The sequence below is a fragment of the Virgibacillus sp. L01 genome, assembly GCF_052246775.1.
Classification (GTDB): Bacteria; Bacillota; Bacilli; order Bacillales; family Amphibacillaceae; genus Lentibacillus.
Genome location: NZ_JBQQCP010000007.1, coordinates 173015 through 230685, shown reverse-complemented (window position 1 = coordinate 230685; position 57671 = coordinate 173015). Strand labels below are relative to the sequence as shown.

Annotated in this window: 57 protein-coding genes (1 of these 57 cut by a window edge); 21 read left to right on the top strand and 36 right to left on the bottom strand. The window is 37.1% G+C overall.

What is annotated here, in order from left to right; genetic code table 11:
• Positions 1–57 precede the first annotated feature (57 nt).
• The 5 genes from ACTWQM_RS14440 to ACTWQM_RS14420 all read right to left on the bottom strand — a co-directional run bounded on the left by ACTWQM_RS14440 (position 58) and on the right by ACTWQM_RS14420 (position 3420).
• Positions 58–615 (bottom strand): cob(I)yrinic acid a,c-diamide adenosyltransferase, encoded by a 558-nt coding sequence (locus tag ACTWQM_RS14440; protein ID WP_443258864.1) that lies wholly within the window; start codon positions 613–615, stop codon positions 58–60.
• Position 616: 1 nt separating this feature from the next.
• Positions 617–1564: a D-2-hydroxyacid dehydrogenase gene (locus ACTWQM_RS14435; RefSeq protein ID WP_443258863.1), complete on the bottom strand. Its 948-nt coding sequence runs from the start codon at positions 1562–1564 to the stop codon at positions 617–619.
• Between the two features lie 32 nt (positions 1565–1596).
• Entirely contained in the window at positions 1597–2286 is a 690-nt protein-coding gene (locus tag ACTWQM_RS14430) for a sugar transferase (RefSeq protein WP_443258862.1), read from the bottom strand.
• Positions 2287–2463: 177 nt separating this feature from the next.
• Positions 2464–2931: a thioredoxin-dependent thiol peroxidase gene (gene bcp, locus ACTWQM_RS14425; protein ID WP_443258861.1), complete on the bottom strand. Its 468-nt coding sequence runs from the start codon at positions 2929–2931 to the stop codon at positions 2464–2466.
• A 51-nt stretch (positions 2932–2982) separates the two neighbouring features.
• Positions 2983–3420 (bottom strand): potassium channel family protein, encoded by a 438-nt coding sequence (locus ACTWQM_RS14420; RefSeq protein ID WP_443258860.1) that lies wholly within the window; start codon positions 3418–3420, stop codon positions 2983–2985.
• Positions 3421–3603: 183 nt separating this feature from the next.
• Here ACTWQM_RS14420 and ACTWQM_RS14415 point away from each other — a divergent pair, with 183 nt between their 5' ends.
• Entirely contained in the window at positions 3604–4899 is a 1296-nt protein-coding gene (locus tag ACTWQM_RS14415; protein ID WP_443258859.1) for a glutamate-1-semialdehyde 2,1-aminomutase, read from the top strand.
• Between the two features lie 675 nt (positions 4900–5574).
• Here ACTWQM_RS14415 and ACTWQM_RS14410 read toward each other — a convergent pair.
• The 3 genes from ACTWQM_RS14410 to ACTWQM_RS14400 form a co-directional block, all read right to left on the bottom strand.
• The gene (locus ACTWQM_RS14410) at positions 5575–7341 is read right to left on the bottom strand and encodes an ABC transporter ATP-binding protein (protein WP_443258858.1); all 1767 of its coding nucleotides are present in this window, start codon (positions 7339–7341) and stop codon (positions 5575–5577) included.
• A 117-nt stretch (positions 7342–7458) separates the two neighbouring features.
• Positions 7459–7998, bottom strand: coding sequence for a nucleoside tri-diphosphate phosphatase (ntdP, locus tag ACTWQM_RS14405; RefSeq protein WP_443258857.1), 540 nt, complete (start codon positions 7996–7998; stop codon positions 7459–7461).
• A gap of 332 nt (positions 7999–8330) precedes the next feature.
• Entirely contained in the window at positions 8331–8507 is a 177-nt protein-coding gene (locus ACTWQM_RS14400; RefSeq protein ID WP_443258856.1) for a gamma-type small acid-soluble spore protein, read from the bottom strand.
• Positions 8508–8672: 165 nt separating this feature from the next.
• Here ACTWQM_RS14400 and ACTWQM_RS14395 point away from each other — a divergent pair, with 165 nt between their 5' ends.
• Complete coding sequence (locus ACTWQM_RS14395) at positions 8673–8843, top strand: hypothetical protein (RefSeq protein WP_443258855.1); 171 nt, start codon at positions 8673–8675, stop codon at positions 8841–8843.
• A 130-nt stretch (positions 8844–8973) separates the two neighbouring features.
• Here ACTWQM_RS14395 and mutY read toward each other — a convergent pair whose 3' ends face one another.
• A complete protein-coding gene (gene mutY, locus ACTWQM_RS14390) occupies positions 8974–10050 on the bottom strand; it encodes an A/G-specific adenine glycosylase (protein ID WP_443258854.1) in 1077 nt (358 codons plus the stop codon).
• A 107-nt stretch (positions 10051–10157) separates the two neighbouring features.
• Here mutY and ACTWQM_RS14385 point away from each other — a divergent pair, with 107 nt between their 5' ends.
• Positions 10158–11144, top strand: coding sequence for a metal-dependent hydrolase (locus ACTWQM_RS14385; protein ID WP_443258853.1), 987 nt, complete (start codon positions 10158–10160; stop codon positions 11142–11144).
• A 37-nt stretch (positions 11145–11181) separates the two neighbouring features.
• Here the strand turns inward: ACTWQM_RS14385 and ACTWQM_RS14380 are convergent, their stop codons facing one another.
• Positions 11182–11514 (bottom strand): YfhH family protein, encoded by a 333-nt coding sequence (locus tag ACTWQM_RS14380; RefSeq protein WP_443258852.1) that lies wholly within the window; start codon positions 11512–11514, stop codon positions 11182–11184.
• Between the two features lie 91 nt (positions 11515–11605).
• Between ACTWQM_RS14380 and ACTWQM_RS14375 the strand changes: the two genes are divergently transcribed.
• Positions 11606–12265 (top strand): SDR family NAD(P)-dependent oxidoreductase, encoded by a 660-nt coding sequence (locus ACTWQM_RS14375; RefSeq protein ID WP_443258851.1) that lies wholly within the window; start codon positions 11606–11608, stop codon positions 12263–12265.
• Between the two features lie 49 nt (positions 12266–12314).
• Here the strand turns inward: ACTWQM_RS14375 and recX are convergent, their stop codons facing one another.
• Positions 12315–13127, bottom strand: a complete 813-nt coding sequence (recX, locus tag ACTWQM_RS14370) for a recombination regulator RecX (RefSeq protein ID WP_443258850.1) — start codon at positions 13125–13127, stop codon at positions 12315–12317.
• A gap of 128 nt (positions 13128–13255) precedes the next feature.
• On the opposite strand from recX, the gene ACTWQM_RS14365 reads away from it, so the two are divergent.
• The 5 genes from ACTWQM_RS14365 (at position 13256) to ACTWQM_RS14345 (ending at position 16682) form a co-directional block, all read left to right on the top strand.
• Positions 13256–14146, top strand: a complete 891-nt coding sequence (locus ACTWQM_RS14365) for a TIGR01777 family oxidoreductase (RefSeq protein ID WP_443258849.1) — start codon at positions 13256–13258, stop codon at positions 14144–14146.
• Between the two features lie 67 nt (positions 14147–14213).
• On the top strand, positions 14214–14342 hold the full coding sequence (locus ACTWQM_RS14360) for a YfhE family protein (RefSeq protein ID WP_443258848.1): 129 nt from the start codon (positions 14214–14216) through the stop codon (positions 14340–14342).
• Between the two features lie 436 nt (positions 14343–14778).
• Positions 14779–14997 (top strand): PLDc N-terminal domain-containing protein, encoded by a 219-nt coding sequence (locus tag ACTWQM_RS14355; RefSeq protein ID WP_443258847.1) that lies wholly within the window; start codon positions 14779–14781, stop codon positions 14995–14997.
• On the top strand, positions 14998–15906 hold the full coding sequence (locus tag ACTWQM_RS14350; RefSeq protein WP_443258846.1) for an ABC transporter ATP-binding protein: 909 nt from the start codon (positions 14998–15000) through the stop codon (positions 15904–15906).
• Entirely contained in the window at positions 15906–16682 is a 777-nt protein-coding gene (locus ACTWQM_RS14345; RefSeq protein WP_443258845.1) for an ABC transporter permease, read from the top strand. Before ACTWQM_RS14350 ends, ACTWQM_RS14345 begins: the two co-directional genes overlap by 1 nt.
• A 781-nt stretch (positions 16683–17463) precedes the next feature.
• On the opposite strand, the gene ACTWQM_RS14340 is transcribed toward ACTWQM_RS14345, so the two are convergent.
• The 7 genes from ACTWQM_RS14340 to ACTWQM_RS14310 all read right to left on the bottom strand — a co-directional run bounded on the left by ACTWQM_RS14340 (position 17464) and on the right by ACTWQM_RS14310 (position 23914).
• Complete coding sequence (locus tag ACTWQM_RS14340; RefSeq protein ID WP_443258844.1) at positions 17464–18165, bottom strand: hypothetical protein; 702 nt, start codon at positions 18163–18165, stop codon at positions 17464–17466.
• A gap of 2 nt (positions 18166–18167) precedes the next feature.
• Positions 18168–19022 carry an ABC transporter ATP-binding protein gene (locus ACTWQM_RS14335; protein ID WP_443258843.1) on the bottom strand — a complete coding sequence of 285 codons (855 nt, stop codon included), beginning with the start codon at positions 19020–19022 and terminating at the stop codon, positions 18168–18170.
• Positions 19012–19392, bottom strand: a complete 381-nt coding sequence (locus ACTWQM_RS14330) for a GntR family transcriptional regulator (protein ID WP_443258842.1) — start codon at positions 19390–19392, stop codon at positions 19012–19014. Before ACTWQM_RS14330 ends, ACTWQM_RS14335 begins: the two co-directional genes overlap by 11 nt.
• Positions 19393–19563: 171 nt before the next feature.
• Positions 19564–19743 (bottom strand): toxin-antitoxin system HicB family antitoxin, encoded by a 180-nt coding sequence (locus ACTWQM_RS14325; RefSeq protein ID WP_443258841.1) that lies wholly within the window; start codon positions 19741–19743, stop codon positions 19564–19566.
• Between the two features lie 14 nt (positions 19744–19757).
• On the bottom strand, positions 19758–20603 hold the full coding sequence (locus ACTWQM_RS14320) for an SPFH domain-containing protein (RefSeq protein ID WP_443258876.1): 846 nt from the start codon (positions 20601–20603) through the stop codon (positions 19758–19760).
• Between the two features lie 93 nt (positions 20604–20696).
• Positions 20697–21566, bottom strand: a complete 870-nt coding sequence (locus tag ACTWQM_RS14315; protein WP_443258840.1) for a ComEC/Rec2 family competence protein — start codon at positions 21564–21566, stop codon at positions 20697–20699.
• Positions 21567–21784: 218 nt separating this feature from the next.
• Positions 21785–23914 (bottom strand): AAA family ATPase, encoded by a 2130-nt coding sequence (locus ACTWQM_RS14310; protein ID WP_443258839.1) that lies wholly within the window; start codon positions 23912–23914, stop codon positions 21785–21787.
• A gap of 738 nt (positions 23915–24652) precedes the next feature.
• On the opposite strand from ACTWQM_RS14310, the gene ACTWQM_RS14305 reads away from it, so the two are divergent.
• The 4 genes from ACTWQM_RS14305 to ACTWQM_RS14290 all read left to right on the top strand — a co-directional run bounded on the left by ACTWQM_RS14305 (position 24653) and on the right by ACTWQM_RS14290 (position 29518).
• Positions 24653–25687, top strand: a complete 1035-nt coding sequence (locus ACTWQM_RS14305; RefSeq protein WP_443258838.1) for an LCP family protein — start codon at positions 24653–24655, stop codon at positions 25685–25687.
• 199 nt (positions 25688–25886) lie between these two features.
• Positions 25887–26954, top strand: coding sequence for a Fe(3+) ABC transporter substrate-binding protein (locus tag ACTWQM_RS14300; RefSeq protein WP_443258837.1), 1068 nt, complete (start codon positions 25887–25889; stop codon positions 26952–26954).
• Between the two features lie 241 nt (positions 26955–27195).
• Entirely contained in the window at positions 27196–28806 is a 1611-nt protein-coding gene (locus tag ACTWQM_RS14295; RefSeq protein ID WP_443258836.1) for an ABC transporter permease, read from the top strand.
• Position 28807: 1 nt separating this feature from the next.
• Positions 28808–29518, top strand: coding sequence for an ABC transporter ATP-binding protein (locus tag ACTWQM_RS14290; protein ID WP_443258835.1), 711 nt, complete (start codon positions 28808–28810; stop codon positions 29516–29518).
• Between the two features lie 84 nt (positions 29519–29602).
• On the opposite strand, the gene mbcS is transcribed toward ACTWQM_RS14290, so the two are convergent.
• Entirely contained in the window at positions 29603–31180 is a 1578-nt protein-coding gene (gene mbcS, locus ACTWQM_RS14285) for an acyl-CoA synthetase MbcS (protein WP_443258834.1), read from the bottom strand.
• A gap of 211 nt (positions 31181–31391) precedes the next feature.
• On the opposite strand from mbcS, the gene ACTWQM_RS14280 reads away from it, so the two are divergent.
• Together ACTWQM_RS14280 and ACTWQM_RS14275 are read left to right on the top strand one after the other, a co-directional pair.
• The gene (locus tag ACTWQM_RS14280; protein ID WP_443258833.1) at positions 31392–34379 is read left to right on the top strand and encodes an EAL domain-containing protein; all 2988 of its coding nucleotides are present in this window, start codon (positions 31392–31394) and stop codon (positions 34377–34379) included.
• A 93-nt stretch (positions 34380–34472) separates the two neighbouring features.
• Complete coding sequence (locus ACTWQM_RS14275; protein WP_443258832.1) at positions 34473–36518, top strand: ABC transporter permease subunit; 2046 nt, start codon at positions 34473–34475, stop codon at positions 36516–36518.
• A 22-nt stretch (positions 36519–36540) separates the two neighbouring features.
• Here the strand turns inward: ACTWQM_RS14275 and pdaA are convergent, their stop codons facing one another.
• From pdaA to ACTWQM_RS14230, 9 genes are all read right to left on the bottom strand, one after another.
• Complete coding sequence (gene pdaA / locus ACTWQM_RS14270; RefSeq protein WP_443258831.1) at positions 36541–37341, bottom strand: delta-lactam-biosynthetic de-N-acetylase; 801 nt, start codon at positions 37339–37341, stop codon at positions 36541–36543.
• A 55-nt stretch (positions 37342–37396) separates the two neighbouring features.
• Positions 37397–38707, bottom strand: coding sequence for a Na+/H+ antiporter family protein (locus tag ACTWQM_RS14265; protein ID WP_443258830.1), 1311 nt, complete (start codon positions 38705–38707; stop codon positions 37397–37399).
• Positions 38708–39106: 399 nt separating this feature from the next.
• Positions 39107–39574, bottom strand: a complete 468-nt coding sequence (locus ACTWQM_RS14260) for an AAA family ATPase (protein WP_443258829.1) — start codon at positions 39572–39574, stop codon at positions 39107–39109.
• Positions 39575–39631: 57 nt separating this feature from the next.
• On the bottom strand, positions 39632–40102 hold the full coding sequence (locus tag ACTWQM_RS14255; RefSeq protein WP_443258828.1) for a hypothetical protein: 471 nt from the start codon (positions 40100–40102) through the stop codon (positions 39632–39634).
• A gap of 152 nt (positions 40103–40254) precedes the next feature.
• Positions 40255–40470, bottom strand: coding sequence for a hypothetical protein (locus ACTWQM_RS14250; protein WP_443258827.1), 216 nt, complete (start codon positions 40468–40470; stop codon positions 40255–40257).
• Positions 40471–40550: 80 nt separating this feature from the next.
• The gene (locus ACTWQM_RS14245; RefSeq protein WP_443258826.1) at positions 40551–40880 is read right to left on the bottom strand and encodes a hypothetical protein; all 330 of its coding nucleotides are present in this window, start codon (positions 40878–40880) and stop codon (positions 40551–40553) included.
• Between the two features lie 97 nt (positions 40881–40977).
• Positions 40978–41343: a hypothetical protein gene (locus ACTWQM_RS14240; RefSeq protein WP_443258825.1), complete on the bottom strand. Its 366-nt coding sequence runs from the start codon at positions 41341–41343 to the stop codon at positions 40978–40980.
• 409 nt (positions 41344–41752) lie between these two features.
• A complete protein-coding gene (locus tag ACTWQM_RS14235; RefSeq protein ID WP_443258824.1) occupies positions 41753–42550 on the bottom strand; it encodes a YfkD family protein in 798 nt (265 codons plus the stop codon).
• A gap of 62 nt (positions 42551–42612) precedes the next feature.
• Positions 42613–43005, bottom strand: coding sequence for an OsmC family protein (locus ACTWQM_RS14230; RefSeq protein WP_443258823.1), 393 nt, complete (start codon positions 43003–43005; stop codon positions 42613–42615).
• A 171-nt stretch (positions 43006–43176) separates the two neighbouring features.
• Here ACTWQM_RS14230 and ACTWQM_RS14225 point away from each other — a divergent pair, with 171 nt between their 5' ends.
• Positions 43177–44343 carry an MFS transporter gene (locus tag ACTWQM_RS14225; protein WP_443258822.1) on the top strand — a complete coding sequence of 389 codons (1167 nt, stop codon included), beginning with the start codon at positions 43177–43179 and terminating at the stop codon, positions 44341–44343.
• Between the two features lie 503 nt (positions 44344–44846).
• Here the strand turns inward: ACTWQM_RS14225 and ACTWQM_RS14220 are convergent.
• On the bottom strand, positions 44847–45533 hold the full coding sequence (locus ACTWQM_RS14220; RefSeq protein WP_443258821.1) for an amino acid ABC transporter permease: 687 nt from the start codon (positions 45531–45533) through the stop codon (positions 44847–44849).
• 6 nt (positions 45534–45539) lie between these two features.
• Positions 45540–46412 carry a transporter substrate-binding domain-containing protein gene (locus ACTWQM_RS14215; RefSeq protein ID WP_443258820.1) on the bottom strand — a complete coding sequence of 291 codons (873 nt, stop codon included), beginning with the start codon at positions 46410–46412 and terminating at the stop codon, positions 45540–45542.
• Positions 46413–46640: 228 nt separating this feature from the next.
• Between ACTWQM_RS14215 and ACTWQM_RS14210 the strand changes: the two genes are divergently transcribed.
• On the top strand, positions 46641–48575 hold the full coding sequence (locus ACTWQM_RS14210) for a heavy metal translocating P-type ATPase (protein WP_443258819.1): 1935 nt from the start codon (positions 46641–46643) through the stop codon (positions 48573–48575).
• 19 nt (positions 48576–48594) lie between these two features.
• Here ACTWQM_RS14210 and ACTWQM_RS14205 read toward each other — a convergent pair whose 3' ends face one another.
• The 4 genes from ACTWQM_RS14205 to ACTWQM_RS14190 all read right to left on the bottom strand — a co-directional run bounded on the left by ACTWQM_RS14205 (position 48595) and on the right by ACTWQM_RS14190 (position 50863).
• Positions 48595–49425 carry a YihY/virulence factor BrkB family protein gene (locus ACTWQM_RS14205; protein ID WP_443258818.1) on the bottom strand — a complete coding sequence of 277 codons (831 nt, stop codon included), beginning with the start codon at positions 49423–49425 and terminating at the stop codon, positions 48595–48597.
• Positions 49426–49449: 24 nt separating this feature from the next.
• Positions 49450–49752, bottom strand: a complete 303-nt coding sequence (locus ACTWQM_RS14200; protein ID WP_443258817.1) for a YtxH domain-containing protein — start codon at positions 49750–49752, stop codon at positions 49450–49452.
• Between the two features lie 20 nt (positions 49753–49772).
• Positions 49773–50243, bottom strand: coding sequence for a low molecular weight protein-tyrosine-phosphatase (locus tag ACTWQM_RS14195; protein ID WP_443258875.1), 471 nt, complete (start codon positions 50241–50243; stop codon positions 49773–49775).
• A gap of 77 nt (positions 50244–50320) precedes the next feature.
• Positions 50321–50863 (bottom strand): transcription repressor NadR, encoded by a 543-nt coding sequence (locus tag ACTWQM_RS14190; protein ID WP_443258816.1) that lies wholly within the window; start codon positions 50861–50863, stop codon positions 50321–50323.
• Positions 50864–51476: 613 nt separating this feature from the next.
• Between ACTWQM_RS14190 and ACTWQM_RS14185 the strand changes: the two genes are divergently transcribed.
• Positions 51477–51665: a hypothetical protein gene (locus ACTWQM_RS14185; RefSeq protein ID WP_443258815.1), complete on the top strand. Its 189-nt coding sequence runs from the start codon at positions 51477–51479 to the stop codon at positions 51663–51665.
• Position 51666: 1 nt separating this feature from the next.
• The gene (locus tag ACTWQM_RS14180) at positions 51667–53136 is read left to right on the top strand and encodes a sodium:solute symporter family protein (RefSeq protein WP_443258814.1); all 1470 of its coding nucleotides are present in this window, start codon (positions 51667–51669) and stop codon (positions 53134–53136) included.
• A 357-nt stretch (positions 53137–53493) separates the two neighbouring features.
• On the opposite strand, the gene ACTWQM_RS14175 is transcribed toward ACTWQM_RS14180, so the two are convergent.
• Positions 53494–54162 (bottom strand): SOS response-associated peptidase, encoded by a 669-nt coding sequence (locus ACTWQM_RS14175; RefSeq protein ID WP_443258813.1) that lies wholly within the window; start codon positions 54160–54162, stop codon positions 53494–53496.
• 14 nt (positions 54163–54176) lie between these two features.
• Positions 54177–55172, bottom strand: coding sequence for a glutaminase (locus ACTWQM_RS14170; RefSeq protein ID WP_443258812.1), 996 nt, complete (start codon positions 55170–55172; stop codon positions 54177–54179).
• A 273-nt stretch (positions 55173–55445) separates the two neighbouring features.
• Between ACTWQM_RS14170 and ACTWQM_RS14165 the strand changes: the two genes are divergently transcribed.
• The gene (locus ACTWQM_RS14165) at positions 55446–56885 is read left to right on the top strand and encodes a pyridoxal phosphate-dependent decarboxylase family protein (RefSeq protein ID WP_443258811.1); all 1440 of its coding nucleotides are present in this window, start codon (positions 55446–55448) and stop codon (positions 56883–56885) included.
• Position 56886: 1 nt separating this feature from the next.
• Positions 56887–57671 carry the 5' portion of an MFS transporter gene (locus ACTWQM_RS14160; protein WP_443258810.1) on the top strand. 394 nt of this gene lie beyond the right edge of the window, so 785 of the gene's 1179 nt are visible here — the first part of the coding sequence; the start codon lies at positions 56887–56889; its stop codon lies off the right edge, out of view.

Below are 57671 nucleotides of genomic sequence, written 5' to 3'. Positions count from 1 at the left end.
CCTGAAATGAAAAAACGAACGATTCCAATATTTGAAAAGCGCTCGTTTTTATATAGATTAGATGTCTGCTTTTAATGGTATTTCATTTCCATTCAAACTTTGATTAACATATCTGGCGGCGACAAATAAAAAGTCGGATAAACGATTTAAATACGATACAACAAGTGGATTAACAGCTTCATCGCCCATTCCAACCGCTGTACGTTCCGCTCTCCTTGCGACAGTTCTTGCTGTGTGTAATGCACTGGATGCACTATGTCCTGACGGTAGAATAAAGTTTCGTAACGGCTCAAGGGTTTTATCCCATTCATCAATCTGATCTTCTAGCTCCTGAATATGCTCTTTTTTCAACTTCCAGGTTACTTCCTTGTCCTTAGGTGTTGCGAGCTCCGCCCCAACATGAAATAAAATCGTTTGAATGCGATGCATTTTTTCCATAAACGCGTCTTTTTCTGACCAATCCTCTTTATCAAGAAAGCTCAACGCCAATCCAATCATCGAGTTTGCCTCATCACATGTTCCGTATGCTTCGACGCGTAAATCATCTTTTGGTACACGCTGGCCATAAATTAACGATGTTGTTCCCTTATCGCCTTTTCTAGTATAGATTCGCATATTAATACCCCCTGGTTACATCAATTTTATTAACATAATCATTGCGATTATCCAGATATGTTTGAAGATTTGTATCAAAAATATCCACTGCACGAGTCTGGTAATGTGGTGATATTCCTGACAAGTGCGGTGTTACTGTTACGTTTTCTTCTTTCCAAAATGGGTGATCTTCTGGAAGTGGCTCTGTTTCAAATACATCCAGCACCGCATGAGCTATTTCCTCACCTCGTACCGCTTTTAAAATGTCGTCACCACGAACAGCATCTCCTCGACCCATGTTTAAAAACACTGCATGGTTAGGCATCATTTGAAAATGTTCAAACGTAAAGAAGTCCTTTGTCTCCGATGTGCTCGGCAAAACAGATACTATAAAATCGGCTTCTGGCAATACTTCTTCCATTGATTCATTAGTTAAATTATAATCAAAATACTCTACCGGATTGCCACTTCTGGAAATGCCATATGTTTTCATTTGAAATGCTTTCGCAAGTCGTGCTACTTCCTGTCCAATAGCACCTGTTCCGACAATCATCATCGTATTGCAGCTGATTTCCTTCATCCGGACTGATCTGTCCCATTTATTCTCTTCCTCGTTTTGTGTTAACTGTTTACCCTGGCGATACACTTGAAGCAGCGAAAAGATAGCGTACTCTGCCATTGGTTGTTTATGTATTCCTTTAGCGTTAGTAACAAGAATACCTTTTTCATGAATTGCATCAAATGGCATTTCGTCCATTCCAGCTGAAATCACCATAATCCATTTCAACTGTGTTGCCTGGCTAATTAAATCTGGTGTAAGATCTTCACCATAGGTTAGTAAAATTTCTGCTTTGTCCAAATGCTGTCTAGCCTCATCCATATTCTTGCAGAAAATGAACGTTTCATCTGGATATTTTTCGTTAAGTTTTGTTTTATGTTTGTCTGATAGTTTTGCTGAAGATAATATCACCCAGCCCAATACCTCCTATGTCTAGTCTACTTCTATAGTAAACGTTTTCTTTTAAAATTTCCATTAATGAAAATATGTTTACTTGTACGGTATAGTATAATCATATCAAATTTAAGGGAACAATTTTTGATATAAAACAGATCATCCCTGATTTTCTGATTATGACTTTGATTTGAATTGCCATTAACTTGAGCAAAACCGGTGATTCCAGGTTTAACACGCAGCCGTTGTGCTTGATGTCGATTATAGTGTTCGACAATTTCTGTAATTTCCGGGCTTGGCCCCACAAGACTCATATCTCCCTTAATCACATTATACAGTAGAGGGAGCCGATCTATATGGAATTTTTTCAGCCACCTGCCAGTGTAAGTCACGTTTTGATATGGATCACGGATAAAATCAAACTGGTCCGGAACCCCATGATTCCATGATTTCGGGAAAGGATGCGGTGGTAACGAACGAATTACCTTGGACGGATTTGTCAGTGTACGGAACTTTCTTATTAGAAACGGGCGATTATCTTTTCCCATACGAACCTGTCGAAAAAGTACTGGTCGTCCATCTTTTTTTATAATCCGATAACTAATTAGTAATAGCCATGGCCACAAAATAAGTATTAGTATGAGACTTACCATTATATCAACAATACGTTTTACGATAAAAAACATAGTAATATGCGTATAAGATACTGATTCAGACCGAACATTTTGACGTACCTCCATCGTAATACACCCCGCTTTTATTTGTAGTCAATACATTTTATTCTACTAAGCGGGCTTGTATAACTATAGATACGAAAATGTAATATTAACTTCGGCTCATTACTAAAGGGATTCAAGAGAAAGCGAAACATGCATATAAGAAAACAGCCCATTTGGTATGGACTGTCTCTGCTTAAATTATTTATTTTCCCGGATAAACTCCAATGCTTTTTCAACATGGCCTTCAACTTTTACTTTACGGTATTCCTGCTGAAGATTTCCTTCTTTATCAATGATGAACGTTGACCGTTCGATACCATAATTTTCTTTGCCAAAGTTTTTCTTCAGCTTCCAAACATCATAGTCTTCAGCTACCTTATGATCTTCATCTGCCAATAATAAAAATGGAAGATCATGCTTATCGATAAATTTTTGGTGTTGTTCAACTGGATCAGGGCTAACTCCTATGATTACTGCATCAAGTTCGCTAAAGCTCTCTTGTGCATCACGGAAATCACAAGCTTCTGTTGTGCATCCTGGTGTCATATCTTTTGGGTAAAAATAAAGCACAACATGTTTTCCTTTAAAGTCCGATAAGCTAACTTCTTTTCCGTCCTGACTTGGTAATGTGAAATCTGGCGCTTGTTTACCTATTTCTACACTCATTGTTATATCCCTCCATAATTTTTTCGATTATCTCCACTATAGCATATCAGCCTATTCGTCTCTATTTTCCTGATTTGATTGTACCAGACGCAGTACAAATGCAGTCGGGAGAATATAGCCAATTAGTGCCTGGACCAAGGCAATGAAGCGTCCTATGCCAATTGGTGTAATATCACCATACCCAATAGTAAGTAATGTTACTCCGCTAAAATAAAGCGAATGAATGGCAGAACCAATAATACTTACCTTTCTTAGTTCTCCATTCTCTACTAGCAAAATATTGTTAATGGATAAGATAAAATAGATAAGGCCAAACCCGATTATCACGATAAGATAAATAATTAACAACGTGTAAAAAATCTCAGCAGAAAATCGACTTTCCCGCATCTGCATGTTCACCCGTAACTTTCCCCCACGAATAAAATCGACAAGGCTAGCCAGCAAAATAAGACATATACCTATTATAATAACCCATAGAAAGAAATCCATAATATCCCCCGCTCTACGTTATACATATGCTTATCCAACTGTTCATTTGTCATTTATTTTTCGGGATTAATACGATAGGATATAAATAGGTATCAAAGTGGTCCTTCAGTAAAAATAGTACTTTCATCTGAAATATTTATACTGCAAAGCTAAAAAAGTAATGTAATTAAGGAGGCATCATATATGGATTTTTCAAATTCACAAGCACTACATAACGAAGCACTTCAACATATTGTCGGTGGTGTGAACTCACCATCCCGCGCCTACAAAGGTGTTGGCGGTGGTACACCAGTTTACATGGAACATGCCAAAGGTGCTCATTTCTGGGATGTTGACGACAACAGCTATATCGACTACTTAGCGGCGTATGGCCCGATTATTACGGGACATGCCCATCCACATATTGCCAAAGCTATTTCTCACGCTGCAACAAATGGTGTTCTTTACGGTACGCCGACAAGACTGGAAAATCAATTTGCCAAAATGCTTAAATCTGCTATTCCATCACTAGAAAAAGTACGTTTTGTCAATTCGGGAACGGAAGCAGTAATGACTACAATCCGTGTGGCCCGTGCATATACAAATAGAAATAAAGTTATAAAATTTGCCGGCTGCTACCATGGTCACTTTGATTCAGTATTGGTTGAAGCAGGTTCTGGACCAGCGACATTAGGAACTCCTGATTCAGCAGGTATTCCAAAGGCTGTAGCTGAAGATGTCATTACTGTTCCCTTTAATGATCTTGAGGCTTTCAAAGCTTCGATTGACCGCTGGGGTGACCAGATTGCTGCCGTCTTAGTAGAACCAATTGTTGGTAACTTTGGAATTGTCGAACCACACGAAGGCTTCCTGCAAGCTGTCAATGATATGACACATGATACAGGTGCATTGGTAATTTACGATGAAGTAATAACAGCATTTAGATTTACCTATGGAAGTGCGCAGCAAGTTTATGGAATCGAGCCAGATATGACTGCAATGGGTAAAATAATTGGGGGCGGACTGCCAATCGGTGCATATGGCGGTCGTCAGGATATAATGGAACAAGTTGCACCACTTGGCCCAGCATACCAAGCCGGTACAATGGCCGGTAATCCTGCATCCATGGCAGCAGGTATAGCTTGCCTTGAAATATTGCAGGAGGACGGTGTCTATGAAAAATTGGATCAACTAGGAGCACGACTGGAAACTGGAATATTACAAAAGGCTTCTGAGACTGGTGTTCTAATTTCTGTAAATAGATTATGTGGCGCATTAACTGTCTATTTCGGTGACGGTAAAATAACAAATTATGATCAGGCTGAAGCAAGTGACGGCGAGGCATTTGCACAGTTCTTCAAGCTGATGCTTGATCAGGGTATTAATTTAGCTCCATCAAAATTCGAAGCATGGTTTCTAACTACCGAACACACTGAAGAGGATATCGATAAAACAATTGATGCAGTTGGACATGCATTTCATGTAATGACTGGTAAATAATTAAGAATTAATACACTCTCTTTGAATGGAGGGTGTATTTTTTATTTACTCTTTTTAGTAAGGTAAGTTGTTTAATGCCTCAGTAGATATTATTGTGACAAAACATATGCCGCTTCGCTCAGGAAATACAATACGTGCACCTTAGGGTAACGCTTCAGCTTCCCGAAAGCAAAATCCAGCTGCGTGGTCTGAGAGCTAAATACATACTACATATTAATAAATAGAAATAGCAACAATTATTCTTTAGTAACAACAACTTTAAAATAAAGCCCTCTTTTTACTAGAATCGAAGCTCGCAAAGAAAAAGTGGCATCAAATAAAAATATTCTTCAAATGCCACTTTTTGCAGCTGGCGCCCGATAGTGGTTATAGAAATTAGCGAATGCGCCTGGTCTAGCAACGTACACTCTGTACCTGCGTTGTGAGCGCACGGGGATTTCTTTAACTGCTATAAAAGGCTTAATGAAATAAATTTTTTCTATTTATTCTTTATCCGGACACAAAAGCCCTTATTTTACATATATCATGATTTATAAAAGGTATTGTATTTAAACAAATAAGGTCTCTGGTGTCCGCAAAGCCCAGATTTGCTATTTGAAAAACACTTCTTCGAACCCAATGTGGCTATGTACTAAAAAGCTCCTCCACAATCAGATGTGAAGGAGCTTTCCCGAATTAAGTGCCGATATATTCATGATCATCCAGGTTTTGAACCTGATACAAATTATAATAATTGCCTTTTCGCCTCATTAATTCAGCGTGGGATCCGCTCTCCTGAATTTCACCGTTTTCGATGACAACTATTCGGTCAGCGTGAGTAATTGTTGCCAATCGGTGAGCCACAATAAATGTCGTACGATCGGATGCCAGTTTTTCGACAGCTTCCTGAATGGTGTGTTCACTTTCTAAATCAAGTGCTGATGTCGCCTCGTCAAAAATTAGGATAGGCGGATTCTTTAAGAATACCCGTGCAATTGCGATGCGTTGTTTTTGTCCGCCAGAAAGTTTAACACCCCGTTCGCCTACAAGTGTTTCATAACCATGGACTAATCCTTGAATAAAGTCATGAGCGTTCGCAGCCTTTGCTGCAGCAATAACCTCTTCATCAGTTGCATCAGGATTTCCCATCCGAATATTCATTGCTATAGATTCACTAAACAATGTATTATCTTGTAAGACCATTCCGACGTTATCACGTAATGACCTTGCCTTAACATCTCTGATATCATTACCATCAACTTTTATCGACCCATTTGTTACATCATAAAACCGCGGAATAAGGCTGATGAGGGTTGATTTACCTCCACCACTCATCCCTACAAACGCTATCGTCTCTCCCTGTCGAACATTTAAAGAAACGTTGCGTAATACTTCTTCTTCCTCTTCTTCATACTGGAACGAGACATTCTCGATATCAATTTTTCCATCAACACGACCAAGTTGCTTAGCATCGACCTTATCGACAATGTCATATTTTTCGTTCATAAACTCGAAAACACGGTCAATAGATGCAATCGACTGTGTTAGAACGGTTGATGAGCTAACAAGTCGGCGTAATGGGCTATATACTCTTTCCATATACCCAACAAACGCAACCATTGTCCCCATTGTCAGAGTGCCGCTAATCACCTGATACCCGGCGAATGCAATAACTAATAAGGGCGCAAGATCAGTGATCGTGTTCATTACTGCAAATGTCTTTGCATTCCAGTTTGTATGATTCAATGCTTTTTGTAAGAAATTATCATTCCGGGAGTTAAATTGATCCTGCTCATATTCTTCTAAGGCAAAACTACGTGTAACCGGAATACCTTGTACGCGCTCATGTAAATGGCCCTGGACTTCTGCAAGCGACTGTGAACGATCACGTGTTAGACGCCTGAGTTTTCCATAAAAGTACTTAACGGAAAATCCGTATAATGGGAATAACATAATCGATACAAGTGTTAACCAAACATTCATTGTTAGCATAATTATAATTGCAATTAAAATGGTAATCATATCTAGCCAAATATTCATTAAGCCAGTAATCACGAAAGTTTTTGTTTGTTCGACATCATGTATTACCCGGGAAATAATTTCCCCGGTTTTTGTCTTAGAATAGAACCGGAGGCTAAGCTTTTGAATGTGGTCAAACAGCTTATCCCTTATGTCATAAAGGATTGTATTCCCTACCCATTGGGCCATATATTGTCGAATATATTCAATAGGTGGACGTAAAACAAGAAATATCACAAATGCTCCACCCATTAACCAAAAAAGATTGTTGAGTTTTGCAGCATCTGTCATATCTTCTGCATTAATGATATCATCAATAACATATTTTAAAATTAATGGCATTAACAATGGAATACCGAATTTAACGATGCCTATTAGTATCGTCCAAAGTATCTTCCATTTATATGGTTTAACAAACTGCAAATATTCTTTAGTACTACTCATATACTTCGCTTCCTTATTTATTTAAGACTTGAATTGGAAAGCCTTGCTATCTTTATTTTAACAAAGGCATTTTTGACACACTTTCTGCATTATATAACTTTACTGATACGAATTCAATTAATCGGTTTGTTTCCGATATGTTAAGTACCGTTCATACCACTGATCGATAAAATCTGGTGAAAAAGGACCTTTGCGTTGCCTTACCCAGCGCAGTAAATTTTCGAGGTTATTGTGCAAAATACGGTCCAGAACAGCAGAATAATTCATCTCTTGCCTATGTTCTTCGTACTCATCTTCATCAAGTAAATTATAAGTCATATCAGGGTATACTTTCACATCTAAATCATAGTCAATATACTTTAATGCCTCATTATCATACACAAAAGGTGAACTGATATTACAATAATAGTGTATTCCATCATTCCGGAGCATACCTATAATATTAAACCAATATTTTGAATGAAAATAAGATATAGCTGGTTCACGTGTTATCCAAGTCCTGCCGTCGCTTTCTTTCACCGACGTTTTATCATTTGCTCCAATTACAATCAGCTCTGTACCTTTTAAAACAAGACTGTTTTCCCACACACGGTGTAGTTGTCCATTATGTTTGTAGCTTTGTATTTTTATCGTAGACCCTGCTTTTGGACCGGACATTCTATCTCTCCTTCAAATCACAACTCATTATCCTTTTATTATAAGGCCAAGAAAAGTATAGATAAAGCAATATCGCATACACATATTAGATAAAAAAACTCTTTGTTATTCACCAGTCAAGCTCCTAAGCCGAAAGCCCAGCACCTGCTCCGACGAATAGGTGTGCTAGGAAAGGCGTCGACTTAAGTCGTCACAGTTTTAACCACTTCCAAAGAAATCTCACATATTTCCTTTGCAAATGCGCATTCATTACCCAATATTTATGAAAGCAAAAAAAAGAGCTCCCTGAGGCAGGAAGCTCTTTTGTGTCTAAAAATCGTGGGGGTGGTTCGTTATTTTTTCTTTTGCTTAGATTGTTGATTCTGCTTTCTAACTTCTTGAGCATTTGTTTCAGATGCAAATTCAGTACCGTACTGACCTTGCCCTTGTGCTGCTTGTTGGTTTTGTTGTTTTACTTTTTGAACGTTTGTTCCAGCAGCTGTTTTGTTAGGTTGTTGTTGCTTAGCCATCAGTATCACCTCCGCATCAATTAATTTCTCCATTATATAAATTGTTATCCAAAATAACAGTAGTTAAAATTAACATTAATTGGAACTAAATTCCAATATGGTATAAGTAATGTTTTTTTACATATATTAATTAGGACAAGTATTGATTTTACGGAGGTATTATAGATGGATACACCAAGAGATTTCGCCGAATTATCAATGATAAGCAAAACACAGTGGAATAATAATGAATTGGATTATTTTCAGCATGCTCTCTCACAGCTTTTACCATATGTAAATGCAGAGGGATTGTCGATATTACAGGAAATAAATGATGAAATGCACAGAAGAGGATAATCGTTTTACTTTTCATAAGGAAGTGTGATTGCTTTGAAAATACACTTCTCTATCCGCGGACAAGACTTTTTTTGAACAGACTCTTAAGCCGCTTCAAGTCCATAAGTAAAGCTGCCACATAGATGGCAGCTTATTCTTCTCGCATATACTTCATCATCTTTTGATGTGAGACCGGAAATGGATAGTCATTTAACGCATTAGAATCAACCAATTTAATCCTACTGTCAACAATCTGAACACTTTCTGTTGTTGCTTCGTAAATATCAAGTTGCCATATGAGATGAGAAAAAACGTGTCTTAATTTCCCTTTTTTAGTTCCCAAGTTAATCTGAACACCGTATTCCATATTTACCCAACTTTCAATGTGATCAATTCCTATTTCATCTATTGGAACCATAGGAAATTGCCACATATTAGCAAGCAGACCTGTTTCAGAACGTTTTTCAATCAGGTATTGATTCTTTTCATTTCGAATTAATAATGCCACATACGGAATTGTCTTTTGTTTTTTAGCCTTTGATTTTATTGGTAAATCCTGTTCAATCCCTTCGTCAAATGCCCTGCATTGATCTTGGACGGGACATAACATGCACATAGGTGATTTTGGTGTACACACCAAGGCGCCGAGTTCCATTATTCCTTGGTTAAATGAAGAAGGATCATCATCCGAAATCAATTCCTTTGTTAAATTCTCAAATTTCTTTTTAACTTTAGGCTGTGCAATATCATCTTCTACTTTTAAAACACGTGATAATACACGCATCACGTTTCCATCAACCGCCGGCTCTGGCTGATTGAATGCAATTGATAAAATAGCCCCTTTGGTATATGGGCCAACACCTTTTAATGCGCCCAATTCTTTTGAATTAGCAGGGACTTTACTCTCGTATGCAGAAACAACTTCGCGTACAGCGTTTTGTAAGTTACGTGCACGGGAATAATATCCAAGACCTTCCCATGTTTTCAAAACTTCTTGTTGGTCGGCATCTGCTAAATCTTGTAAAGTTGGATACTTTGTAATAAATCGTTGAAAATAAGGGATAACTGTATCAACTTTAGTTTGCTGCAGCATTATTTCAGAGACCCACACTTTATATGGATCCTGATCTTTGCGCCACGGGAGATCACGTTTGTTGGTATGATACCAGTTAATTAAATTACCCTGAAATTTATAAATGTCGAAATTCTGTAATGTCTTATCAAGCATACCTTTACATCCTTTATGTTATAATTATTAAGTAGAAAGTATTTTCGACAAGTGACAGGCACACTCGAAGTTTGTCGAATTAATTTGTCTTAGGAGGGCCTGGTCTTATGGATACTGGCACCCATATAGCGATGGGCGTTGCACTTGGCGGTCTAGCGACGTTAGATCCTGCCGTGCAAAATGATCCTGCATTGTTTAATGCCATACTTGTCGGCACTATTGTAGGTTCACACGCACCAGACTTTGATACTGTACTAAAACTTAAAAATAACGCTGTTTATATCCGTCACCATCGTGGCGCAACCCACTCTATTCCAGCTGTATTAATGTGGGGAGTGTTAATTGCTGGTATTATTCATGCGGTCGTTCCAAGTGTTAACTTCGTACATTTATGGGCATGGACTGCTCTAGCAGTTGTCATTCACGTCCTTGTCGATATTCCGAATGCCTATGGAACACAAGCATATCGCCCATTTACAGATAAGTGGGTTGCAAAAGGGTTTATTAACACATTTGATCCTTACATTTTCTTACTTCATATTGGAGGAATTGTTGCATGGCTGCTTGGCGCAAATCCCGCATTCACTATGTCAGTCATTTATGCGGTAATTTTACTATACTATATTAAACGTTATATCGATAAAAAAGACATTGTCAAAAAAATCCACGATTATTTTCCAGATACCGAAGAGATCGCAACATCGCCTACCATAAAGCAAAATGAATGGCGTGTTGCAATTACAACAACAAATAAATTTTATGTAGGTTCAGTAGTACACGGTCATATTGAAATTCTGGAAGAGTTTGAGAAAATCCAATTACCAGATAATAAAATAATGAAATTAGCCAAAAAAGATAAGAATATCTCAGCCTTCTTATCATTTTCGCCTGTTTACCGGTGGGAAATTAATGACTACGATGACTTTACTGAAGTACGATTTATTGACCTAAGATACCGTTCCAATGAGCATTATCCGTTTGTGGCTGTCGTACAAATAGACGACAATATGCGAATAATGACCTCCTATACAGGATGGATCTTCTCCGAACAGAAATTGCAGAGTAAATTAGATGTAGAAAATAATCCAATTTAAACAACAGCACCGATTACCTCCGCGCTGTTGTTTTCTTTCACTCGACTTTATCGCCTAGAAGTGAAATTGGAATTGCTTCTTCATTTTCATACGTTTTATCTAATAAATTAACTCGATGTCCCCATGCAAACACACCATTTATATAATTAATTTTAAATTTATGACCAGGATCACCATTCAATTGATGTATATCTGCAGCTTTAAAATCTTCGGGGTTAAGCATATAAGCCATTGCAACCTGCAATTTACGCTCATAGATTGCCACTTCACTTATATTACCAAGCTGTTCAGCCTTTTGTGCTTTTTCTTTAAACTTTCCTATTTCCTCCCGCAATTGTTCAAGCGAGTAATCACTATATCGTACATCCATTTTTGTATACTCCTTTCCTATCAGTTTACATTTTACCAAGAGTTTAGGAAAATGGAAATAATGATACTCACTTTTACTAGGAGGAAACGATATGCCAACTGTTGCAATTACAGGTGCAGGAAGTGGTCTGGGACGTGCTCTTGCATTAAAATATGCCAGCAATAATTATAAAGTATTTTTATTGGGAAGAACCGATACAAAACTGCATTTGGTTCAAAATAATATCCTGAAAAATGGCGGACAAGCTGAGGTTATACTATGTGATGTACAGGAACCAGCTTCAGTGAGTATAGCTTTTCAACAAATAGGTGAACTAAATGTATTTATCAATAATGCAGGAATAGGTATTTTTGGTCAGGTTGAGGATTATTCAATTGATGATATCGAAACAACATTAGACACAAATGTTAAAGGTACGATTTTAACAGTACAATCTGCTCTTCCGCTCATTCGTGCTAGTAAAGGGCGGATCCTAACGATTATTTCTACCGCTGGTCTACGCGGGAAAGTAAATGAGTCAATTTATTGTGCAAGTAAATTTGCTGTTAAAGGTTTTACAGAGAGCCTGCAAAAAGAATGGGAAAATGACTCCATTGCTATTACAGCGGTCTACATGGGGGGTATGAATACACCTTTTTGGGATGATGCAACACACGTTGCCGATGCAACAGGCTTGAAAGGGCCAGAAGTAGTTGCTGAACAAATTTTCAGGGAAGATGATGGCCGGAAAGAAATATTAATTGATAAATAATCCCATCACGTACTTGAATTGGGGGGAGTTAATGGCAAACCCCCTACCTTTACTCATCAAGCGAATCATCTAAGAATGTATCAATTAAATCGAAAGTAAATCCTTTGCGGTATAAAGCTTCTTTCATTTTATTACGTAACTCATAGCCCTCCAACTTTTGCTGATGTTTACGAAGAAGCTTTTCACCTTGCTTCAGAATTGCATCCCATTCAGCATCATCATTTTTTCCATCCTGAACGTCTGCCAGCACATCCTTAATCACATCCTGTGTGAATCCTTTTTGCATTAATGTTGCTTGCAGTTGCTGAACCTGTTGCTTAAATGAATTGCTTTTACTTGCATTCAGCTTTTTTTCAACCCATTTGGATGCTTTGGCATACTGTTGCTCATAGGTAAACAATTCAACAGCTTCACTGGCAAGTAGTTTTGAGACACCTTTATCCAATAACTCTTTTTTAACGAGCATCGGTCCCTTGCTTGCTGTTTGAATTCTTGTTCGGACAAATGCATCAGCAAACTGCTTATCGTCTATTAAGCCCTCATCCAGAAGCTTATCCATAATCTTGGTAATATGCTCTTCATCAACTTCTTTTTTGACAAGATAATCATAAATTTCTTTTTTTGTCCGCATTCGGTAGCTTAAAAAGTTTATTGCAAGGGTATATGATTTATGTAATGTATCTTTTTGGATAAGTGTAGTGATCGTCGCATCGTCTAATTCAAGGTCTTTGCGAAGATTAAACTCGATTAATACTGCTTCATCTACACTGAAACCGTATTTTTCGCCATTACCCTCGTCCAGAAAGATATTAAACCGATTCTTACGTTTCTTTTGTGTAGTGATCCGGGTTATTTTTGTCAATGTTTCTCACCCCTTTCCCTAATAATAACATGATTTTTATACCCGTACACTACTGTAGGAATCGGTATACTAAAAGCTTCAAATTAGAATAAACTATAATGATAGTGATTATTTACTGGAGTGATAAAATGAATATATTAATTACTGGTGGAACCGGATTTGTTGGCAGCAAGCTTACAAAGTCATTGAACGAGAAAGATCACCATGTTTACATACTCACACGTTTTCCCAAAAAACACATAAACAACGAAAAAACTTCTTTTATTAGTTATGATTATCAAGTTGAGAATCTCCCTGCAATTCATGGTGTAATTAACCTTGCCGGTGATTCCTTGTTTGGTTACTGGTCGAAAAAGAAAAAGGATGCTATTATTACCAGCCGAATCGAAACGACACAGAAGCTGATTGATATGATAAAAAAAATGGACAAAAAGCCCGACGTATTTATCACTGGTTCAGCAATCGGGTACTATGGAACATCAGAGGATTTAATGTTCACAGAGAATACGACAGAGCCGGGAGATGACTTTTTAGCTAAAGTAGCTGTTGATTGGGAGAAAACCGCACAGAAAGCTGAAGAAATGGGCATTCGTACGATCTACGCACGTTTTGGTGTCATTTTAGGTCAAGAAGGTGCCCTCCCTTATATGAAACTTCCAATTAAAATGTTTGCTGGCGGAAAAATAGGTAATGGAGAACAATGGGTATCATGGGTTCATATAGAGGATGCTGTTAAGCTTATTCAATTTTGCTTATTTAATACGCATATAAGCGGAGCCGTTAACATCACTGCCCCATATCCAAAGCAAAATAAAGACTTCACCAAGGTATTGGCAAAAGTACTAAAACGTCCATATTGGTTCACTACACCTTCCCCATTAATTCGAACAGTCGTTGGGGAAATGAGCCACCTGATTACAAAGGGACAATTCGTTTTACCTCAACAGGCAAAAAATAATAATTATCAATTCTCGTATCCCTACCTAGAAGAAGCATTACGAGAGACAGAACGTGAATAGGTTGATATGTATATATTTAGTTGTTGTGGATAATCCTAAAACCAAAGCTTAAGCGAGGGGGTTGTCTATGAAGGGTAAGCCAAAAGACCAGCGTGAAAAGTTTTTGTCCAAAACACAGGAAGTATTATATCAGAAGGAGTTTAAGCAAGCTGACAAAATACATGGTCAGTTAACTCAGCGAAGAAACCAAAGGTAATACTTTGGTTTCTTTTTTTATTTTACTCATTTCGTAAGTTTAGTTGCTTTTAGTATTCGCGGTTGATATAAATTGCGACACAGTGTTGAAAATAATTCTATGACGCCGCTCCGGAAATACACTTCGCTTTCCGTGGACAACACTTCAGTTTATCAATAGCAACAATCTTTTATAAAACAGCCTTCTAGTTATCCACACTTTTTTCAAACATGTTAATAAATCTTCAAAATCCCTCCACATATATTCCACTTATTCACAGTGTAGTTGTGCATAAGATTTTATTCTCCTGTTTATATTGTGGATATTCTCCTGAAATGTTGTGTGTAAGTCACCTTAACTGTTAATAAGCTTGTGTATAATTATTTTCATTTTAAATTGAACCTTTTCACGTCATAATTCGTATGTAGACTATCAACAATGATTGGAGTGAAATTAAATGGAAGAAGTAGCATTAATAGATATATTTAGAGAAATTAACTGGGCCATCATTGCACCGATTATTATTATTCAGGGAATTTTACTTATTGTTTCCGTAATTGATTTAGTAAGAATCGAAAAAACAAACGGGCCCAAATGGCTTTGGTTCATTATCGTTATTTTCATTAACATAATTGGACCAATTATCTATTTTATTTTCGGGAGGAGACAGGATTAAATGGCGTTACTTACGGTTAATAATTTAACCAAGAATTATGACGGCAAACCTGCAGTTAATGAGATAAATTTTCAATTTCAGCCTGGTAAATGTATTGCACTAATTGGACCAAATGGTGCAGGAAAAACAACTACATTACGCATGTTATCGGGATTAATCAAACCTTCCAGTGGATCGGTTACGTTTTCTGAAATGAAACAAAATGATGACATTAGAAAATACATTGGCTACCTTCCACAATATCCAGTCTTTTATGCATGGATGACCGGGAAAGAATTCCTCATCTATGTAGGTCGTCTAGCACATTTATCTAAAGAGGAAGCTAACAAGCGCACAGAAAGGCTTTTGGAACGTGTTGGCCTGACTGAAGCTAAGAATAGGCGAATCGGTAAATATTCTGGTGGAATGAAGCAACGCCTTGGCATAGCCCAAGCTATGATTCATCACCCAAAGCTTCTGATGCTTGATGAACCGGTATCATCATTGGACCCGATTGGGCGCAGGGAAGTTCTAACCTTAATGGAAGAGCTGAAAGAAGACATGACGATTTTATTTTCTACCCACATTCTCGGCGACGCAGATGAGGTTAGTGATGATCTTTTGCTTTTACATGAAGGACAAATTGTTGAATCTGGTTCCATGGAAGAACTTCGTCATAAGTATCAGACAGCTAAGATAGAACTGGGATTTGAGGACGAATTAGTAAACTATCAAACTAAAATAGATAGCTTGCCATCTGTTGCAACCTGTTATATGGATCGGAACACAATTCATGTGACGGCAACAGATATTTTAAGTGCACGCAAAGAGATTCTTGCAGCTGCTTCTAAAGAAGAATGGCCACTAACATCTTTTGCCATTAACCGCGCGTCACTGGAAGACATGTTTATGAAGGCGGTGAGCAACTAATGCAATGGATAACACTTTTCAAAAAAGAGCTTGTCGAAAATATCCGGAATTTTAAATGGATATGGGTACCTTTAGTCATGATTCTAATCGCCACCATGGATCCGGTATCAAGCTATTACTTACCACAGATTATTGATGCTGTTGGAGGAATGCCTGAGGGAACTGAATTCCAGCTACCAGATTTCGCCCCAAGTGATGTCGTTATGATGAGTCTGTCGCAAATAAGCAGTATTGGTGTACTAGTTATCGTACTTATGTCGATGGGGACCATTTCCGGTGAGCGAAAAAGTGGAGCTTCTGAACTTGTTTTAGTTAAACCGGTATCATATACAAACTATATTACTGCCAAGTGGGCTGCAGTACTATTATTAACTCTGACTGCCCTGGCATTAGGAATGCTTTCCAGCTGGTATTATGTGAATCTTCTATTCGGTTATTTATCTTTTGGTGCACTTCTGCAAATTATTTTCTTTTATGGATTATGGCTTGCATTAGTTGTGTCCTTATCCATTTTTTACAACACACTATTAAAAATACCTGGTCTTGTAGCATTTCTTACAATTGCAACCATCCTGGTAATGAAACTGATAACAACTATCTTTTCACATCTTCTAGAATGGAGCCCTAATAATATCTCAGGATATATTAATCAAATGCTCATATCTGGCAGTGTCCCATCAGAATTAACAGGTGCAGCAATTGTAACAATAGCAATGATTATCTTGTTAATAGCAGGATCTATTTACACATTCAAATCAAAGGAAATGGCAAATTAAAAAATGAGGCGGGGACATAACTAAAACTTCTACTTTAAAGAAGAATAATAACAGGCTAGGATTTTTAGAATGTTCATTTTCAATGGCTGGTTGTAATACGTAGTTGGTATAAAAAGCGACGTACTTTTTAAAAAGTTTGATTATGCCGCTTCGGAAATACACCTCGCGCACCTAGGGCGGCTGATGAGCCTCCTTGCTCCTACGTCGCTGCGTAGTCTCATCTAGGCCTCATCTCGAGGCCACTGAAAAACTACCATCTTTTTAACTAAGTAAAAATTAATTCCCAATTCTCATGCAATATTCACCTTACAGTGGAGAGTAACATATCATTTTACCTGTTATTCACTATATAAAGTGGGAATTAATTTTTCCAAAATATGTTTTTCAGCAGCCTCGCCTCATCTCCCACAGGAGTCTACGTGTATTTCCTCCGCTGGGTTTTGCTCACTAAATTTATAAACGCATATGTGATGAATAAGAAAAGTTTTAAACAATTAAAACCAGCAGTTGGAATATGCGAGACTCCTGTGGGACAGCGAGCCTAAGAGACCCCACAGTGAGCGTACTTTGCGAGTGAGGAGGCTCGTGGTGAGCCCACGGAAAGCGAGTATATTCCAACTGCGTAGGTAGAGTGCCACACTAAATGGTTAGCCATAGTTTACTTCGCAGTTTATATCTAATCTTCAACAAATATAAATCCGAACTAATTCGAATTCTATTTCAAGAATTTTGAATAATAGTTCGGATTTACTTTGACTAAAACGCCTTTGTCCCAGCCTCTCTATTTCACTTTTACAGTTGTAATCTTCCTTAAGAATATAAAGGAAACACAATAAACTACCAATCCTAAACCTAACATCTGATAAAAGAAAGCAAGATCAATATCTGAAAATAGGTTAATAAAGAAATCGACAATCCAGCCCTTAGCGATACTTATAAGCAACAAAACTACTAATACTCCTAAAAAGCTTCCGCCTCCTGCAAGGCCATATTTAAAGAATAATAGCCCCACCACAAACATGAATGCAAGGAAGAAAAACATTACTGATGTATCAATGAGGATTCTTGTATACCATGTGTTATCCACAAAATATGCCAGATGAAGAAATGAAAATGTATCTACGCCAGTCATCTCAGCAAATACTTTAACAACCTCCTGAAGGATACTAGCTGCTGTACCCATAAATAATGAGATAGCCAGAAAAAATATCCCTAAGCTAACAAATACGCTTTTACGAGTAGCCCCCATCTTTATGGAAAATGGAATTGATTCTTTTACAGTTAAGAACCCTAATATTCCACAATATATATACATTGGCACAGTTAAACTAAACGTCATCATTCCATTCTCTACATCCGTTAAAAAATACGCGAATGCAAGTGAAACTACTAATATGCTTAGTAAAATCGTCCAAAAAATGAGAAGTGAATAGCGAATATCAGTAATAAAGAAATAAAGTAAGCCCTTTAATTGTCTGCTCATCGTTATGCCCCCTTCTTTTCCGTTAAATAAATCATCAGTTCCTGAATAGGAATTCCTTCTGCAGATAGGCCTGCAGATTTTGCTTGTTCTATATTTCCATACACATAGGCTGTCATCATCCCAGCAAGATTCTTACTCTGAATTACTTCCTTACCTTTAACAAATTCTTCAACATCCCGAACCGTTCCAGAAACAGCACATGTATTGTTACGCAATTCTTCTGCTTCTTCTTTTAAGACTAATTTTCCATCCTGCAGAATAAGAACTTCTTCAAACATGAGGCTGACTTCATCAATAAGGTGTGTCGAAAAAATTACTGTCCGTTTTTCAGATTCATACTCTTCCAGTAAAATCTCATAAAACTTTTTGCGCGCCGCAGCATCAAGTCCAATGTATGGCTCATCGAAAATCGTAATTGGTGCTTTACTTGCCAGCCCAACTATTATCCCTAGAGATGATTCCATACCTTTTGATAAGGCTTTTACTTTGGCATTCAAATTTAGATTATATTCAGCTATTAACTCATCAGCCAGTTCCTGATCCCATGTTGGATAAAAATAGGAATAAATACGAAGTACGTTTTTTACTTTTAAATCTTTTTTAAAGTTGTTTCCCTCTTTAATTAAACAAATCGATTCTGTTAATCGCTGATTATCAAATGGTTTCTCACCATCTATCAAGATCTGTCCTTCCGATGCTAAAATCTGTCCTGATAATATTTCCATGAAAGTTGTCTTTCCTGCCCCATTCCTTCCAAGCAATCCGTAAATTTTAGGTTCATTAAGCTCAAATGAAACATTGTCAAGCGCATTTGTATCCTTATATTTCTTAGATACGTTTTTCACTTTAATCTTCATAACTATTATTCCCCTCTCTGTTTACCATTTCCAATAATTCTTCCTTACTGATGTGCAATTTCCTTGCTTCACTTTTAAGAGGCAGCATGTAATTGTCGTAAAAAGTTTTTTTTCGTTTCTTAATTAAAATTGTCTTAGCATGTTCTGTTACAAACATCCCAACACCCCTTCGCTTAACTAAAATACCTTCATGAACAAGTTCATTAATACCTTTTGCGGCTGTTGCAGGATTAATTTGGTAGTAGCTTGCAAATTCATTTGTGGAAGGCACCCGTTCACCCTGCTTAATCGATTCGTTGATAACTGAGTCTTCAAGTTGCTCTTTAATCTGAAGGAAAATAGGTTTACTTTCATCTAACTGATTTTTCATATACAAGCCCCTTAGTTAATTGGTTAATTAGTTATGTAACTAACCATATAACTATAGCAATCATTTGTCAATATTATTTTAGAAAAACTTTATGAAACTAAAAGTGAATTGTGATTGCATCAGTGTTATAGCAAAAAAATTAGGCCCTGCAGATATAAAGTGCAGGGCCTATCAATCTTCTCCTATTTTTTTATCTTCCGTTTTTGGCAATCTACCAGATTTCTTAGCAGATTCCCTTAGTAAGTATTCCACATGACTATTAACGCTGCGAAATTCATCCTTTGCCCAGGATTGCAGAACATCATATAACTTCGGGTCTATTCGTAGTGGGAAATTCTTTTTTTTAGCCATAGAACCCCTCTTTTTTATTGATAAAGTGAACCTGTATTAACAACGGGCTGTGTACCACTATCTGAAACAATCGACACAAGCAGATTATTAATCATCGCCGCACGACGTTCCTCATCCAGTTCCACATTCCCTTCTTTCTCAATTCGTTCAATGGCATCCTGGACCATTCCAACTGCACCCTCTACAATTTGTTTTCGGGCTGCAATAATCGCACTTGCCTGCTGGCGCTGCAACATTGCTTGCGCTATTTCAGTGGAATATGCAAGGTGTGTTAAGCGCGTTTCGATGACTTCAACGCCTGCTACTGTCAAGCGTTCCTGAAGCTCTTTTGCCAGATGGCTTGATACTTCTTCCGCATTACCACGTAACGTCACTTCTTCGTCGGTAAATGTATCGTATGGATATTTTGTTGCAACTGCCCTGATAGCGGTTTCGCTTTGAATCTCAACAAATTTTTCGTATCTATCTACCTCAAATACTGCTTTAGCTGCATCAACTACTTTAAATACAATAACAGCCGCAATTTCAATCGGATTACCATTAACATCATTCACCTTCAACTGAGAACTATTAAAGTTTCGTACACGAAGCGAAATTGTGCGTCTGATTGAAAATGGAACCGTGATCACAATTCCCTCTCTTCGAATACTTCCCATGTATTTTCCGAGAAAAGTAACTACTACTGACTGATTTGGCTGGATTAAGGTAATTCCACTACCCAGTACGACAGCGACAACTAGACAAATAGCACCAATAACAAACAGCTCTTGAAAAAAACTGACTACAGTGACGGCCAGTAGGACTGCAATCGTAAGAATACCAACATAGCCATTCATCATCCATGCATCTTTTTCACGCAACATGTTAACACACCTTCCCCAAGATACTTGATTTTATAATGATATATATATGATATCATCATTGTTTAATTTTGTAAATTTAATTAGCTAACCTTAGCTAACCTTTAAATTATCTGTTGGATTTTTCTCGGCTATAATAAGGTAGCTTTCACCATCAGTACTAATAGTGATATCGCCGAATACTGCGGTTGAGTATATAGCTGCATTAACCTTGATCAAGTTTTTTATTACACGATCAACAGGGTGACCATAGTCATTCTTCTCGCTGTACGTGAGGATTGCAAGTTCCGGGCTTACCTCTTCCAAAAATTCCGTTGAAGTGCTTGTGCTTGATCCATGATGTGCAACTTTTATAATTTCGGATTGCAAATTATACCTTTTCAGCAGTTTCTTTTCTTGTTCTTTTTCGACATCCCCCATAAGTAAAAAGTCTGTTTCCTTAAAGCTGATTTTTAATGCAATTGATGATTCGTTATTATCTTTATTTCCAGTGTGTGTATTTAATATTCTTATTTTAAAAAGTGGATCAATTTGAATCAATGTATTTTGCTTAGCAATTTCAACAGGAATACGTTGTTTCAGTATCTGACTGATATACTTTGCATATGTCTTAGTCGAATGCAGCTTTCCAGAATCAATAATCCGTTCAACTTCAAATGACTTCATGACGCGCGTCAAACCACCAATATGGTCGATGTCAGGATGTGTAGCAATTAACAAATCGATTTTTTCAACATTATGTTCCTCAAGGAAGGCAACTACCTCTTTTCCTGCATCCGGTGGACCACCATCAATTAGAATATTTTTATCAGAAGGGGTTTGTACCAAAATACTATCCCCTTGGCCAACATCAATGAAGTGGACATCCAATTCGGTTTGTTCCCCATGAACATTTTGACCGGAACAGGTTAAAACCAAAAACAACAACATGATCGATAAGCTCACACGTAAATATCTCTGCATGAAAGACATCCTTTTATCAAATTTGGAATTTCTTTATAGTTTTCCACCGAATCAATTGAAAAATACAGAGTCAGTGGGTCAATTTTTGAGGTGACTATTTTAGTGCGGTGACTGCCACTTCCCAACTGGTTGAAGTTCTCACATATCCGGTTGAACAACCACGCCAATACGTAAGAAGCCGCTGACAACTTATGTCAGCGGCTTCCCATTGTTAAAGATTATTCACCTTTTACAACAACAATCTCACCATTTGTTACATCTACTTGAACAGCTTCAACTGTTTCTTCTTCTAAAATCAGATCTGTTAATTGATCTTCAATTTTATCTTGGATAACACGGCGTAATGGTCTTGCGCCAAAGCGGCGATCATAGCCAAGTCGTGCTAATTCTCTTTTTGCATCATCTGTTACTGTGATCCTAATATCATTTTCTTCAATTCTTTCTTCTAATTCTGCAAGCATTAAATCAACAATTTCTATTAAATGATCCTCAGCTAGTTCATTGAAGGTAACAATACCATCAAAACGGTTCAAGAATTCAGGTTTAAAATAATCACTTAAGTTTTCAAGTGTTGAAACTGATTCATGTGCGTCTTTATTAAATCCAACATTAACTTCCTTCACACCAGTTCCAGCATTACTTGTCATGATGATTACAGTGTCTTTAAAGCTTACTGTTCGACCATGTGAATCAGTCAAATGGCCATCTTCCATAATTTGCAGGAACATATTCTGTACATCTGGATGTGCTTTTTCTACCTCATCCAGCAAGAGGATTGAATATGGGTTGCGTCGAACACGTTCAGTTAGCTGCCCCGCTTCCTCATGCCCTACATAACCTGGTGGTGATCCAATAATTTTAGACACTGCATGCTTCTCCATATACTCACTCATGTCTAGACGAATTAAGCTTTCACGGGAACCGAATAATTCTTCAGCGAGTGCTTTAGTCAACTCGGTTTTTCCTACACCAGTTGGACCAACAAATAAGAATGATCCAATTGGACGATATTTAGATTTTAAACCTGCACGACTGCGGCGAACTGCTTTGGCTACTTTATTAACTGCCTCCGGTTGTCCAATAACTTTTGTTCCAATATTTTCTGCGATATTTTTCATTTTTTCTTGCTCATCAGTTTGCAGTTTTGTTACAGGAATACCAGTTTTTTCTTCAATAATTAACTGAATATCAGCTACATCAACATCGACAACCTGTTCGTCGTTTTTAGCTGTTTCCAGTTGCTTTTGCAATTGAATTTCCTGATAGCGCAAATTCGCTGCTCGTTCATAGTCTTCTTTTTCTGCAGCTTGCTCTTTTTCACTGACAACCTCGTCTATTTTTTGCTGAATTGAGTTGGAATCTTTCTCTGCATTTGAAAGATTTAAACGCGAACCAACTTCATCCATAAGGTCGATAGCTTTATCTGGTAAGAAGCGGTCCTGGATATAGCGCTGTGATAATGTCACAAATGCCTTAACTGCCTCTTCAGAGTATCGAACTTCATGAAAGCTTTCGTAACGAGATTTTATTCCGTTTAAAATTTGTATTGCCTCATCTGCTGAAGGCTCTTTTACGATGATTGGCTGGAAACGACGTTCTAGTGCCGCATCCTTCTCAATTTTACGATATTCCTTTAATGTTGTAGCACCTATCAATTGCATTTCGCCTCGAGCTAATGCAGGCTTCAGAATATTTCCTGCATCCATCTGCGAGCTTTCTGCAGTGCCAGCTCCTACTAATAAATGAATCTCATCAACAAATAAAATTACATTTTTACGTGATTGCAGTTCTTGAATAAGTTGCTTCATCCGTTCTTCAAATTGTCCACGAACACCTGTATTTGCTACAAGTGAAGCAACATCCAACAGATAAATTTCTTTGTTCATAAGCTTGGCTGATACCTTTCCCTCAGCAATTTTAAGGGCTAGTCCTTCAGCAATAGCTGTTTTACCAACGCCAGGTTCCCCTATTAAAACAGGATTGTTTTTATTTCGGCGATTTAACGTTTCAACAACTCGCTTCACTTCATTGTCCCGACCAATAACAGGGTCGATTAAACCAGCACGTGCTGCGTCTGTTACATTCTTACCAAGCTGATCCAATAATCCATCGCCATTACCTGCTTGTTGTTGTGCCTTTGTTCCGGTATAGCTTTGACCATTCCCTTGGAAAAATTCATCCGCAAAACTATCTTGATTATTTTGAGCTGATCCATAACCACCGCTCATTAATTGACCTTGTATTTCTTGAAAACATTCATTACAAACGTGCATATGCATTTTCTCATTGTTGATTTGCATGGCTACATTAATTGATGCTGGGTGAATACCACATTGTTGACACTTCATATGTCACTCCTCCTTGTGATTTCCATTTATTTTAAAAGGTTTGACTTTGACTATATTTGACCTTTAACTTCATTATACTCTGACCAATTTTGACTTTCAAGTGTTTGAGATTATTTTTTTTTAAAAAAACTTGGCTTTTCGCCTAACGGGATCAGTTTTGGAAGCATTGGAAATCCCATAATAATTAGCATACATTTCGCCCTTCTTGTTGAAGAACCCATTTTAGCGGAATGAGGACCCGGTTTACTATTTTGGCGGATCCTCATTCCGTTATTTCCTTCAAAACCCTTGTTTTAAGCTTGGGTTCGGATCCTCATTCCGCTATTTGTTATTTTTGCCTCAAATTTGGCTGATTTTCTACTAATAGCGGAATGAGGATCCGTCACACCCTTCTGAGAGCATCTTTTCTGCTATTTAGCGGAATGAGGATTCACTTCGACTGATTATCGGACCCTCATCCCGGATTTTAATACTTCTTTTCCTTATTGTATAAAAACCAATAATATTGTTATATCAACTCATGAAGTAGGAAAGCAGATAAACTTTCTTATCCGCCTAACAATTTTTGATCATTACATGTTTTATCCAATAACCAATATTTTAAAACATTTCAAACTGCTATTATTCCTTTAAATTACATATAATAATCTTTACAATAAATATTAGAAATGCTTGGCTTATCGCCATGTTTTAGTAGAACTCATTTAAATGCTGATGTTTTGGAGCGGAGGATTTGTAGTGCAGGACTTACGGTTAGAACGCAGAAAACAGGAGAAATCAAAAAAGCGAAAGAAACGAGTGTTGTATTCAGTACTCTTTCTTATAATAATTATCATTGGAGTTGGAGGTTACTTATTTCTTCAAACATTCAATGCTGCTAAAGACTCCTATAATGGATTAGATCGTCCTGGGGGTAAATCCGAACTGCGAAACGATACTGTTACAATCGGAGAAGATCCTATTTCAATTTTATTGATGGGGATTGAAAACTATTCTACCGGTGGAAAAAATGGACGTTCCGATACGCAGATAGTTGTTACACTCAATCCAGACACGAACAAGATGACAATGACATCGATTCCAAGAGATACCAGAGTTAATTTACCGGCAGAAGCTGTTGGACAGGAACATGCTGGTTTTCACAAAATTAATGCAGCATATACTTATGCCTCCCTTTCCGGATATGGCGCATCAAAACTAACGGTCGAAACAGTGGAAGATCTGCTTGATATACCAATTGATGAGTACGCTGCAGTCGACTTCGAAGGCTTTCGTGATATTGTTAATGCAATTGGTGGTGTGACAGTAGACATTAAGAAAGGTTTCTGGGAGAAAAATATCTATAATAATGATAAGAGAATTTATTTTACGAAAGGTACCTCAAAGTTAAGTGGCGAAGAAGCACTGGCTTTCGTCCGGATGCGAAAAAGGGCGGTGAATAGTACTTATCCCCGTGATGAAAGACAGCGCCAGTTTATTAAAGCAGCTATTAGCGAAGCAATATCAGTTGGTACTATTTTTAAAGTTGGAGAGATAACAGATATCCTTGGTGAGCATGTTAAAACCAGCTTAAAGCCAGCTGAAATCTATGCTTTAGAAAAGGAATACTCCTCAATAGATACCGCAGCTATTGAAACATTTCAAATAGAAGGATCCAATCAACGGGTAAATGGGTTATCTTATTTCATCCCTTCTAATCACGGCCTTGCTGAGATATCAGAGAAATTAAAGCAGGAATTGGAGTTATCTGCTGATAAAGTTCAGGATGAATGATAATGATAAGAATGGGATAGTTCGATACGTCGACGTCCCTCATGTTATGAGTGTTTAACTTTGACGATCCTTTTACTCAAAGTTCCTAATTAATTTTCATAAATTCATTGACTTGTTTTCTTTTTTCTGTAAAATAATAATTGAAAATGAAACTCATTATCAATTAGGTACATACACTTAATATCAAAGGAGATTACTTATGAAAAAAAGATTTTTTATAATCAGCATAATCGCTTTATTATCTATACTTTCATTAGCTGCATGCGGAAATACTTCAGAGGATGGTGATACTTCTGAAGTGTCTAATGATGCTAAAGGAGAAATCAACCTTTATACAGGACGTCATTATGAAACTGACCAGGAATTATATGACCAGTTTACAGAAGAGACAGGAATCCAAGTTAATGTTATTAAAGGTAAAGATGATGAGTTAATAGCACGGTTGGACCGTGAAGGAAAAGCATCTGAGGCTGACCTATTTATTACAGCTGATGCAGGACGTCTGCACATTGCGAAAGAAAAAGGGCTACTGCAGGAAATAAAAAGTGATACGGTTAACAAAAATATTCCGAATAAGTATCGTGATGAAGAAAATAATTGGATTGGATTAACAAAGCGAGCTCGTATAATTGCTTATCATAAAGACCGGGTTAATCCTGAAGATATTCAAACATACCAAGATCTAACATCCGATACTTTTCAGGATAAAGTACTAATTCGTTCATCTTCTAACATATACAATCAATCCTTATTAGCATCACTAATTGCTATCGATGGTGAGGAAGGTGCTACAAAGTGGGCTTCAGGCATTGTAGATAATATGGCAAGAGACCCAAAAGGTGGAGATCGTGACCAGGCAATTGGAATTGCTGCAGGTGAAGGTGATGTAGCAGTAATGAATACCTACTATTTAGGTAAAATGCTGAATTCTGAAGAGGAAGAACAAGTAAAAGCAGCCGAACAACTTGGTATCATTTTTCCAAACCAAGAAACAACTGGTACCCATGTAAACATTAGTGGAGTCGGTTTAACAGCAAGTAGTAAGAATAAAGAGAATGCTATTAAATTCATAGAATTTTTAACAACTGAAAATGCTCAAGAGCAATTTGCCAAAGCTAACTATGAGTACCCTGCCAATCCAGATGTGGAACCAACTGAGCTATTGAAATTATGGGGTGAATTTAAAGAACAGGATCTTAACCTAACCGAGTTAGGAGAAAATAACGATACAGCAATTAAGATAATGAATAAAGTTGGATGGAAATAATAAGATTAGAAATTCGCTCGCCAACCCTTAATGGTGAAATTCTAAATGGACTTATGTATTTCCTAAACCGCTTAAAAATACTGCATCCATGTTATAAAAGATGCAGTATTTTGATATACATTATAATTGAGAACTGTTATCATTAGTATATTAATACCTTATTAATTATCATGTGTAGAACCTCATCCATGACTAAGGGAAGTGTACGTGTTTGAAGCTGTATCGAAAGTTACCTGGTTATATGAACTTATGGACATTTTTATCCTTATTTATTGTTATTTTGATTCTGCTACCAAACGTTTCAATTTTATTGAACTTTTTTACGCAAGAAACTTCCAATTGGCAGCATATACAAGAATATATCCTCCCTTTACTGTTAAAGAACACTTCTATTATTATACTATTCACAGGCATACTTACTATTTTAATCGGAACCAGTTTAGCATGGCTTATCTCAGCTTATGACTTCCCACTAAAACGTTTTTTTAAATGGGGGTTAATTTTACCGTTAGCAATCCCTCCATACATTGCTGCATATACGTATAATGGGATACTAAACTACACAGGAACCATTCAAACAATATTACGGAATAGGTTTAATGTAACCTTAAATCAGGACTACTTTGATATTATGACACTTCCTGGGGCAATTTTTATTTTTACAGTGTTTCTGTATCCATACGTATACATGATAACCCGTACTTTTTTAGCTAACCAGTCTTCTTCACTGATTGAGAATGCCCGTTTACTTGGGGGGAATGCGTATACCGTTTTCTTTCGGATCGTTCTTCCAATTTCCCGAAGTGCAATTGTTGGAGGCGTCAGTCTTGTTTTACTGGAAGTATTGAATGACTACGGTGTGGTCAAATACTTTGGTATTCAAACTTTTAGTACAGCTATTTTTCAAACTTGGTTTGGAATGGGCGATTTAAATGCTGCTATTAAATTATCAGCAACGCTTATGTTTATTGTCTTCTCTATTCTAATTATTGAAAAGCTCCTCCGTTCTCGCAGACGGTATAGTCAGTCGTCCGCTAAAGTACGTCCGCTTTACACAATACGATTAAATGGATGGCAACGCTGGATTGCATTTAGTTATTGTTCTATCATATTTGGGCTTGGGTTTTTAATTCCATTTATCCAATTGATTGATTGGATGCTTTTAACCTATAGAAAAATTATTGAACCAGTATTTGTAACGTTAATTGGCAATTCAGTATTTGTAGCATTTTTTGGGTCACTTATTATTGTTACATTTGCTGTTATCATTGCTAACTTTGCACGTATGCATCAGAGTTTTCTTGCCAAGACATCTTCACGTATCACTATTCTTGGTTATTCAATTCCTGGTGCTGTAATTGCAGTCGGTATTATTACAGTTTTTATAAAGATTGATAATTTACTTTTTGGTGTTTATGAGTCTATCGGAATGCAACCTTCGCTATTCTTGAGCACTAGTTTATTTATGCTTATATCTGCATATGTTGTCCGATTTCTAGCGGTTGGATTTAATGCGATTGAATCCGGGTTTGATGAAATCGGGAGTAAATATACAGAGGCATCACGTATATTAGGCATGGGAATAACAAAGACTTTTATTAAGGTTGATTTCCCCTTAATAAAAGGTGCGATTCTTAGTGGGTTTTTATTATCTTTTATTGAAATACTAAAAGAACTCCCACTAACTTTAATCTTACGACCGTTTAACTTTGATACACTATCGACTAAAGCATTTCAATATGCTAGTAATGAGCAAATACAAGAAGCTTCTTTAGCATCTATTATTATTATAATAATCAGCGGGATTGCGATTTATATATTTCACCAAGTTTTAGAAAAGGGGCCCAGATAACATGTATATTCAAATCAAAGATGTTTCGTTTTGCTACTCAAATTCAAAAGAGAATATTATACATCAATTTAACCTTAATGTTACCAAGGGAGAAATTGTCTCTATTCTTGGTGAAAGCGGTAGTGGAAAAAGTACTGTACTGCGTCTGCTTTCTGGACTTGAAACTCCGCTAAAAGGTTCAATTACAGTGAACAATGAAGTTATGACAGATGATTACCATTTTGTTCTACCAGAAAAAAGAGGCGTTGGTATGGTATTCCAGGACTATGCATTATTTCCTCATATGACTGTGTCTGAGAATATTCAATTCGGTTTGAAGGGCCATACCAAGAAGGAAAAGAAGCAGCGTGTTGATGAAGTGCTTGAATTAATCAATATGGTCAATTATAAAAAACGCTATCCTCATGAACTCAGTGGTGGTCAGCAGCAACGTATAGCTTTAGCAAGAGCGATAGCTCCTAAACCATCACTTCTATTGCTCGATGAACCATTCAGTAATTTAGATGCTGATTTACAGATTAGAATTAGAAATGAATTAAAAGATATAATTAAAAAGACGGGTATTACATCTATTTTTGTAACCCATGACAGAAGAGACGCACGTGCGATTGCTGATCGCATCATTACAATGCGCGACGGTGCAGCTTATGAATGGGAATCTATTTGTACCACTCATACTGTCGATAATAAACGATTAGAAGCAATTAAATGAATGACGAATTTAATAACCCAACTGCTCTGGCTATGAGCAGTTAGGTTTTATTAGCAATTAAGCAGTAATGCCATGTTTCCTTAGTTATTTTTTAACATTTTCCTTCTTTCTTAACTCTACTCTTCTAATTTTTCCAGAGGTAGTTTTCGGTAATTCTTCAATAAACTCAATTTGTCTTGGATATTTATATGGTGCTGTTAAATTTTTGACATGGTCCTGAAGTTCCTTAACCAGCCCGGAGCTACTAGGGTCAACACCTTCCTGCAGTACGATAAATGCTTTAACCACATTTCCGCGAATTTCATCTGGACTTGCTACAACGGCACATTCCTGAACAGATGGGTGTTTAACCAAAGCATCTTCCACTTCAAAAGGTCCAATAGTATAGCCGGAACTAATAATAATATCATCACTTCGTCCTTCAAACCAGAAGTATCCTTCTTCATCTTTTGATGCCTGATCACCTGTCACATAATAGTTACCGCGCTGTGACATTTTTGTTCGTTCTGAATCCTTGTAATATTCCCTGAACAGTGCCGGGCAGTCCAGTTTAACTGCGATATCACCGATTTCATTTACCGGTACCGGCTCCCCATTTTCTCCAACAACGTCTACATCATTGCCAGGGGTTGGTTTACCCATCGATCCTGGTTTTACTTTCATACCCTTCATAAAACCTAACAATAATGTATTTTCTGTTTGACCATAGCCATCACGAACGGTCACATTAAAATATTTTTGGAACGTATCGATAACTTCTCTGTTTAAAGGTTCTCCTGCTGAAACCGCACTGTGCATTGCAGGCAATTGATAGTCTGTTAGATTATCCACTTTCGCCATCAAACGATATTCAGTTGGCGTACAGCACAATACATTAATTTCATTATCCTGCAAAAGACCTAAATATGTTTTCGGATCAAATTTACCATTATAAACAAACCCGGTTGCACCCGCACCTAGTACAGATAAGAATGGACTCCAAACCCATTTTTGCCAGCCTGGGCCTGCTGTTGCCCATACCTTGTCCCCCTCATTAATACATAACCAATTCTCAGAGGCTGTTTTCAGGTGAGCATACCCCCATCCGTGCGTATGTACAACTCCCTTTGGATTCCCAGTTGTACCTGATGTATATGGCAGAAATGCAATTTCATCACTTTTGGTATCAGCCATTTCCAATTGATCAGAAGCCTGTTCTTTTAATGAGTCCAAATCATGCCAGCCTTCAACTTGTTTCCCTACTGAAAACAATGCTAATTGATCATATTCTTTAATGTCTTTGTACTGATCAACAAATGGATAATAACTTACTACCCCACTTACTTCACCATGACTGACTCGGTATTGCAAATCCTTTGTTTTCAGCATTTCTGAACTCGGGATAATGATAATACCTGTTTTTAATGCAGCCAAATATGTTTCATATGCTTCTATCAATCTTGGAATCATAATGAGGATTTTATCCCCTTTTTTCAAACCATTTTCCAGGAATGCGTTTCCAATTTTATTTACATTCTTCATCAACTGTTCATAGGTAATCTCTCTTGACGCACCTTTATCATCTTTCCAAATCAAAGCTTTTTTAGTTGGATCTGTTGCAAAACGCTCCATCTCCATTACGATATTATAATCTTTGGGAGCAATTAAATCATCTCTGTTCATCTTATCAACTCCAATGCTTAGGATATTATTTTATTATAGCAAAGGTTTGGAAAATTTTAAATAAATTTAAAAACTAAGCCAGAATTCGATTTATATCGACAAATTTTTCAAAATACTATTCCAATGATATACCTTCTGTATTACAATATAAGTACTTTTAATGTACATAGTGGTTATTTTATACCATTAAAGTGAAGAAGGGATGATTAGTATGGGGAACAATTCTGATAAGCATGGTTCAAATCTATTATCATTATTATTCAAGGAAAGGAAAGATAATACAACAGAAGATGATTCAGACAAAAATCTGTTACAACACTACTCTGCTTCTTTAGCAATGTATCACCCGGACCTAATTGTCGTTCTCTCACCAAACGGGGAAATCCTTTCTCAAAATAGGGGCAGTATAAACGAATTCCTTGGATATACTCCAAGTGAATCACTTGACCATAAAAGCGCTTTGAGTAAAAAGAACTATCATCAATTAAAATCAGCATTCTATCAAGCATTAAAAGGCGAAACAAGTAGACATGAATTAACTGTATTAAATAAATATAAAGAAACATTACATATAAATCTTACGTTTATTCCTGTTAAACAATCAAATGAAGCTATTGAAGGGGTAAGTATCATTGTTCGGGATAACACCATACATCAACAAACACTGGAGGAGTTAGAGTTAAACAAAAGTCATCTGGAATATGCCCAGCAGATTGCTGAAATTGGAAGCTGGGAATACGTTATTGATGACGATGAAATATTCTGTTCTGACTACACCTATGACATTTTTGGATTAGATAAAAGTCAATCTAACGTATCAATGGATACCCCATTTGAATTTATGCACCCGGATGATTACGAAAAGGCAAGTACCACGGTCCGGCAAGCAATTGAAAAAGGTACAAGTTATGTCTCGGAATTTCGAATTTTTCATGGGAAGACTAATGAAACACGGTACTTAAGAGTGCAAGCTGAAGTAATGCGGAAACATAACAAGCCATATAAACTTATAGGGGTAGTACGAGACTATACGACCCAGCAGCTTTTGGAAACTCGGATGGATGAGTCAAAACGAAACACAAGAAGATTACTTGACCATCTATCAGTAGGATTTTGGCTGAAGGAATATGATACAGGTAAGGTAGAGTATGTTTCTAAGGGTACAGAAGAGATACTGCAATATCCTTTAGACACATTATACAACGAAGCAGTAATCTGGCAAAACATGGTCCATGCGTCCGACAAAGAAGAAGTAATGGAACAACAAAAATTACTTACCCAAGGCAAATCCCTTTCGCATAAGTATCGGATAAATTGTGGTGATGGAACTACCAAATGGGTTTATGACCAAACCTTACCCTGGTTTAATGACGAAGGACAACTAACCCACTTATTTGGAATGCTTGCAGATGCAACCGGAGAAATTGAAATGCAGGAACAGCTGAAACATTTTGCAACGCATGATACTTTAACAGCTCTTCCAAATCAGCGCAGCTTATATGAAAAAGTAGATAACTTATGCAAAGATGAACAATCAAATCAATTTGCTTTATTTTACCTCGACTTGGATCGCTTCCAACTTATCAATGATTCACTTGGATATCAGATTGGTGATGAAGTCCTTAAAAAAGTCGCAAGCAGATTATTATCGACATTAACAGATGGAGGCTATCTTGCCCGTATCAGCAGTAATGACTTCATCGTTCTCTTTGAAGACTACCCGTCGAAGGAATTTATTTTCAACCTGGCTGAGCGAATCATTGAGGTGATTGAAGAGCCAGTCACTGTTGAAGAGTACGAAATGTATGTGACTACAAGTATTGGCATTAGCTTTTATCCCGAAGATGGCGATAACAAGCTAAATTTAATTGAAAGTGCTCATGCTGCTTTATTTCACGCTAAACAACTAGGAAAAAATAATTACCAGTTGTACTCATTCACACGGGATATTACCTCATATAAGAAATATGTACTGGAAAAAGATATGCGTAAAGCCATTGAAAAAGAAGAATTTGAAATATATTATCAACCCCAAGTAGCCACATCAACTGGTGTCATCCAAGGTGCAGAAGCGTTAATTCGCTGGAATCACGAGCAATGGGGAATGGTGTCACCTGGAGAATTTATTCCATTAGCTGAAGAAAATCATCTTATCCATCAAATTGGTGACTGGGTAATCGAAAATGTCTGCAAACAAATACGGATATGGAAAGATAAAGGATATACTGTTCGCCCTATTTCAATCAATGTATCGCCAATCCGGTTCATGAAAAAAGGATTGGTTGAATTTGTGGCAGACCTGCTCAATAAATATGATGTGCCCGCAAAATTCCTCGAGCTCGAAATTACGGAAGGGTCCTTATTGAAGAGTGAAAAAAATGTATTAAACACCCTCGACGGTTTGAGAGAATTGGGCGTTAAAATCGCAATTGATGACTTTGGAACCGGGTTTGCATCACTTACGTATTTAAGGGAATTTAACGCTGATACCATTAAGATTGACCAGGTTTTTGTCCAGAATATAAACGAAGAGAATAAAAAGGACACTGCTATTATTTCTTCCGTCTTACACTTGGCAAAAGGTATGGAGATGAAAGTTATAGCTGAAGGTGTCGAAGAATATGAACAGCTTAATTTCCTAAAACAAAAAGAATGCGACGAAATACAGGGTTACTTATTCTCTAAACCCGTTGCATTAGACACATTTGAACAGATGCTGGAAACAGGATATATTAAGCCTACTAAACCTAAAGTAAATAAAAAGCCTGAGGATGAACGGAGAAGTTTTTATCGATTGAAATTCCCTTCTCCAGCCCTTGGTGAAATGACAATTATTGAAGTAAATGAGAAAAAGGTTAATTTGGGATCTGCTCAGGTATTAGTTGAGGATATTGGCCTTGGTGGGTTAAAAATACTTTCGTCACTTAAGCTGCCTGTTAATTCGACAATCAAACTTACTTTCGATATTGAATTAATGGGTGAGGAGTTTCAGCTTGATGGGTTATTAGTCTGGAAGGATGAGGCTAAACGGGATACATTCCATTATGGTATAGAGTTTAACATTAGCGAACATGAAGAGGACCGTTTGGCAGGTGTGATTAATAAAATGAGTGTTCTGCTAAGGCTGAATCACACAATACCTGACACAAATTTTATTAACCAAAATCCCTATACGTATATCCAAAAAAACAATACTTAATGTGTAATAGAGCTGTAAATGACAGCTCTATGCACTTTCATTTATTTTCGATATACTAGATATATTATACTACTGAAAAGGTGCTCTGGAACAATGATTAAGTTAGCTAAACTACTGTTTTTTTATACACTCGGAGTTTTCGGAATTATTTGTATAAGTGTCTTCCCACAATTTTTTCAGACATCAGGTCTGTCTAATCCGCTGAATTATTTCAAGGATCTTGGCACATTTCTCGTTAAATTCGTTCAGCCAGAATCTTGGGTTTATCAAGTGCCAAACTCGCGGGGTGAATTTCCGCTGCTTGGAACATTGTGGGAGCCTTTTATTTATTCGATGCAGATACTTATTGGTGCTCTGCTGCTTGGTTTTGTGCTGGCCTTCAGTTTTGCCCTTTTTACAAATTTCTTACCAAAAAAAATACTACATATTGTTAAGAGACTGCTTGATTTTCTTGAATCTATTCCTGACATCGTCATTGCAGCTGTTCTGCAGATGATTGTTATCTATGTTAAACAGACATATGAAATTGAACTATTCCAGGTTGCGACCTATCTGGATGATAAAGCATACGCCGGCCCTATTGTGACACTAGCAATTTTACCAATGGTCTCCTTATTCAAGATTCTACTGTTGATGATTGAAGAGGAATTCACGAAGGATTACGTTATATTCCTGAAAAGTAAAGGGATTAAGAAATTCAGCGTACTTGTACGGCACATATTAAAAAATATTCTTCCAACAACGTTTCATCACACTAAAATAATACTTTGGGCAACACTTTCAAGCCAATTTATTATCGAGCGCATTTTTAATGTACACGGATTTAGTTTCTTCATTATTGAAAGTTTCACACCTATGACAATTGCTGTATCACTAATTTTGCTGTTCACGCCTTTCTTTTTAATTTTCCAGCTGGTTGATTTATGGACAGGGCAGGATATGTCTTTTACTGGGGATGATACACCTCCCAGAAGTAGATTATCTTTCTTCTCTATCAAAGAATTACTTGTGCGATTTCGTAATATCAAATGGAGAAGATTTGGATTCCGGCCATGGAAACCAGTGCTTGCGCCATTCATGGTGTTTTTCAGACACATGAAGAACTGGAAATTTGCGATAGGAAGCCTATTTTTCATTGTCATAATCAGTTACAGTGTATTTTATCCCATAACGACCGATAACCACATTGATAAAGCCAGAATAGTATACGAATCAGATGGTGTTACAATAAAAAGCACGCCACCACATCCACCGCCAGATCCTTTTTTACTGGGATCTGATAGTTTGGGATTCAGTATCTCGGATATGCTGGTTATCGGTGCCAAATATACATTAATCTTTGCCTTAATTATTGCCTTTCTCCGAGTAGCTTTCGGGATGGTCGGTGGAATACTTTTTTCATTTGGACTGGGACCAAAACAGCAAAATTGGATTGAAAAGACGGTCGATTCTATTCACTTTCTACCATTAAGTCTAATTGCATATTTACTGCTTCGGCCTATCCTGATGGAGCAGTTCAATGGGTTCGCTTACACGTTTACTGAACGTATATTATTTGAAATCATTATTTTGACCATACTTGTTGTGCCACTGACTTCAGTGCTTTCAGGGAATGAAATGAAGCGGGTGTTGAATTCAGAATTTATCAAGAGTGCTCGTGTTCTTGGGGGAAGTAACTTTCATATTTTCTGGAAGCATGTGCTACCGCATATCGGACCGCGGATGACAATTTTGCTTGGTCAGCAATTCATTCAGGTGCTGCTGATTTTTATGCACTTAGGGATTTTCAATTTCTTCTTTGGCGGAACCAACAAGACGTTCGGAGCTGTCCAGGATCCACCAAGATCAATCACGTATGAATGGTCTGGAATGCTCGGCTCAACAACGAATGCTCTTTCTTCAGGAAAGTATTGGATTGTGGCATGGGTACTGATTGCTTTCATCCTCAGTATTTTTGCAATGCAGTTTATCATTCAAGGTGTAAAAGAAATTCAGCAGACGAAAGTTGGTGTTATTTATAATTTGCGTAAGATGAATAAAAAACGTTATAAACGCGATACCGCAAATAAGACTGACTACACCATCAATTCCGAAAGCTTTCGGATGGTTAATGGCTATAAAAATAACGGTGCTCCATAATTGGAACACCGTTATTTTTTGGTTAATAGCCATAAATAGCATCTGGCAGCATATTTTTTAATACTAAATGATCCAAGCTTTTAAACGTATAGCCTTGCTGTTTTAATTCCGTAATTAATTTATCCAATGCTTGTGCATTATCTGATGACACGGTATGGAGAAGTATTACTGCACCGGGATGAATTTGTTTCATTATATTTTCATATGCGTATTTCCAGCCTTTTTGCTCACTGGTTTTCCAATCTGTGAACGCCAGCGACCAGAATATGTGGATGTATCCTAACTCATTTGCCCACTTAAGTGTCTTTTCGCTAAATATACCTTTTGGTGGCCGCAAATATTTAAGGGTTTTTTGATTAGACACATCGGATACAGCCTGTTCCAAGGACTCCAGTTCCTTTTTCATCGTTTCCTTTGATACAATAGTAAAATCCGGGTGATGATACGAGTGATTTCCAATAATATGCCCTTCATCAACCATTCGCTGAACAAGATCTGGTTGACTTGTTACATAATGTCCAGTCAGAAAAAATGCAGCTGGAACGTTCTCTTTTTGAAGGACATCCAGAACTTCATCAGTATAGCCTTGCTCATAACCGTTATCAAACGTTATATAAAGCACTTTATCCCCAGAGTCATCCGCGTAATACGATCCGAACTTTTCCAGTATTTCCTTGTACTTGCCGATTTCCGGAATTTTGTGTTCGGTATTCTTTTTAAATCCCCATCCATAGCCATTACTCGCAAAAATCGTTTCACTATACGGAAAAAAAGTAAGGATAGTCAAGATGAAAATTAATGCTGAAAAACTACATTTTCGCATAACAACCCACCCATTTCTTCCTTACTTTTTCCATATAAATCATTAATTATTCATTTTAGAGAATGATTGCGCCAATCCAGCCAAAAATAAATAATGGAATGTTATAATGCATAAACGTTGGCACACACGTATCCCAAATGTGGTGGTGTTTACCATCTGCATTTAATCCGGATGTTGGTCCAAGTGTACTGTCTGAAGCCGGTGATCCCGCGTCACCTAATGCTCCAGCAGTTCCGATTAGTGCAGCTGTCGCCATTGGTGAGAATCCTGCTGCAATACAAATTGGTACGTAAAGTGCCGCTAAAATTGGAATTGTTCCAAATGATGATCCGATACCGATTGTAACAACTAACCCAACAAGCAGTAGAATAAATGCTATTAACGGTTTATTATTCCCAAGAAATCCAGAAGATACTTCAACTAATGCATCTACTGCACCAGTTTCTGTTAAAACTTTTCCAAATCCAGAAGCAACAAGCATTACAAAGGCAATTGTCCCCATCATGGAAATACCATCCGAAACAACTTTATCCCCATTATTAAATGGTACAACAAGCAGCATGAACATGAGAACAAGACCAGTTAATGCACCAGCAATTAAATTCCCAGTTATTAATTGAACTGCTAATGCCGCTACAATGGCAATCAATGTTAGGAAATGGCTTTTGTTAAATTTAACTTGTTCCAATTTTGGTGCGGAAAAATTCACTTCACCGCCGCCTGCTCCCGAAATCGATTCTCGATCTTTGCGATAAGTTATAAACACAGCAATCAGTAGACCAACTATCATACCGGAACCAGGTATTAGCATCGATAACGCTGACTCTGTAATTGTTATATCAGCTCCGCTTTGCTTCATCCCTTTAACAATTGCTTCGTGAAAAAGGAGACCGAAACCAGCAGGAATCATAACATAAGGTGCTTTCAAACCAAATGTCAGGGCAGTTGCAACACCACGCCTGTCCATTCGCATGTCATCAAAAAGCTTTAATAACGGTGGAATTAAAATTGGTATAAATGCAATATGAACTGGTACAAGATTTTGAGATAATGATGCCACACCAGCAATTACCAGTAATGTAATTGTTTTCTTTCCAGTTAAAACTCGAATTAAGTAATTTACTAGAATCATCGTTATTCCTGTATAACTGATTGCAACGGCAAATGCTCCAAGCAGGACATAACTTAATGCTGTACTTGCTTGACCACCCATGCCGCTTACTAACATTTCAATTGATTCAATAATATTGAGTCCAGACATCAAGCCTGCAGTAATGGCTGCTGCAATAATTGCAATAATAACATTTACCCGCAGTAAACTAAGAATGGTCATGACTAGCACCGATACAACTACAACCCATTCCATTTTCGATTTCCCCTCTCTATTTCTATTACATTATCTTTTTCATCATAAATTTAATACTTCATCATGATAAAGTATTAAAGTGATAAAATCAACCCCCTTTTTAAAAAATCCTCAGATTGTGTCGGTCTTTCTGCTGACTGTTTTCGTTTTCCAGTTGAAGTTTGCACTCTTCTGTTGATGTTCTCGTTTTCTGGTTAATAAAAAACCCCTGAAAAGTTTTAACGGGTTCCGTTTCCTATCACAAAAGTCAGAATCACACTTAAAAATATAACTAAATTTGTATAACTATTTGCATCCTATTTGTAGTGATATTTGTTATTAAAAATTAAAAATATTAGTTCAAATAACTGAGAATATTATTCTATTTATCTTCAATTGCTTATTCAACTAAAGTACCCTTTAGTACAATAAACTTATTAACTTTCCACAAATTATATCTACATCTATTTTTGTCGTTTCAATAATCTTATCTGAACTACTCTTTAATAATGGTAATACATTATTAAAACTATTTATTATCTCTTCCTTTTCCTCCAGTCTTTTCCCATATAAATTTGTAGTCCTTTCATCTATTCTTTTAATCATTTCGTCATACTCTGCTGTTAGTAGGACCACATAATCGAAATGTTTATAAAACTTACTTTGGTTTGAATAACAACCTGCAATAAATAAATGGGATTGCTTATTGTCATTTATCAATCTTGTCATTTTTTCTTCATTCAAGACCGTCTCTTCTGTATCACCATCTTTAATGTTGGTAATATAACCGTAATCCGTATCAACAGTTTTGTATCCTTGTTCTTCTAATCGTTCCAATGTATATGATTTACCTACACCAGATAATCCCGTTATAAATACAAGAGTCATAATCAACTCTCCTTAAATAGCCTACCTTTTTCACTAAAGCACTCGTTAGTTTAACAATCATCCTAATTTGATTTCTTCCTTTTGGTTATCATATTCAATAACAATCGTTACATCTTCTTCCCAAAAGGTATCACCTTCATTATTGTTAATAAAAGTTCCTTGTGTCACCTTATAGTTACCATTTTGATTTAACTGTGCATTAAATTCGTTTTCTTCCCTTTCACCGTTATCTTCTTCATAATACCCGACTACTTCATCGCCAATTTTTAAAGTAATGGTTAGAGATTTGTAATCAACATCATTTTTAGGAACTATGGTTAATTCGTGTCTTGAATTTACTAACTTTTCAAGATTGTAATAAAGACCTGTAATTTTATCTGTCACTTCCCAATTTCCATTTGAACCTTTTTGAGATAATGAAAATTGGATTTGCTTTTGACCATCAAGGTTTTGCCCCTCACTCGAACAACCACTAACTAAAAATGTTGTAAGAGATAATGAAATAATAAGTGTTATGATTTTTTTCATTGTGAAATCCCCTTTTTTTTAACTCAACACATTTTCAAGCCAATATTATTTAACTTTACTGCCCCATTAACCTAATAGGAATTGCCGCATTCGACAGCCCCTTGTTCAGCTATTGTACCCGTTACTTTAAGTACAATAATTCACAATACATCTTAATCCTGTTTGTTATTTAATAACTTTTCCACTTTCTTTTCTAATTCTTCAATTCTTGATTCCTGTTTTATAAAAACTGTAATTAACACTGCTAAAAAAAATGCAATAAAAATAATTAAAGCCCAAATATTTTCTACGATAAGACCAAGAAAGAAAAATGAAAAAATCCAACAAATAACAATACAAGCCAAAAATGTACCAATAAATTCTTTCAAATATAAATACCTCCTTCATATAATAAATAATAATCTTTTACAGTAAATGACATTCTTATTAATCTTTAATTTAATACTAATCACTGTCCTTGTTTGTTTCTTCTTCTGTCTAATAGCAATAATATAAAACTAATTAAATAACAAGTACAAGTAATTCCAAATAGAGCAAAGTAGCTTGGTGTAAGCACCATATATAAGCTAATTGGTAATGACCACAAGAATGCAATCAACATTAAGAAGTTATAAGATATTAAAGAAGCTATGATTGCTACAACTGCTGGAAGAGCCAATGAAAAGAATGTGTTTATCATTGGCTCATATTCAGTTGGTTTAAGAACAAACCATAAAATTATACTGGCGATACCTGCAATTATCCCTAATAAATTTGAGGTTTTTCTAATTTTAATCACCCCCTCTTATCGTTACTAAACTATTCTGCGTCTATAGTTGAATAAGATACGATTCCTTATTGAAGGAAAGCACCCGTTAACGCAATAAGATTGTCTTTTATTTAAAGATGGATTTTAATTCATCAGGAACAATTACAACATCTTGTATTTCATACTTTGCGTCTGGTGTTAAATTAAGTAATACCATTTCTCCATTATCAAATTCCAACAACTCATAGGTTTTAAAACTTGTACCAGCACTCATAACTTCATTTACTTTCTTTAATGTTTCCTCAGCTATATGTTCTTGTCTGCCTTCAGCCATAAGTGTTTTAGCGAGTTCATAATTTTCAACTCGAACTGCTTCTTTAAACGATAGTCCAACATCAACGGGACCTTTTTTTGTAGTCTCATTATAGAATAAAAAGCCAAATACAACATTCAATAAAACAGATACCACGATAATAATATTTTTGATTTTCATATTTTTCTTCCCCCTGTGTTCTTTATCTCCTATTCAATTAACCTGCTGCGTTTAAGTACATTTCTTCACAAAATCTGTATTTATTTTACCATAAATATTCAGAATACCTTGTAAAATCAAGCGAAAACTAACCAATTTAACAATTTATTGGTAAATTTATGTATGCCAATTTACATACGAATTTGTAGGTCAAAATGTAGACTTACACTAGCTATTGTTACCTAACAAATTGGGGTACATATTACACTACAATTTTAATGGATATTAAACCTAGAATATTAGTACATCAACAAAAAATGACCATCATTGGCATACAAATGATGGTCATTTACATTACATTTTTAGTGTTTGTGATAGGAAACGAACCCGTTAGAAAAGTTTCAGGGGTTTTTACAAAACAACATTGCTCTTATCGTAGCTGAAAAGAGAAGGATACGTGATCCTGAATCGGTATCCATGCACCAATTCCTTGTTTAGTTACATTTTTAATTACAAGTGATTTATTTGACCCTTTTAATCGGAAGTAAACTTCTCCAAAGGTCACCTGACCTTTTTCGTTGATAGCAGGCGCATAGGCTTGTAAGTGTCCATACTTTTTGGCTGGGACATTATAGGAGTTTTCCTTCTTCGTGCCTTTTCCGATTACCGTGCTATAGGAGAGTGGCAATTTTGTGCTCTCTTTTGATTTTAGTAACATCATTTTTTTAATGTCGTCTGGGTCTGTAATTTTGTTCGTTAATGCACCCTTGATTTCCTCTTTTTCCTTCTGTGTATAATGCATTTCCTGATTTGATTCGCCGCCAATATTGTTTAACTCATTCGTATTAATCTTTTGGTACTCCCAGTTTATATTCGTCTCATCTGATTTGTAGTTGAGCGGCCATCGACCAAGGTAAACCATGCCACGATATCCAAATGCAATTGGTGATGGTTTAATTGATGTCTCGTTGAGCATTTTTATCAAGTCCGGATTTTCAATTGGTATATCAAGCTCACCAATCAATTCCTTCGTTAACCCACTCGATTCAACAACCTCCTGATCCTCAGTTGAATTCGGATAAGTATTTTCTTTTGATATATTCAAGACATGACTTGGTACTTCATATTCATTTTCTGAATCTTTTTCTTCCTTTCCCAAGCTATTAAAAGGAAGTAAAAAAACGAAAACAAATAAAATTAATGCTGTGGTGTATGTTCTTTTTTTCATGCGTCCCATTCCTTTCCTTTTAGCTTAGTTTTTTCAGACACATGAATATTATACTTCTAATATTACTGACTTAACTCAATTGTTTCTAAATGTTCTTCAATTGTTATACTATCTTCAACAGAGCGAATCATGGAGCAATTTTTTCTTGCAAGTGCTAAGTTCTTGCTTAGTTTGTCAGGATCTAAATGGTAGCCTTTAATAACATAATACAACACAATACGTTCTATTCGATTTGCTTCCTCTGGATTCCTTTCAGCTTCCGCATTGATAGATAAATCTTCATATTTTATTCGCTGTTTAGCTAAAATTTTTCGTAACACCGAACCACTGCACCCTGCAATTGAAGCAATCATTAGCTGAAAAGGTCGAAACCCATAGTCTTCATTACCTGATACATCAAGCGACCCGTACTCTAAATCAACCTGCATCCCATTTTCTTTTAAGTAGAAATTCATTATAGATTCACTCCTTTATTATATATGGATAGCTTATTTATATTTAACCTTTATTGCAAACATCATAACTTCTTTTTAGTTAAATGTATTTGAATTGACCTTTTTTACGAAAACAATTACATTGAATGGACCTGTACATCCACATTCATATGAGATCGAAGGAGGGGAAATATGGCATCAGAGCAAACAAGATTTTGGATATTAATTTCTCTTGTCTCTATTTCAGGATTCTCTCAAGGCATGATTCTTCCCTTATTAGCTATTATTCTGGAACAAAGTGGGATAGCGTCATCTGTTAACGGATTACATGCAACAGGGCTATATATTGGTGTGCTTTTAGCTTCCCCATTTATGGAAAAACCAATGCGAAAGTACGGATTCAAGCCAATCATTGTCGTTGGAGGAATGCTTGTATTTATCTCTTTGGCACTATTTCCTCTTTGGCAGTCATTATGGTTTTGGTTTATTTTACGTGTCACTATCGGGATTGGTGATAACATGCTGCACTTCGGAACGCAAACCTGGATTACAACAACTAGCGCAAAGGAATCCAGGGGAAGAAATATTGCTTTCTATGGTTTGTTTTTCGGAGTAGGTTTTACATTAGGACCACTTATGACACGTTTATTGGAGATTAGCCAAGCACTTCCTTTTCTATTATCGGCAGGACTCAGTATGCTTGTTTGGTCATCCATGTTCTTTGTTAGAAACAAATTTCCGGAAAAGGACGAGATCAACGCCAGCAGTACATCTAGCTCATTAGGCCGCTTTATTAAAACTGGCAAAATAGCCTGGGTTGCTCTTCTGCCCGCATTTGGCTATGGCTTTCTGGAAGCTACATTACATAGTATTTTTCCGGTTTATGGTCTAAGGATCGGTCATGATGTGGAAATGCTCTCAATCATTATTCCCTGTTTTGCGGCCGGAAGTGTCATAACGCAAATACCACTAGGTATGTTGAGCGACCGACTAGGTAGAAGAAATATCCTTCTAGCAGTACTGACTTTCGGGATCTTTTGCTTCCTTGCTGCTGCTTCGTTAGAACACTCAGTAGTCGCATTGTTTATTACATTTACATTAGCTGGTATGTTCACCGGCTCATTGTTTTCTTTAAGTATTACATTTTTAGCAGATATTTTACCGCCTTCACTTTTACCGGCTGGAAATTTAATGACCGGAATTGCGTTTAGTATTGGAAGTATAAGCGGCCCATATTTAGGAGGCCTGTTTCTCGAGTATTTCCCTGGAGTTTCATTCTTTTACGTGATTGTCTTCATGTTGCTGCTTATTCTAACAGCAACCTACGTGAAGAAGAATGTCGAAATACAATATAGTTAGTTAAGATTCAAACGTTCTAACCAAATTAAAATCCGAACTTAATTCAAAATTCTTGAGATAGAATTCGAATTAGTTCGGATTTATTTTTGTTACTCATTAGGTATAAACTGCGAAGTAGCTGCTGGAATAACATCTATAAACCTCTCGTCCCGCCGTCCGGGGTCACTACGGGCGGATGCGCACCTTAGGGTACGACCTCATTTAGTTACTCCGCGGGGTCTTCGGACACGTGCTATTCCCGCAGGGGTCACCAGCGGAAGAAATACACGTAGACTCCTGTGGGAGCTGAGGCGAGGCCTAGATGAGACTACGCAGCGACGTAGGTGCGCGAAATGTATTTCCGGAGCGGCATAATAGCACTCAAACTTTTTAAAAAGTACTTCGCAGTTTATATCAACTACGTATTAAATCCAACCATTGGAATATGAACGTTCTCAACATTTTATCTTGTTATGATTCGTCTTTAAGCGGATAGTTTTAGTTATGTCTATGTCCCTTTTCCTCTATAAAAATCTGCTATATTTAGCTTCTAAACGATCCTGCATAAATGAAATAACTACACAGATTGGCCAGTATATTAGTGCGACCAATATATACAAAGTCATGGCGTCGAATTCCCGACCTACAACAATCTGTGTTTTTTGAAACATCTCTGGTACAGTAATTACCGCTGCCAGGGAAGTTGCTTTAACAATGTCCATAAACACATTTGTTAACGGCGGAATTGCAGTTCTGGTTGCTTGAGGCAAAATAACTTTTCTTAAGGTTTTCCAATAACCTATATTCAGAGCTTTGGATGACTCCCATTGACCATTGTCAATACTATTCAATGAGGCTCGATTGATTTCTGCTATAAAAGCTGCACTATTCAGTCCGAAGCCTGCTGAGGCAGCGACCAACGCCGACAATTCAAGTCCAACATATGGGAGTCCAAAATATAATATAAATAGAAAAACTAGGATTGGCGTGCCACGCATAAAGGAAATGTACACCCTGGATGGCCAGCGCAATATAAAGTTATTTGAATTTCGCCCTAACGCTAAAAACAATCCCAGAACCATACCAATCGCCATACCTGCTATTGCGACACCCAGGGTAGTTGGTAACCCCCCTAATACAAAAGGCAGGCTTTCTAATGCCAATTCAACATCAAACACTCCGCCAAAGTCAAAGCCATTCAGATAAATCATAAACAATTATAGTTCCAATCCTTCAATTTCTTTAATTTCACCTTCAGGTCGTTTGGAAGCATCTTCTTTGTAAAACTTCTTAGCTAGTTCTGACAACGTCCCATCTTCCCGCATTTCTTTCAAAACTTTATTAATTTCTTCGGTTAATTTATCTGCTCGATTTGGTAAAATCGCAGCCTGTTCTGTAGGATGAAACTTTAACTCTGGGTGAAGCATTATATCAAACTCTGGAAATGCAGCAACACCAAATTTCGATAAATAGTAGTCATTTACAATTACATCAGTTCTGCCGTTATGTACATCACGCAAATAGGCTTCATTAGGTGCGTTTCCGTATGTTCTGACTTTCGCACCAAAATGTCTGGCAATCTCACTGTAAACAGTTGTTGCACCACCACCAGCTTCTTTACCTTCCAAATCTTCAAGTGAATTTATCCCGGAATAATCTCCTTTACGAACAACCATCGTGGAATAAGAATATTTATAAGGATTACTAAAATTAAATTCCTCTTTTCTGCTGCTTGTTATTTCAATATCGTTTGCAGCTACATCGATTCTTCCACTTTTAATAGCTGGAAGCATGCTATCAATTCCCATAATTTCGTAGGATACTTCAAGGTCGAGCCGGTTTGCTATCTCTCTCATCACTTCAACATCGTAACCAGTTAATTGATCTTTACTTTCCCCTTCACCCTTATAATAGGATGATGCAATAAGAGTGCCGGAAGTGCCAACAACCAATTCTCCTGATTCTTGAATTTCAGCCCACATGCTATCTTCAGATTCGCTGCTATCCGTTGTTTGTTTCCCCTCATCACCACATGCTGTCAATGCAAATACTGTTACAACTAACATAAATACTAACTTCTTTATATACATAAACTACACTCCTTTTCTCATCACCACTTTACTGTATGGTGTTATATATAAAAGTTTATAGTGATTGTAACAGTATAAGTCTATTGTTTCAACAAAAATCAGTTCTGTATTTATATAATTTTAAAACTGTCTTACCAGACGTGTTTTTGCACTTGACTTTATTTAATCCAGTGTTAAAATAATAACAAGTATTAATTTATAATTATTATAATCTAGGGAGTTAATAAAATGACAACTAATTCAAAAGCTTTGTTTCTACCAAAACTACATTTATTCAAATCCTTTTTCACAAAACATTCGTTTAAACGCTCTATTACTCATGCCGAGTTAATTGCTGCGTTGCTCAGTGGTTTGATAATTCTAATCACATGGTCACTTGAGGGCACCATTTCCTCTACTGCATGGGTTATTCTGCACCTGATTGCCTTTGTAATTGGTGGCTATGCTAAAGCAAAAGAAGGAATTCAGGAAACAATAGCCAATAGAGATCTAAATGTGGAAATGCTGATGATTTTTGCTGCTATTGGATCAGCCTCCATCGGCTATTGGACTGAAGGTGCTATCCTTATATTTATCTTTGCATTATCTGGAGCTCTAGAGACATATACACTGAAGAAAAGTGATAAGGCAATATCATCACTTATGGACCTACAGCCAGAGCAGGCATTGAGGACTACAAATGGACAGGAGGAAATTGTACCTGTTTCTGAACTAAAGCTTCATGACACCATTTTGGTCCGCGCTGGTGAACGAATACCTGCTGATGGGGTGATTGTGAAAGGCGAAACAGCAATCGATGAAAGTGCTATTACCGGGGAATCAGTACCTGTAGGCAAAATAAGCAGTCATGATGTGTTTGCGGGAACAGTTGCACTGGACGGATCCATTTCAATAAAGATTACCAAACATGCAGATGAAACGCTTTTTCAAAAAATCATTCAAATGGTTCAATCAGCTCAAGAGGAAAAATCCCCTTCACAGTTGTTTATCGAACGATTTGAAGGAACCTATGTAAAAGTAGTTCTTGCTGTGGTTGCCATTATGATGTTTTTACCCTACTTCGTTTTTGGTTGGACATTATCAGAGAGTATTTACCGGGCAATGATTTTGCTAGTTGTTGCGTCACCCTGTGCCTTGGTAGCGTCGATTATGCCAGCAACATTATCTGCTATTTCAAACAGCGCTAAAAATGGAATACTGTTTAAAGGCGGCGTTCATGTTGAAAACTTAAGTCATATTAAAGCAATAGCTTTTGACAAGACTGGGACTTTAACGAACGGTACACCTGAAGTTACAGACACATATGTTCATACCAACCGTAATAAGGAAAACGTGTTTGCTATTGCCGGAGCTATTGAAAAAGAATCCATTCACCCATTGGCGAAAGCAATCTCCGCCTATAGCGCTGAATTTACAGACGTACATGATATGGAGATCCAGCATGTTACAACAGTAAGCGGCAATGGTGTTTCTGCTTTTGTAAATAATGAGAAATGGGAAATTGGTAAAGCTGGATTTGTTGGTGAACAGGACGCTTTCAACTTTCAGGGTGGCATTGCAAAGGAACTCGCTGAACAAGGGAAAACCATCGTATTCGTCAAAGCAAATGATGAAATTGTAGCGCTTTACGCTCTCAAAGATACAATCAGAAACAATACAAAACAAGCGATTAAGATGTTAAAAAAGCATGGTGTGCATACAATAATGCTGACAGGGGATAACGAAACAACTGCTAAAGCAATTTCTGCTGAAGCAGGAATAGACCATTATATTGCTGAGTGCCTTCCAGAGGAAAAAGTGAATCATGTAAAGCAGCTTCGAACCAAGTATGAGAATGTCGCAATGGTTGGGGACGGTATTAATGATGCACCAGCATTAGCTAGTGCAAATGTTGGAATTGCCATGGGGAAAGGAACCGATGTAGCACTCGAAACAGCAGATGTCGTATTAATGAAAAATGATTTGCCGAAAATAACAAATGCCATTCAGTTATCCGGCCGAATGAATCGAATTATAAAACAAAATGTCGTATTCTCCTTAAGTGTAATTCTATTATTAATAGCTTCAAACTTTTTACAACTAGTAGATTTACCATTAGGTGTAATCGGTCATGAAGGAAGTACTATTTTAGTTATTTTAAATGGATTGCGTTTATTAAAATAGCTATCACAATATGTGATAGCTATTTTGTATTTTCATGTCCTATTCCTTTTTTAAGGATTGCGTTAATGGCTCCACCAATCATAATAATTACTCCAGATATATAAAACCATATCATAAGGACTATCACGGTTCCTAAACTACCGTATGTTGCTGAGTAGTTACCCATTGAACTTACATAGAAAGAAAATGCCAATGAGACTAGCTGCCAGCCTACTGTTGCAAAGAGCGCACCCCAAACTGCATTTTTAAAATAAATCCGTTTATTGGGTGCAAGCTTATACAATGCTACTAATACAATGAAAAATACGACAGAAGAAATAACCCAGCGCAATGTTTCCCATACACTTAGAAAACCAGCAGATAACCCAAAAAATGTGAAGATGTATACGCCAATCGTTTTTCCAAAAATAGGCAATAAGAATGCCACACAAATTATAAGCACCATTGCAATTGTTAACACAATCGCTATAAGCCGGGAAACTATAAAAGAACGATCCTCATCAACATCATAAGCTCGATTAAACCCTCGCATAATTGCATTTATTGCATTCGATGCTGACCAAAGCGTACCGATAATACCAATCGAGAGTAATTGTCCATTTTGATCATTCATCAACTCACTCACATTTTGATTTATCAAATCTGTTATTTGTCCAGGTGCGTATGTCTCAATAAAACTTATTACAGTTGATTGGTCAATTGGCAAATAACCAATTAAAGTCATTAGAAACAACAGGAAAGGGAAAAGGGATAATAAGAAAAAGTAGGCTAACTGAGCTGATAATCCAAATATATCATCTTCCGTAATCCGATGATAAAGTTCTTTTAAAAATGCCATACTCCTTTTCAAATTCTAACCACCTTATATCAATACTTACAGGTTGCTTTCCAAGTCCTTTTGATCTTTATTCGCAAATTTGTCTAAGGTGTTTTCTACTTGTTCTAAAGCATTAATCGCATTTTCTGCACCGCTTGAGAACTCTTTGTTGAACTTATCAAAACTATCCCTGGCGCTTCGAACCGCCTCTGATGGATGTTTCATATAATAGCCTGACCTGTTTTTAGCATAATTCATTTTTAGTTTTGTATAATTTCTTGCATCATTATTAAATAATGAAACTAAGCCACCTACAATTGCACCCATTAATACTCCAAATAAAACATTTCGTTTGCCCATTCTGTATCGCTCCTTTTATCTTATATGTTGTTCTCTGCTCTAATATACTTCAATAATTCATTACAGCCTTCTGAAATTAATTCATATGTGTAATCAAAGTTGTCTGTATAGTAAGGGTCTGGTATATTTCCTTCCCGAGGATCTTCCACAAAGTCCATAAGCTTAGCCAACTTGGCGCTCCCAGCTTTATTACTTACACTTTGCATATCCTTTCTATTTTGCTCATCCATTGCAATGATATAATCGAAATTTCCCCAGTCACTAACATTAACTTGTCTAGCCTTTAATTCCTTATACCCTATTTGAAACTTATCTAACAATTTTCTGGTACCTTTATGAGGCGGTTCTCCAGAATGCCAGTCACCAATTCCTCCTGAGTCAGCTTCAATTTTACCAGTTAAATTTTCCTTATCAACTAAATCACGAAAAACTGCTTCAGCCATCGGGGAACGGCAGATGTTTCCTAAACACACAAATAAAACGCGAATCATATTCATCCTACCCTTCATTCGTATTATAATCAATTATTGTTTGCAGATTAAGTAAAATGTCATATACGCTTTTTTCCTTATTGTTCTAACAATATCCCTTTGGTACGCAATGCTTCACAAGCTTCATCAAGCTGGACTTGTGTTTCAGCCTCAATCGTATGTAAGTGAACACCTTCAGTGAGCTGGGATAGCAAAGCAGCTTTTGTTTGTTTCATCTCATCAAGAAAAGCATCAACATCACGGCGATTTTTTAACATCAATGATCCAGTAATATCTCCGTAAATAGGGTGCTCCACCATTACATTTTGAACCGATACCCCATGATCAACAAGTGTATAAAGCTCAACCTCTGTTTCTTCTGACAGATGACAAACCGCTATTACTCTCTGGACCTTAGGATTCTTTTTATTCTCCTGAAAATAAACATACCCGCGTGAGGTAGCAATTATGGGTTCACCTTTTGCCTTTAACAGGGAAACATCCTGTACGATAACCTGGCGACTGACATTCATCCGTTCTGCTAATAATTTACCGGTCATCGGATCACTACTATCTTTCAGCCACGTTAAGATTAAACGTCTTCTTTTTTCGCCAAGTACCTTATTCCCTTCTTCTTTCATATTGATCCCCCTAAAATTACCTGTTAGATATCATATACTTCATTATACCGAACAAGTTCCCTTCATGCATCAGACACCATTTATTTTTGCAAAAAAATTTAGGATATTGCTAATGGAATGTTTCTGAACAGTGTATTCTACTTTGTAGAACCCCAATAGATTAATACCTGAACTCAAACCTCACTAACAGAAAATGCTGCTTACTAAAAGATTATACCTTTTACATGCCCCGTAGATGATATAAAGTTGCGTCACAACTTCATTGTCGTTTCCTACTATCGTTATTTAAGACTAGTGCCAATCCAATACTGCGGTAAAATACTAGACAGATGAGTGACCGTTTCCCGCTATTCGAACAAATTTTGGGTTCTCTTAACTCTCATGAGTGACCATTCTTACCGATGACCATTGGAGTATCTCATAATTCCTCATATCAATAACAACAAACTTTACAAAGCAGCCCAAGTGAAAAAAGTATTGCTTTTTTACTTTTAATGTGTAAATATAAGTGTAAAGACACATGTAAATGTCGGGTAGTCGTTAAACAATACAAACATTTAGCATAGTGTTATTAATTTTGCTCATCATTTCACAAGGAAGGGGATTTACTGTAATGAAACATAATAAGTCGAAAGTTGTGTGGGGCGTTCTAATTGTTTTCCTAATATTATTAGCCTATGTCCTTCCCTACACAGTTCTATCAGGTATTCAAGCCTGGTATGGAAGCTTCCTTTTATGGGGGGGGATCGGATTACTTATCATCGTTGCAAATTTCATGGTTACAAAGGATTGGGGGAAGTAAGTTGAATACAAATATGGTAATTTGGGGAATTGCACTTTATATTATTCTAGCATTATTTGTTGCGTATAAATCTCGTCGTGGCGATAGGACAGACATGTCGGGGTATTACCTTGGGGGTCGTCAAATGAACGGCATCCTTTCAGCTTTAAGTTACAGCGCAACGACTTACAGCGCATTTATGATGGTTGGTCTGGCCGGGCTGACTTATCAAGGTGGTGTTGGGGCACTTGGTTTTGAAATTGTTTATTTTACAGGTGTTTCACTAGTCGCATTATTCGGGCGACGTTTCTGGCTGGCCGGGAAAAAATATGGGTATGTAACACCTTCTGAAATGGTCGGCGATCGTTATGAAAGCAAACCTGCTGCATCTGCAATTGCACTTGTTAGTTGTTTATTTCTCATACCGTATTGTGCGGTACAGCTTGCTGGAGTAGGATATCTTTTACAAGGTATCACCGATGATGCCATTCCGTTTACGGCAGGTGTCATAATTGCAACAGTGCTGGCGATTCTTTATTCCTATGTAGCTGGTATACGTTCTGTAATGTGGACAGATTCGCTGCAGGCAGTGATTATGATTATTACGTCAACAATTGTAGCGTTGTTAGTAATTAATGGATTGGGTGGATTCGGCCAATTCTTTGATAACCTGCAAACGAATCATTCAGATGCGCTTTCTGTACCTGGTAATGGCTATTTTAATATCTTAACCTTCCTTGGAATGACACTACCATGGTTTTTCTTTAGTTTGTCTAACCCGCAAGTGAGCCAGCGGATGTTCATGCCATCTTCAATAAAAGGGTTACGTCAAATGCTGATCGGCTTTCTTGTGTTTGGCCTCATCTACACTTTTGTATCGGTCTTATGGGGTTTTTCCGCACTTCAATTATTTCCGGATCTTTCGACAGCAGACCTGGCAACTCCAAAATTGTTGTCATCTGACCTTGTTCCGCCTGTATTGGGTGTTATTGTAATGGTCGGTATTTTGGCTGCCGCCGTCTCAACTATTGATTCCATCATGCTGACATTGTCGTCAATGTTTGCCCGTGATGTTTACGGTAACTTGAAAAAGCGTCCAAATGATAAGAAGCAATTGCAAGTTGGAAAAATCGTTATTCCAGTAATCGCAATCTTGGCATATGCATTTGCGGAACTGGAATTAAATTTAATTGCTGTATTGTCAGTTGCTGCATCTTCTGGATTAATTGTTGGCGTCCCGGCCTTTTTCGGTACATTCTTCTGGAAGCGCGGAACTGCTGCCGGTGTCATCTCCAGTGTATCTTTAACTGCCATCCTTGTTCTCATACTTGAATTTACTGGTATAAAACCACTGGGACTTGCTTCCGGTATTTGGGGGCTGCTAATTTCCACCATTCTCTTTATTGGGGTAAGCCTTCTAACAAAGGCACCAAAACAAAAAGCAGATGCATTTATCAATATTTTAAAAACAGAATCGGAAAGCAACGAATAAAAGCGAAGGAGCCTCCTTCTTATTAACGAGTTCAGCTTTAAGAGGAGAAAATACCACAGTTGAAGTGGATCCTCGTTCCGCTAAATAGCAAAAATGCTGCTCTGATAAGGGTGAGACGGATCCTCATTCCGCTAATAGCAGAAAATCACACAAATTTGAGGTGAAAATGACAAATAACGGAACGAGGATCCGAACCCAAGCTTAAAACGAGTAATTTTAAGGAAATAACGGAATGAGGATCCGCCAAACAGTTGAAGCGGATCCTCATTCCGTTAAAAAGTTGGATCTTCAACAAGAAGGTAGAATTATATGTTAATTATTAGCTCTCCCCCAAAACTGAACCCGTTACCATATGTACTACTCTGCTAAAGGTGCAATACATGCATCATCATTATTCTTAGCCGTATTTACATAGCTGGAAACATTATATGCATTTAGTTCCTCTGCCTCAACGGTTTGCAAAAACTGATGTATTTCGGTTGGATGCTTTTTACCAGATGCAATCCATTCGTCTTCTTTATTTTTAGGTAAAATAATTGGCATTCTTTGATGGATATCCTGCATAAAGTCGTTCGCCTCTTTTGTAAGGATGGTACAAGTGAAAATCTCTTTATCATCTTGCTCCCATTTGTCCCAAAGGCCAGCAAATGTAAATAATTTACGATCATCAACCTGAATTCGTTTTGGCTGCTTTTCTTTTCCGTCACGCTTCCACTCGTAAAAACTATCAGCAACTATCAGGCAACGCTTTCGTGACATAAGGTTTTTAAAACTTGGTTTTTCATGTGCTGTTTCACTTCTGGCATTAATCATTTTATAACCTATCTTTTCATCATTCGCCCATGAAGGAATAAGCCCCCAGCGCAAATATCCTGCGCGCTTTTCAGTCCCATCATGAATGATAGCCAAAACATTTTGTCCAGGTGCAATGTTGTAGCTTGGCTGATATGAATCAATCGCCTGTTCAATATCAAATTCATTCAAGATTTCCAGCTCATCAGCTAATAGCGTATAACGTCCACACATTAAATATCCCCCATTTAAAATATACTTAGGTCCCATTGTTTAGCAATATGCCGCAGCAAACGGATACCTGCTATACTGTTCCCTTTATCGTCTAATGCAGGCCCATAAACACCGATTCCACAACCTTCAAGAAAAGGTAAACCCTCATCACGTACCCTTGGGGGAACCGCAGCAATTATACCACCGGAAACACCACTTTTTGCTGGAATACCAACATATGTCGCAAATTTTCCAGAGGCATCATACATTCCACATGTCAGCATTAGTACTTTTGCTATCCGTGCAACCTGCCTTGGAATAATCTCTTCTTGTGTATCAGGGTCTTCTCCATCGTTTGCAAGGATCATTCCAATTCGTGCTAAATCATTAATCGTAACTTCAATTGAGCATTGTTTAAAATAAGTCTCCAGTGTTATGTTTAAATCAGACTCCAGAAACCCAACTTCCAATAAATAATAGCCTATTGCCCGATTACGCATAGATGAATCTCTTTCTGATTCATACACTTCAACATTTATTTCCGGTCGATAGCCTAGCATTATTTCGAGAAGTTGAAGTATTGGTTTTAGTTTTTCATCTGAAGTATTACCTTCCAATAGTGATGTAACTGTTATCGCACCAGCATTAATCAGTGGATTAAACGGCTTCTTGACCTGTTTCATTTCCAAATGAATAATCGAATTAAACGCTTCACCTGCTGGCTCAACATCAACTCTATCAAGCATATAGGCTACTCCACGTTCCATACAGCCTACAATAAAGCTCAGTACTTTAGATATACTTTGCATCGTAAACGGAATATTATCATCACCAGAGTGTATATTAATTCCATTTTTTCCGATAATTGCAATTCCTAAATCATCTGGATCAGCTTTTTGTAAAACAGGAATATAGGATGCAACCTCCCCATCATCTATATGCTTCCGATAGAATGCCACCCAATCGTCAACATAGCTTTGAAGCCATTCTTCTGTTTCTTCCGTATTCCAATTTGCTATACCTTGTACCATTTTATCACCTCTTATCAAGTAGTATGTCTTTATTAAAGAGATTTTTTTCGGTAAAAATTATTTTCAGAATATTGCCTATTATATTCTTTCTTATGCTACCATAGACTATATAGTAATTATCCTAGTTTGGAGTAAAGCTGGATTTCTCTATCATAAGAGTATCCCTTTATCATAGAAAGATATGTGACTAATTCCATGCACACATCCTTGTTAATTCCCTAAACAAGATCCCTGAAAACGTAAAACAATTTTACTGCAATTGGAGGTTAACAAATGAACAAAAGAGAAAGTATTCTGCAAGCATTGAGCGAGCTCCAGCAAGAAGATCTTAACCCGAAAGGAGGCAACGTGTGGGCATATGTTTATGACAGTGGATTACCTGAAGCTGAAAAAGTAGCGAAAGAGGCACACAATATGTTTATGAATCATAATGGGCTTGATTTCACCGTTTTCCCCAGTCTGTTACGGCTGGAAAATAATATTGTAGCAGAGATTGCTGAACTCTTTTCGGACGATCCAGCATCAATAGCTGGTACTTTCACCAGTGGTGGTACAGAAAGTATTATCCTCGCTGTCAAAGCTGCAAGAGATTATGCAAGCGAACATAATCCAACCATCACAACACCTGAAATTATTCTCCCCACTACTGCGCATGCAGCCTTTCACAAAGCAGCACACTATCTAGGAATAAACACTGTTATTATACCTGTCAATAACACAACATTTAAAGTTGATTCCAATGAAATGGAAAAGGCAATAACGCCAAATACAATCATGCTAATAGGATCGAGTGTCAATTATTCACACGGTGTGAGCGACCCCATCCCTGAATTGAGCTTGCTGGCCGAAAAGTATGGAATTTGGCTGCATGTTGATGCATGTATTGGTGGATTTTTACTAGCTTATTATAAAAAATTGGGGCACCCTGTTATTGATTTTGATTTCAATCTTCCTGGTGTTTCGTCCCTATCGGTTGACCTGCACAAGTATGCTTTCACACCAAAAGGGGCTTCGGTGATTTTATATCGGGATAAACAATTACGAAAATATCAGTATTATACTTGCACCAATTGGAGTGGCTATCCTGTTGTTAATACAACCATTCAGTCGACCAAAGCCGGTGGCCCTTTGGCTGCTTGCTGGGCAACACTTAAGTATATTGGTGACGATGGTTATAAAAAATTAGCTGAAACGATATGGCAGGCGAAGCAGGAAATCACCCAGTATTTTATGATGCTAGATGATTTATATATTTTAGGAGAGCCTGAAGCAAGCCTGTTAGCCATTGGTTCTGATACAATTGATATTTTTCAGCTGGCTGACGAGATGAAAAAATCAGGATGGTATATTCAAGTCCAGCCAGGTGATAGCATCACACAGCCATCAATTCACTTAACCATTACGCCTGTTAACCGAATAGATGATTTTTTCCAAGGGCTAAATAAAGGCATTAATCAAGTGAAATCCCATCCAAGAGAATCCCTGAAGAATGACGTTATCTCCCTGCTAAAAGATAATGATGTACCAAGTGAAATGTTGCCAACTCTATTGCATGCTGCAGGAGTAAAGGCAGACGGGAGTCTCCCAAGTGAAATGGCATCAATCAATGAACTACTCCATTTATTACCCCATGAAGTCACAAGTGAAGCTTTCCTTTATATAACCAATCAATTGTTTACACCAACTAAATCTTTTACTAAAGGAGTCGAATAGCATGAATCGCTGGGTTCACCTTACCGGTTATTCATTACTTATCTTCAGCTCACAAGTTCTATGGATCACTTTTTCCCCCATAACAACTGATGTTGCACAGGATATGAATACAAGTGTAGGTAATGTGGGCACATTAGCGGCATTATTCCCCATCATTTATATTATCGTAGCACTTCCTGCAGGGAGATGGCTTGACTCACACTTTAAAATTGCATTAACTTTTGGGGCATTAACAATTGGAATTGGTGCGCTTGCCAGATTAGCTGACCCTACCAGTTATTCCTGGCAGCTTGGAATTCAGGTTGTTATGTCAATTGGTCAGCCATTCATCATTAATGCAATTCCAGCGTATGCTAGCCGATACTTCCCGGAAAAAAACCGTTCAATGGCAATATCCATTTCAAGTGTGGCCATATTCTTGGGTGTGATTTTTGCCATGTTATTTAGCCCATTCTTATATGCCAATGGTGGAATTACATTAGTGTTAACAATATTTGCAATCCCGTCAGTATTAAGTACAATTTGGGTACTGTATACACTAGCTCGGAAAAAGACCTATACAGTTACGATTAAAAATGAAGTGACGCCAAGACTATCTGTTTTGCTGCGTGATAAATTCTTATGGATACTTAGTGGATTGCTAGCAATGGGACTAGGCGTATTCGATGCATTAAGCACCTGGGTCGAGCCTATTTTTGAACAATATGGGATAGCTGGCACGACAAGTGGTCCATTAATGGCTTTAATGATTTTATCTGGAATAATAGGATCTATCTTTATGCCTTC

Coding starts and splice junctions, on each gene's coding strand:
- ACTWQM_RS14440 (WP_443258864.1), bottom strand. CDS start 615: ATGCGAATCTATACTAGAAAAGGCGATAAGGGAACAACATCGTTAATT.
- ACTWQM_RS14430 (WP_443258862.1), bottom strand. CDS start 2,286: ATGGAGGTACGTCAAAATGTTCGGTCTGAATCAGTATCTTATACGCAT.
- bcp (WP_443258861.1), bottom strand. CDS start 2,931: ATGAGTGTAGAAATAGGTAAACAAGCGCCAGATTTCACATTACCAAGT.
- ACTWQM_RS14420 (WP_443258860.1), bottom strand. CDS start 3,420: ATGGATTTCTTTCTATGGGTTATTATAATAGGTATATGTCTTATTTTG.
- ACTWQM_RS14415 (WP_443258859.1), top strand. CDS start 3,604: ATGGATTTTTCAAATTCACAAGCACTACATAACGAAGCACTTCAACAT.
- ACTWQM_RS14410 (WP_443258858.1), bottom strand. CDS start 7,341: ATGAGTAGTACTAAAGAATATTTGCAGTTTGTTAAACCATATAAATGG.
- ntdP (WP_443258857.1), bottom strand. CDS start 7,998: ATGTCCGGTCCAAAAGCAGGGTCTACGATAAAAATACAAAGCTACAAA.
- ACTWQM_RS14400 (WP_443258856.1), bottom strand. CDS start 8,507: ATGGCTAAGCAACAACAACCTAACAAAACAGCTGCTGGAACAAACGTT.
- ACTWQM_RS14395 (WP_443258855.1), top strand. CDS start 8,673: ATGGATACACCAAGAGATTTCGCCGAATTATCAATGATAAGCAAAACA.
- mutY (WP_443258854.1), bottom strand. CDS start 10,050: ATGCTTGATAAGACATTACAGAATTTCGACATTTATAAATTTCAGGGT.
- ACTWQM_RS14385 (WP_443258853.1), top strand. CDS start 10,158: ATGGATACTGGCACCCATATAGCGATGGGCGTTGCACTTGGCGGTCTA.
- ACTWQM_RS14380 (WP_443258852.1), bottom strand. CDS start 11,514: ATGGATGTACGATATAGTGATTACTCGCTTGAACAATTGCGGGAGGAA.
- ACTWQM_RS14375 (WP_443258851.1), top strand. CDS start 11,606: ATGCCAACTGTTGCAATTACAGGTGCAGGAAGTGGTCTGGGACGTGCT.
- ACTWQM_RS14365 (WP_443258849.1), top strand. CDS start 13,256: ATGAATATATTAATTACTGGTGGAACCGGATTTGTTGGCAGCAAGCTT.
- ACTWQM_RS14360 (WP_443258848.1), top strand. CDS start 14,214: ATGAAGGGTAAGCCAAAAGACCAGCGTGAAAAGTTTTTGTCCAAAACA.
- ACTWQM_RS14355 (WP_443258847.1), top strand. CDS start 14,779: ATGGAAGAAGTAGCATTAATAGATATATTTAGAGAAATTAACTGGGCC.
- ACTWQM_RS14350 (WP_443258846.1), top strand. CDS start 14,998: ATGGCGTTACTTACGGTTAATAATTTAACCAAGAATTATGACGGCAAA.
- ACTWQM_RS14345 (WP_443258845.1), top strand. CDS start 15,906: ATGCAATGGATAACACTTTTCAAAAAAGAGCTTGTCGAAAATATCCGG.
- ACTWQM_RS14340 (WP_443258844.1), bottom strand. CDS start 18,165: ATGAGCAGACAATTAAAGGGCTTACTTTATTTCTTTATTACTGATATT.
- ACTWQM_RS14335 (WP_443258843.1), bottom strand. CDS start 19,022: ATGAAGATTAAAGTGAAAAACGTATCTAAGAAATATAAGGATACAAAT.
- ACTWQM_RS14330 (WP_443258842.1), bottom strand. CDS start 19,392: ATGAAAAATCAGTTAGATGAAAGTAAACCTATTTTCCTTCAGATTAAA.
- ACTWQM_RS14325 (WP_443258841.1), bottom strand. CDS start 19,743: ATGGCTAAAAAAAAGAATTTCCCACTACGAATAGACCCGAAGTTATAT.
- ACTWQM_RS14315 (WP_443258840.1), bottom strand. CDS start 21,566: ATGCAGAGATATTTACGTGTGAGCTTATCGATCATGTTGTTGTTTTTG.
- ACTWQM_RS14310 (WP_443258839.1), bottom strand. CDS start 23,914: ATGAAGTGTCAACAATGTGGTATTCACCCAGCATCAATTAATGTAGCC.
- ACTWQM_RS14300 (WP_443258837.1), top strand. CDS start 25,887: ATGAAAAAAAGATTTTTTATAATCAGCATAATCGCTTTATTATCTATA.
- ACTWQM_RS14295 (WP_443258836.1), top strand. CDS start 27,196: ATGAACTTATGGACATTTTTATCCTTATTTATTGTTATTTTGATTCTG.
- ACTWQM_RS14290 (WP_443258835.1), top strand. CDS start 28,808: ATGTATATTCAAATCAAAGATGTTTCGTTTTGCTACTCAAATTCAAAA.
- mbcS (WP_443258834.1), bottom strand. CDS start 31,180: ATGAACAGAGATGATTTAATTGCTCCCAAAGATTATAATATCGTAATG.
- ACTWQM_RS14280 (WP_443258833.1), top strand. CDS start 31,392: ATGGGGAACAATTCTGATAAGCATGGTTCAAATCTATTATCATTATTA.
- ACTWQM_RS14275 (WP_443258832.1), top strand. CDS start 34,473: ATGATTAAGTTAGCTAAACTACTGTTTTTTTATACACTCGGAGTTTTC.
- pdaA (WP_443258831.1), bottom strand. CDS start 37,341: ATGCGAAAATGTAGTTTTTCAGCATTAATTTTCATCTTGACTATCCTT.
- ACTWQM_RS14265 (WP_443258830.1), bottom strand. CDS start 38,707: ATGGAATGGGTTGTAGTTGTATCGGTGCTAGTCATGACCATTCTTAGT.
- ACTWQM_RS14260 (WP_443258829.1), bottom strand. CDS start 39,574: ATGACTCTTGTATTTATAACGGGATTATCTGGTGTAGGTAAATCATAT.
- ACTWQM_RS14255 (WP_443258828.1), bottom strand. CDS start 40,102: ATGAAAAAAATCATAACACTTATTATTTCATTATCTCTTACAACATTT.
- ACTWQM_RS14240 (WP_443258825.1), bottom strand. CDS start 41,343: ATGAAAATCAAAAATATTATTATCGTGGTATCTGTTTTATTGAATGTT.
- ACTWQM_RS14235 (WP_443258824.1), bottom strand. CDS start 42,550: ATGAAAAAAAGAACATACACCACAGCATTAATTTTATTTGTTTTCGTT.
- ACTWQM_RS14230 (WP_443258823.1), bottom strand. CDS start 43,005: ATGAATTTCTACTTAAAAGAAAATGGGATGCAGGTTGATTTAGAGTAC.
- ACTWQM_RS14225 (WP_443258822.1), top strand. CDS start 43,177: ATGGCATCAGAGCAAACAAGATTTTGGATATTAATTTCTCTTGTCTCT.
- ACTWQM_RS14220 (WP_443258821.1), bottom strand. CDS start 45,533: ATGATTTATCTGAATGGCTTTGACTTTGGCGGAGTGTTTGATGTTGAA.
- ACTWQM_RS14215 (WP_443258820.1), bottom strand. CDS start 46,412: ATGTATATAAAGAAGTTAGTATTTATGTTAGTTGTAACAGTATTTGCA.
- ACTWQM_RS14210 (WP_443258819.1), top strand. CDS start 46,641: ATGACAACTAATTCAAAAGCTTTGTTTCTACCAAAACTACATTTATTC.
- ACTWQM_RS14200 (WP_443258817.1), bottom strand. CDS start 49,752: ATGGGCAAACGAAATGTTTTATTTGGAGTATTAATGGGTGCAATTGTA.
- ACTWQM_RS14195 (WP_443258875.1), bottom strand. CDS start 50,243: ATGATTCGCGTTTTATTTGTGTGTTTAGGAAACATCTGCCGTTCCCCG.
- ACTWQM_RS14190 (WP_443258816.1), bottom strand. CDS start 50,863: ATGAAAGAAGAAGGGAATAAGGTACTTGGCGAAAAAAGAAGACGTTTA.
- ACTWQM_RS14185 (WP_443258815.1), top strand. CDS start 51,477: ATGAAACATAATAAGTCGAAAGTTGTGTGGGGCGTTCTAATTGTTTTC.
- ACTWQM_RS14175 (WP_443258813.1), bottom strand. CDS start 54,162: ATGTGTGGACGTTATACGCTATTAGCTGATGAGCTGGAAATCTTGAAT.
- ACTWQM_RS14170 (WP_443258812.1), bottom strand. CDS start 55,172: ATGGTACAAGGTATAGCAAATTGGAATACGGAAGAAACAGAAGAATGG.
- ACTWQM_RS14165 (WP_443258811.1), top strand. CDS start 55,446: ATGAACAAAAGAGAAAGTATTCTGCAAGCATTGAGCGAGCTCCAGCAA.